Consider the following 57671-nt stretch of genomic DNA (forward strand, 5'->3'; position numbering starts at 1 on the left):
CAACAAAGAACTGAGTTAAAAAACAAGTCTTTTTAGCTTAATCTAGATACATAATTTTCATCATAAGGTAATCCTGATTTTGCAATGGCAAATGCTTGTTTCAACAATTTGTTTGCTACTGCGATCAGGGCCAGTTTTTTACTCTTTCCCTTTGCTACTATCCTATCGTATAATTCCTTACAGGATTTGTTATGCTTGCATGCCGAAAAGGCACACAAAAACAACAGGTTTCTTAGCTTTCTGTTCCCAATTTTACTTATTCTACTTCTGCCTTTTATACTGCTTCCTGACTCCCTTATCGTTGGTGTAATACCAACATAACTGCACAATTGCCTTGCGTTTTCGAATTTTCTAAAACCATCGGTAACTACTATTAAGAACAGTGCGGTCTTGACGCCCATTCCCGGTATACTCTTTAATAGACTTAATTGATGTTGCTGATCCTGTTTTACCAGTTTCAATAAACGCGCTTCCAATCCGTTGATTTCTTTGTCCAAATGCTTCAGGTTCCGCCTTAGTGAGCTGTAAACGAACCTCGAGGGCCTGCCCAAGGATTCTTCTCCCTTGATCTTGTTCTTGGTCGCTGTACGCTGTTTGATGTAAATATCCAAAAGCCGAAACAACTGCAGGCATTCAGCTTGAACCTCTGTCAAGGCATTGTACAAAGGAACCTGGTTCTGTATACCATATTCACATATGGCCCTCGCATCGCTCTTATCGGTCTTTACCTTGGCCAAGCGCATCTGGATAAATCGCTTTACCGATAATGGATTGACAACTGAGACAGCGATACCTTGTGAATATAAGTACTGAGCCAATCGATAATGGTAATACCCTGTGGCTTCCATAACTACTAGTGCATTCTGTGGTAATGTCTTTATAAGTGATTTAAAGCCTTTGTCATCATTTTTTAGTTGAATATGACCACCTTGAGAACTGTATACATCAAATACACTTTTACTAATGTCTATGCCATAAATTTCTTTATCTTTATTCATAAGAACTGTATTTGGAAAGGACAATCTACTTATACATCAACAACTTAAAATCGAGATCTAACGTCTCACAGAACTGAACGATATCTAAGTAGAAAAGAGAGGGGATTATCATTGTTGTCGAAGTCTTAGCTTCACCGTGTATACTAATCTTAATCCTCTCTTTTGTTCTTTCTGATTAATCTTCTAAAATTAATAGATTGTAAACTTAAGATGTGTATAATTCAATGCGACTGAATTCCATATTTGAATTCAATCTTATTCGCTATCTTTCGGTTATAGCAGAATAACACTGCGTGTGATCTCGCAACAAGCTATACACAAAACCGTTGTAAGTAATTTGAGAAAAACGCTAATCATATTGTTATCATTGAGTTATGGACTTTCATCATGCAAGTCCGAAAGAAAATATTCTGATTATAATGAGTCAGACTTTTATGAAGTACAAGGCTTTATCGAATCAGCAATTCCGACCAGCGACCCGTTTGACAGTCCAAATGAAAAAAATATCCGATTTAAATATTTTCTTGACCGCGATAATCCGAAATCTGGAATGGAAAATGACTTGGAAATGTTTGAGGCGAAAACTGGATTTCCTTTAATTGTATTAGTCCATAAGGAAGATGAAAACATTAGCTTTTATGGACGAGTTGGAATTTTAGAAAACTTGAACTCTAAAGAAAAAATGTTTTTATCCGAACATATTAGAAACCAAATGAAATTAATTGACCTATCTAAACCTGATTAAAAAACTACTACCAACAATTTATAACCGCAATTACAACAAATTCACCAACCCTTCGACTGCGCTCAGGGCAGGCTAAAATCTACTAGGAAATGATAAAGTCTGTGCTAAAACGAAAAGTCTTCGTAATTTAAACCTTAGCTGACGGTAATACTAGATCGTTGTAATCAAATTGCAAAAACTAATGAGATTTAATTTAATAGTCGTTTTTCTTTTCCTCTTTCTATCCATTTCTTCGCAAGAAAAAAAAGCTGAATTCAAAGTTCAATTAAATAACAAGGAGAAAGTTGAATTCGAATCTGACTTCAATTCGTTTGAACATAAATCTGACTTTTTCTATGAAGATGAGAATTACATCGTAAAAGACTCTTGTAGAGGCGAATTCGGTGGAACAGTTGAATTTAGAAATAAAAAGACTAACAAAGTTTATGTGGCTAAAGCCACATGCCCATCATCTTTAATTAAAATAGAGGGAAAGTATTATCTAACCACTTCGCTGGCTCATATGTCTGGATTTTCTGGAATTTATGAAATTGTTGACCCAACAGAACTTACTGAATTAAAAGAGGACGATTCTGAAAAAGATAAATTTTTAAAAAAAAGATCAGATAGTGGCCTTAATGAATTGTACAGAAATATTGGCGGAACAATACTTGTTAGCTTTCCATATAAGGACAAGCTTTATTTTATAACTTCTGACAGAGATGGTACTTATCTCGCTGAAAGAAAAGAATCCGAATTGATTAAAATTAAGAAGTTACTGGACTTTAAAGTTTACACTTACGAAACTGAAATTAAAATTACAGATGATAATCACTATGTCAATAATTTTCAAATTAGATATGGAAAGGAAATTGGATTATTTGATATTAAGGATAATGTCATCAAAATAAATTTATATAAATAAAAAACTAACTACCACAACGGCTATAAGTAATTGCTTGTCCTCGCCTCCTTACGAAAACTCCACTGGAATTTTCTATCCATGATTATTTGCTAACTTTAGTACTTTAACCTACACAAATCATAGCCAAAACCCTTAGCAGTAATTAGAAAATAAAATATGAGCCTATTCGATTTCTTCAAGAAAAAAGATAAAAATAAACCTGAAAATAACAAGAATTCTAATCATTTGATATTCAAAGATAAAAATGGAAATTCGATTTCTCTGTCCGATTTAGAAGGAGCAACTGGCAGATACGATTGGCAAATTGTTGGTAACGGAAAAATACCGAACGATGCTATAATATTACATCAAGAAGCAAGACAACTTGGTGGGCAAGGAAAATATGATGAAGGAATAGCAAAGTTAAAAGAAGCTAATCAAATCGCTCCAAATTGGGCTTATCCTGTTTATGATTTGGCCTACACATACCTCCTTAAACAGGATTTTGAAAATGCTCTGAAATATTACGAACTAACCGACCAATTAGAACCAAAGGGATTTTTTACAGCTAAAACAGCTTATTGGTCACTAAAAAAAGAGGAAGAAGGAATTTTTCCGAAAGGTTTGTATTTAGCCTATATGCAGATTGAATGGCAAAATTCAGAAGAGGAAAAGCTCAGAATTGCTCAGGCGATTTTAGAGAAAATTCCAAATTATGCTCCAGCATGGAAAGAAATTGCAGGAAAGGCAGAAGATCATAATCAAAGACTTGAGGCTATTGAAAGAGGATTAGAATTAAATCCAGATTTTGAGACAAAAGGAATGCTACTAATTAATAAAGCATTAATTTATGATGTTCAGGGAAATACTAAATCGGCAAAGAAAATCTTAGGGCAATTGATTTTCAACAAGGAATCAACTGTATCTAATATCGAAATGGCAAAATTTATATTAAAATCAATTGTAACGAGAAATTAAAAAAAGAAGACAAAAGCGACCAAAGGCTAAATCGGCAATAGCGCTATGCGGGCTTACTGCTTTTAACCAGATCGTTGGCAAAACTAAAAATGAATGACCTTGAATCCGGCATTAGAATTAAAAGAATATATAACCTCTAACTTAGGAGATAGTGGTGGCACCTGGGAATATGGACATACACCTCATATTGAGTCGGTATTAAAAAGTCTGAATGAAAAGCAGGCTGAAGAATTTAGTGCTGTAATTTGGGAATGGGAAAATTACCATCTATATCAATTAGCAGACCCAATTTTATGGAATGGAAATAAAAACATTAATGAAAATTACCTCTACGCAAAAATCTTTAGTCTACTAGATGAACCTGAACAATTGGTTTATTTGGCTCAAAACCTAAGAACATGTATCGAATGTTCGGTAATAAAAGATTGGGAGAACAATCTTCTAAAAGATATTGAAAACAACTTATACTATGTAATTAATTACGTAAGTGAAAGTTGGATCAAAAATCATCTAGAGTTGATTGACTTTATAAACAATGAATTATCGAAAAGAACTACTTCTAAAAATGTATAACCGCAATTACGACAGATTCACCAACCCTTCGACTGCGTTCAGGGCAGGCTAGAATCGACTCGGAAATAATAATAACTGCGCAACAAAAATTAACGTATATTAACCCATTACTGACGGTGATACAAGACCGTTGTAAAACATTTAAGAAACCCATGAGCTACAGAACATACAATGTGATTATCAAATTGGACAATGATAATTCTGAAATAAAGGATCATTTATTAAACAATTTTAAATTCTTTAATAACAGAATATTTTTTGAACCTTTTAAGGGGTTTGTATGCCAATCCAGTGATAGGTGGAAAAGTCATCCATTTGAAAAGTTCCCCGATAATTTTTTTAAAAATCAAGATGAGGTTGAAAATCACTTTGAATATGGAATAGAGGATAAACTAATGGAAATATCGAAGGCCTTCCCTGAAAAGGAAATTGCTTTCATTGATGTCGACTGCTTTGGAGGCGCTTGCACATCTGACGGTTTTATTATTAAAAATCAAGAAAAGATTTTTGTACAAGAACCTCATCATTCTTCTCATATAACTTTACTACAGAAAATTCACCCAGGCTTTAACAGTTGGTTTTTTTATCCTTTTACAAGAACATTTTTTACCGATATAGGTGGAATCAATGGCGATATAATTAACTTTTCGTTTGCAGCCGTTTGGTTAGCTGTAAGTCAAGAATTCGGAGAGAATAAAGATTATAATCTTCAGGCCGCTGCTAACGAAATGTTCTTAGATTGCCCGAATGAATTCAATTTATATTTTATGAAAGTCAATGATAATTGGATAAAAATTATGGGGAGCATTTTACAAAACAACAATACGCTTTTTCAAAAAGTAAAAGATCTTATTGAAGATATGCTTCTAGGAATGGAATATAATATCGAAATAAATAATCTCGAAAATGGAGAAACAACAGTTTTAAAGACCATTGACCAAGAAAAAAATAAAGAGATTAAAGCTACTAGTTATAGAACTCATGCCTTTAACTCTCAAACCATTGATTTATCAGCTAACCATAGCAGTGGTTCAAATGATAAATCACCTAAGAAAAAGAAAAACTTTTTTCAAAGATTATTTGGGAAATAAAACAGTTGCTAACAACGGCTACAGTTCATTACGGCTGAATCCCTATCTTTAAGCTACGACGGAATAACACTACGTGTCATCCCGCAACAAACCATACATAAAACCCTTGGCAGCAACCTAAGCACAGAAATCACAAAGAAATATTTGAATTTATGAAACACCTTTTGTACTTTTATGAAAGTACTTTCATAAATAATTAATATGTCAGATGTATTAAACAATTTAGGATATCTTGCAGGAGCTTCAAGGTTTAGAAGAATTAGTGAAAAACTGCAACAAGATGGTGACAAGATTTATTCAGGGGCCAATATACGATTTAAAGCAAGTTGGTTCTCTGTTTACTATGTTTTAGCTAAAACAAATTCACAACAGACTATCCTGCAAATTTCCGACCAAATCGACTTTTCACACATTACAGTAAAAAATATTCTTCGAGAACTAAAAAAAGAGGAATTAGTCAGCATTATACCTAACCCTAATGATAAACGCTCAAAGTTGGTCGGACTAACAAAAAAAGGGAAAGAATTACAGATGGAACTTGAACCTATATGGCTATCATTTTCCAATACGCTTAAAGAACTTTTCTCAATTGGTCATCCAGATTTGATTAATATTTTGGATAGGTTAGATCGGGAAATCAATCATAAACCAATAAATAAACGTTTTAATCAACCCAAAGACGAATTTGTCAAAATCATTGATTATAAACCAAGTCTTAAAAAATATTTCTACGAATTGGCTGGGCCTTGGCTATTGAGTGTTCTGGATGGTGTTTTAGAAGAAGATGACGAATTCACCTTACACAATCCTGACAAAGCCTATTTAGAAAATGGTGGATTTCTCTTTTACGCTAAGTTTAAGGAAGAAATTGTTGGATGTGTTGCCTTAAAACGGCTGAATGAAGATGCCTTTGAGTTCGCCAAATTATTCATCAATCCTAACTATAGAAAACTTGGAATTGCAACAAAATTAATTGAACGTTGTATAAGTCGTTGTTTAGAAAATGATACTACTGAACTATGGCTACAAACCACGATGAGTATGCCACAAGCACACAGATTATATTACAAACTTGGTTTTAAAGATAAAAAAGCACCATCTCAAATGGACGTTTTAGAAAGAACCGAAAAAATAATGTGCTTATCTTTATGATTCACATTATTGGTTATTCAGCTCTAGGTGTTAATTTACTTTCAATGACCATGAAAAATATCTTGTTGTTGAGAGCTCTATCATTGATCGCTAATTTGATTTATATTGCTTATGGAATACTATTAAATGCACCACCATTCATAATAGGTTGTGGAATAGCAGTTTTGATTCACGGATTTCATATTTTTAAGATTCAAAAATCAAAGAAGGCAACTGCCAACAATGATTAGAACTAATTAAAGCTACAGAACCGTAAAAACATATGAGCATATTCAAAAAATTATTTGGAAGAAAACCAAAGGAAAAAAAAGAAGTTCAACCAGAATCTAATACTTCATTTAAAACTGCAACCATATCTGCTTCTGATTTAGCAAATTTAAAAGTTGGAGATACCATAAGTTTTGGGAATCCGGAAGAGGCTGAAAAAACATATGAACCCAAATGGATTAAACCTAATGAAAATCCATATAACTTAGAGGTATTTGATTGTAGAGAATACGCTCTAAAAATGACATCTACAACCCAAGATCCCAAAATTGCAACCAATTTCTTGAATTTAAGGGAAAGTGATGGAAAAGAATATATTGGCAAATTTCCGGAGAATGCTGCAAAGTGCGAAGTTGACTTAAATTTTAACACAAAGGGAAGGCAAATTCCAGATGGAGTAGTTTATAAAGCATCCGAAATGGAAGAAAAATGGGATATCTATAAATATGCAAATTTTCTCTTTTTTGTTCGCAGTTGGACAGGCGAATTAGTCTACTTTTCAAACTACATACCGACAGCAAAAGGATTTAAAGTTGATCTTATTGTTTTAGATGATAGGAAAATCGATCAAGAAGACCCATTCTTTGAATTTAAAGTTGTCGAATTTCTAATTCATAGTCATATTTTGGGTTATAATGTTCCGCATCCTATTCCAAAAAGTCTCGATAGAAATAATCACGAAAGTATTTTAGGGTATTCCTTTTCAATGTTTGGCAATAAGGGACAATTTGCAACTTATGATTGATTATGACTGACTACAATAACAGCCCAACACTTTAACACATCAAAAGCATTACTGTCATCTTTGAGTAACCATTGAAAAAAACCATGTGTGATTATACCAACGGAATTAAACTTTGCTCTTGCAAAAACGAAAAAATCAAATTTCGTGAGCCAAGAGTTTTTATCAAAAAGAAGGGGAAACTCATTGAAAAAGAGAACCCTGAAAATGCTGATATTCCAATAGAATATATTTGGACGCTTTTCAAATTTGAAGGCGAAAAAGAAATTACCGAAATAGGTCGCTATATGATGCCCGATAATGATTTAGGAAATGGTCTCAATGCAGAGTGGATTGCGCTGAATTTGAATTCTGAAAATTGCTTTGATTTCGATTACACCCCAAATGAAGGCGATAATTTAAAAATTCGTCAGAACGTGCGATTAGGACCGTATTTATCATTTATTTTTAGAAAAAATGAATGGATAATCGACCACCATAGTCCTTGGTCGACCGAAATATCAAAAATTAAAGAAGGGAAAATAAAAGCCAATACTAACAATAGCTAAAACCTCAATTCCAAAATAAAAGTTCGTTGCACAATAGTTAAGCCATGAATTCAGATTACAAATTTATCGCAAAAGACCAATTAACCGAACTTGCAAAACGCAATGGTATCAAGTCATGGAATGAATTAACCGATTTTGTAAAAACCCTACCCTATGGGCGTACTAAAAATAGAACAGACCTCAGTCTCGTATTATCTGAAAAAAAAGGAACCTGCAGCTCAAAACACGCCTTACTAAAACGTCTGGCCGATCTCAATGACATACCAAATATTGAACTGGTCATCGGAATCTATAAAATGACGGAATCTAATACGCCGAAAATCGGAAATGAACTCACCCAAAATGGGCTTGTTTATATTCCGGAAGCCCATTGTTATTTAAAAATAAATGGAAACCGAAAAGATCTAACAAGCAACCAATCAGACATTGATAAAATTGCAAAGGACATCATTGAAGAACAGTTTATTGAGCCACACCAGATCGCAGAATTCAAAGTTAACTATCACAAAAATTTCATCAAGGCATGGCTAAAAGAAACAGATTCAGAATCAGAATTTGATCGCATCTGGACCATCAGAGAAAATTGTATTAACAGACTAACAGAATAAACTAGGTGTCACTGCCAAAACCGCCAACAATTTAAAGGGCATATAATTCATGAAAAAAAATCGCGCCAAACAAATTTTTAGAATCATCCTATTGCTAGGTACGGCCATCTCTCTATATTTTGTGCCATGGATTTTGGTAAAAGCCTGGATCTTACCACTTCCCGATACCGTTCAGGAGCAGGTCAACGAAGCCATTGACCACGGTTTTGACGGTATGATCGTTTACGTTGACGAAGCAGGAAAACCACCTGCCTTTTACACAGGAGGTTGGAAGAATCGTGAAAATAAAATTCCGGCAGATCCAAATTCATTATTCAAAATTGCTAGTATAAGTAAGCTGTACACTGCGGTTGCTCTTACCAAGTTGGTCAAAGCCGATAAACTATCGTTCGACGACACGCTCGCAGACTACTTCCCCGAATTGGTAGGTAGAATTGAAAACGCAAAAGAGATCACCTTGAAAATGATGGTTCAGCATCGATCTGGTATTCCTAATTTTACTGATAATCCGGCTTACTGGGAAAACGAACAAGAAAATGGCAAGAATGCCCTTGAGTTTGCACTCGATCTACCTGCTAGTTTTAAGCCAGATCAAGGCTACGAATATTCAAATACCAATTATCTACTGCTCCGCCAGATCATGGATAATGTGTTAGGGTACAATCACCATGAGTATATCAAGGAAAATATACTGATCCCATTAGAGCTAAATAACACCTTTTTCTCACTTAGTGAAGTTGTTCTAGATGATGTAATGAGTGGTTATTATGTTGGTTATGATAAAGATTTTAAAGCTAATGAGTATGGCATGCTTGCCACGGCAGAAGACGTAGGTACCTTTTTACGCGCACTCAACGACGGCTCCGTATTTAACGATGGCGAACAAGACATCTATCCTTATGAGTACGACCACGGAGGCCTGGTTATTGGCTATCAAAGTCTGGCAGAATATCACAAGGATATTGACACGGTGGTTGTTCAATTTATTAATACTACCGATTTTAATGGCTATGAATGGAACCTTTCAGAAATTGTAATTAATCGCATTGTGAAAATTCTGAAAAAGCAAAAGGACGAGTCTTGAAGCGTTAATTTCCTTTTGCTATCTTAGTAACTATACATTTCAACTAATACTAAATTAATTAAATCAAGCTTTATGACCACAATACTATCTATTGGACCCTGGCAAATCATACTCCTCTTAGTCTTTGTCTTTATCGGACTTTTACCAACTATAATAGCACTCATAGATATTGTTAGAAATGAATTTACAGGCAACAATAAAATCGTATGGCTATTAGTGGTTTTATTTGGAAATTTTATCGGTGCTGTGTTATACTTTTTGATCGGAAGGCAACAGAAACTTCCAAGAACTGATCAAACCAACTTGACTTGAGGTCTATAAAAGCCGGAAAAAAATCAGTTAATACATGGAGATAAAAGACAGTCAGAATAAAGCAGTTAACGACATCATTGAAATGATCGTTGCTGTCATAGGTAAAGGATCGCGTGAAATAGATACCACTGAAGCGATTTCGAGTGCTGCACGACTTGCTGGTAGTTTTATGTTCAGGTCTTTCGAATTTGATATTGACGATGTAAAACCTGGAACAGCCATGTTATCTAACGAGGCAAATACCATGGGGCCAGCACTGGTAAATATCACTTTAGCCGTACTACAACACTACGATATCGAAATTGATCAAAATTCTATTTCAGCTCAAAATCAAACAACAGCAGATAGTGATTTTGTAGATGTTATCGGCAGAGTACAAGGACCAGCATTAGATATCATGAAAAATAATGACCTTAACTATGAGCAATTAGCCCAATCTGCTGCAGTTGCAACTGCCTTCATAATTCAACAAAGCAGCAATATTAAACCAGAAGAAGGCTTCGGAATTGCGGTCTACCACTATATCGAAGGTACCAAAACCTGTCCACCTAAGTTCAACGACCAACCTCAACAGAATAAAAGTCAAAATGTTGAGAAAGAAAACAAGTCGAAGCCGTGGTGGAAATTTTGGTAAATGGAAATCGTAAAGCCTTTTATTCTTGATATTAACTAGTTATTTCTGAAAAATAATCTAACTTTAATCAACCTGCTTAAAATCGACTTCGAAAGAAGATTTTGGCTTCAACAATGTTGTAAAAGTTATTAATCGAACCTTCAAAACACAATTCAATCGCATGAAAAAACTTATCCTATTTATTGCCATCGCTACTACTTTTAATTTGTCTTTTAGTCAGAATTTTGACGAGATTGCTACCTACGAATTTAAAGATGCTGAAAGCTATTCAACCGAAAAACCTAAAGTCTTAGCTTGTGCAAATTATTTATTCAATAATCCGGTTGATACAGACGGATACAATAGACTGTTAGCCCTTCAATATATTATGAAATGGATGGAAGGCACCCCAGATTACACCTTTGAAATTGGTAGTGATGTCTTAGACTTAACAAAAGGAAGTGACGATTTATTCGGACTTTATTTAGCTGCTATGTCTAAGGTTGTTCTTGAAGAAAATGGCGACACCTCCTTAACAAGTGAACAGATCCATGACAAATCCGTGAATATCCTGGTAGATTATTGTGCCAATAAAAGCAACAATATTAAACCTTCAAAAAAGATCAAAAAACTGATAAAGAAACGCAACTAAAACTTCGAAAATTCGGTTAATTAATGATCTTCAAACCAATGAAGTACCTATTACTTTTTACTTTACTTTTCGGCCTTAATGTATCGTTTGGTCAGGACAAAGACTATGAGATCTTAGGAAAGGCCTTAGCCGAATCTATCGTTAAAAATGATTCATTGGCGTTTTATAATTTGATACTTCCAAAAGAAGCGGCCGTTGAGTTCTTCAAAAGTATGGCGGGAGATCAATTATCTGCTGCAAATCTTGAAATGGCTACGGAGAGTATTCTTGCCAATTATGAGGAAATTGTAACAAGTACATTTGCATTAAGCTTCTTTAATTTAACTACCAAAGCTGAGATTTTCGACCTAGACCTAAGCGATGTAAATTATGAAGTCGTAGAAACCAATGACACCAAAGATTTACCAAATGTAATGGCTATTCATGGTAGTGTTGACCATCATAAATTTCCACACTTTACATTTTATGCTATTGATTTTGAGGACCAGCTATATTTAGCAAGTCACTTAATTAGTATTTCAGAAACTGATGCATTTAAAGTTAGGGAAAGTCTTAAAAAGGTAGATCTGTCGGCAGATGAAAATGGCTATGTTATCTGTCAGGGTATCCTTCAACTTGAAGACCAAAACGCACCAAAGAAAGAAATTTTGAATTGCTTGCTAGCAACGCCTATTGTTATTGGTTTACAAGAGTCCTCGGAAGATACAGACGAAGCGATCGATAAGGAATATATCAGAGGAAAATGGGAGTATGGTTATTACGTAAATAATACCACAGATCTTGCTGGACGCGTTAGTTTCAAATACGAATTCATAATTTCAGATGGAGTGATTAATTATAGATATTATGATTTCACACATGATAAGGGAAGTTCAGAATTTAATTCTATTGGTAAATTACCTTTCGAAATTAATGATGCCGTCCTGAAAGTTTTTACCAACAAGCAATACCGAGAGATCATGGGAGATATTCGTTTTAATCATGTTGCCAACATTAAACGTCTCAAAGAATTTGCAGATAAATGCTTCAAGTAACATAATCTAACATTGTGAGTAAAAGACGAATTATTCTTATTCATATCTTGAGTTTTATCATCTTAACGCTCATCCTACTTTTTTCTGCTGAACCATTTCTTCAAACTTTCGCCTCCGGAATTCATCATGTCGAAATGTGGTTGAATATAATCGTTGTTGGCACTATTGGAATTGCCGTACTTACTTCATTTTCCTGTTTTATATGCTTAACATGGAAAAGAAAAGACAAAACCAACAATTAAAACTGTGTTTTAGATGCAGATCAACCAAAAAACCTAGAAAATGTTGGTTAGCAACATAAATCTGAATAACTTACAACTAAATAGAATTCTAAAACGCATCAAATTTAGAATTGATGCCTCACAAACATTTAAATTAAAATCATGAAAAAATTCTTAACACTTTTATTGATAGTCCCGCTTTTATCTATGACTGTCGAAATTGATAATTCAAAATTCATTGGTAAATGGGTAGGTGAAGACGGCAAAGAAATAGGATATATAACTTTTGATAGTGAAGGTTACGCTACCTTCGAAATCCAAGGTCAGGTTTTTGGAGGAAAAGAGTTCGTCTTAGATGGTAAGCGAGGAAAAATGACCTACGAAATTAAAGATGGCACTGAGCCTATTGAGGTCGACCTGATCATGACCAATCTAGATAATGGTGATGTAAGAACATTGTCTTGTATTGCTAATTTCATAGACGACAACACCATGGAATTTGCTATGGGCTTCAGTGATAAAAGACCAACAGATTTTGGAGGCGAAGATGCTATAATTCTTAAACGTGTGAAGTAAAAAACACAATGAGAATTGTGCTTTTAACCCTTTTATGGATCACCAATTTTTGTTATGCACAATCTGAAGTTGAAGAACTGAAAAATAACTTATGAAACATAAACTCTTAATTCCATTTTTATTACTGGTTTTCGGTTATTCTTATTCTCAAGGTGACTGCAGTAAATTCAGAACTGGCAAGTTTCAGAATAATGATAAAGGCATACTAAAAGCTCAAATTCAAAGAAACGATTCTATTCAAACTGAACAATACGGAGAAAAGGAAGTAACTTTAAAGATCACTTGGATAGATGACTGTAGCTACAGACTCAAATTCCTTGATGGTAATGAAGCGTTTTGGGCATCGAGACCTAAGGACATGCCTACATACGACCTCATCGTAAAGATTGTCAAAATAAACGGGAACACCTACACGCAAGAGTCTAAATTCGATACCGATAATGATTTTGTTTACATCAGTGAAATCACAAAAATTGAATAGAACATTATTGAATTTCAACTTTTGAATTAGGGTTAGCAAAAAGGAAAATGATGAAAAATTTAGTTTTAGTCTTATTATTCTGTTTAATTCTATCTGCTTGCCAAGACACACCAAGCTTCATCAATTTCACCTATCCAGATGGAAAGCTTAAGGCATTAGTTTTGAGTTATGATGATGGTACAATTCAGGATGTGGAACTCGCCCAATTATTTGATGAAAATGGATTGAAGGGCACCTTTAATTTAAATTCCAGCTATTTAGGTGTAACACGTGGATGGCCGCAACAAAATGGCGATACCATCTATCAAAGATATGTGCCAAAAGATTCGCTATTAATTATTTATAAAAATCATGAAATTGCAGCTCACGGCGCATTGCATAAAAACTTTACGGACATTACCCACGAAGAAGTTCTTGAAGAAATATCCATAGATATCGAAGTATTAAGTCAGCTCTCTAAAAGAGAAATTATCAGTATGGCATATCCCTTCGGAAATACGAATGATAGCATTGCAGTACTTCTTTCGAAGACAAATCTTATTAATGGAAGAACCGTTTCAGACACTTATAATTTTGAACTTCCCGATAATTACATGATGTGGCATCCTACCTGTCATGACAGCAAGGCCTTAGACTATCTAAATGACTATTTAGAACTTAAACCTCAAGCGTTGAAATTATTTTATGTTTGGGGTCACTCATGGGAATTTGGCGACGAGCAACGTTGGAATAATATGGTAGAATTTTGTCAGCGAATTGGTAAGGCAAATGATATCTGGTCTGTAGGTAATGGAGAACTTACACAATATTTATTAGCTATTGATAGAGTAATTATTGGAGAAAATTCAATTTCTAATCCATCAGATAATCTTCCTGTTTGGATTCAGTTATCAATTGGCAATAAATTACTCGAAGCAGGTCAATCTTTAGAAATAAATAGCTCTATGCCTTAATTTTATATTTCATCAAAAGTCTAAACGACTTATTATTTTGAACTCAAACAATGATCAAAGGACTCTACGAAACGCATTTATATGTTGAAGATCTAGAACGCTCTATTAAATTCTACTCTCAGGTTTTAGGGTTAAAGCAATGTAGATATGGAGAAGAGCGCCGAACCGCTTTTTTTTGGATTGGCGAAGATAAAAAAGCTATGCTCGGGCTTTGGGAAAAACCAAAAGATGAAATTGATTTAAGACATTTTGCATTTGAATGCGACCCAGAATGGGTTATCAATGAATCTGTAAACTTTTTGAAATCACATAACTTGAATTACTGGAATTTCCTTCAAGACCATAACGATGAGCCTATGGTATTTTGCTGGATGCCCGCAATCTCAATTTATTTTACAGATCCAGACGGGCATTATCTAGAATTCATTGGTATATTGCCAGGCGAAACACAACCCGATAGCGAAAAAAGAGTAGTCACCTATAAAGAATGGCTTAATATTACCAACCGATGAAAAAAACACTTTTACCCGTCATTATTATTATTGCGAGTGTGGTTTTAATTATTGTCAATCTCGCCACAGCAGAAGAATATAACCGTGCTTTTTATATGCGTATTCTATCGAGTGTGCTGTTAATAATTGCCATGATTTTTACCATGTGGGCATTAAAGAAAAACAGCAAATAAAAAATATCCTCCAGACTTAAGCATCAATCAAAAACGAAAAAGCACCCATAAATGGGCGCTAAATCTATGCTACTATTAAGGGCATAAAATCATACAAGAATTAAAACAAAATGTACATCCCTTAAGTACCTTTTGCAGCGTAAAAGTAAGAAAATTAATAACATTTCTTACGCCGATCTTTGATAATTTATCCAATTCATTTAAATTGAAAATGGTAAAAAACATTCAAAAAAAAGAAGTTGCCAAATAAAAGAACCAAGTGAATTCAAAACAACTCTTCAGTTATATTCTGCCCATAACAAAGACGATTAAGTCGAAGCATAGTGGAACTCTAGAGATCACATGGCATAATGGCAAAAAACACCTCAATTCTAAAAATGCAAACTACAGTTATGGGTCACTTCAAAAAATTCTGAAAATTGGTATTGAACAAACTGAACTTCCAAAGGTAAAATCTGTATTAGTTTTAGGTATGGGTGGCGGTAGTGTTATCGAAACACTACGAACCGATTTTGAGTACAACTACCCAATTACTGCGGTTGAGATCGATCCTGTAATTATAGAAATTGCTAATGCCGAATTTGGTATTTCAGAAAACGAAAATCTGCAAATCCATTGTATTGATGCCTATCAGTTTGTAAAGCAAACAACAAAACAATTCGATCTCATCATCATAGATTTATTTATTGATCTATCCGTTCCCGATCAATTTTTGTCTGAGGCTTTTTGGAATGAGGTTCTACGCTTAAAGTCATCTAAAGGTGATATCATTTTCAATGCCGCGGTTAAGAACGGTAAGCACAAGAGTATTCAACAGTTAATTAGTTATTTACGAACAAAAGTTTACAGAGTTGACCTTCTCGAAAATGTGAACAACACTAACACCTTACTGATCTTGAAATCTCTGTAAACGTTCGTAGTTGAATATTTCGTAACTTGTAAATTATGACCTATCAATTTACAGAAGCGCTCGAGGTATTAGCACAGACTCCAAAAACCCTGAAATCACTTTTAGGACAATTATCAGATCCATGGATTTACAATAATGAAGGTGACAAAACCTGGAGTCCATATGATATTGTTGGTCATTTAATTCACGGTGAAAAAACAGATTGGATTCCGCGAGCAAAGATCATTCTAAGTCCTTCTGAAAATAAAACCTTTGTACCGTTTGATAGATTTGCACAATTTGAAAATTCGAAGGGTAAAACTATTTCACAATTGCTCGATGAGTTTGAAACTCTTAGAGCAAATAATCTCAACACCTTAAAACAACTCAATTTAACCACAAAACAACTAGACCTTAAGGGTATACATCCAGAGCTTGGTGAAGTGACTTTGTCACAATTATTAGCCACTTGGGTTACCCACGATTTAGCCCACCTTGCACAAATAAGTCGTGTCATGGCCAAACAGTACAAAAATGAAGTTGGTCCATGGTCGGCATATATTCCAATTTTAAATTAAAATATTATGCAACGAAAATGTCCGGAATGTGGGGATAGAATCATAGGTAGAATCGACAAGAAATTTTGTGGTGATGCATGCAGAAATGCCCACAATAATCGCATTAATAAAGATTCTAAAAATTTAATTCGAAATACCAATAATCGCCTTAGAAAAAACTACAGGATATTAGAAGCGCTAAACCCTAATAAAAAGACCAAATGTTCCAGGGCTAGGCTTATCGAAAAAGGTTTTGATTTTAACTATTTCACAAGTATTTATACAACCAAAACTGGTAACATATACTATTTCGTGTATGACCAGGGTTATTTGCCTTTGGAGGGCGATTACTATGCTCTAGTAAAACGAGACGATTAACCTTTAGTGGTGCTATTCCAGTTTACACCTTTTAACTGAAGTGCGGCTTTCAGAATATCCTTTTGGCTTATCTGACCAACTAACTTTCCATTTTCAACGATAGGAAAACGTCGCCTTTTTGAATTAAGAAACTTGTTCGCTGCATCAAAAACATCCATGTTACCATCAATGGTTTCGACATTTCTAGCCATTCGTTTTTCAACATTATCATGTTCTAACGGCATGTTATAATAGCGACTTTCACTCAGTTGCTTTAAACAATCCCCTTCTGAAATGATCCCAACCAACTCCTGTTTATCGTTAACCACAGGACCACCAGAAATTTTATACTTTATCAATGATTCTACAACCTCCTGAACAGATTGATCTGGCCTAAACGTTATAAGGTTAGTAGTCATATAGTCCTTTACTTTTAGCGCTATGGTCTGCGTTGCACCTTGCTGTTGCTTACGCGACCCTTGAAAACTTTTTATCCCCATGACCTGATAGTTATTAGAGTGAATCTTAAAGTTACTGAAAATTAATCGTTTAGCAAAATCAGCAGGTTTTAAGGGATTGTTGTGTATTTTTAAGTCTTTAATTCTGAAAGACTTTTGAAACATCAAATAAGCATTATTGGTTGCGGTTGGTTGGGCTTTCCTTTGGCCAAAACACTTGTTTCTGAAGGCTTAAGTGTGAAGGGTTCTACAACCTCCAATGATAAACTTGAAACGCTAACCAATGCTGATATTGATGCCTTTCTGATTCAATTACAGCCTGAAGGTATCATAGGTAACATTACAGATTTCTTATCAAATAGTACTACGGTGGTTATCAATATTCCTCCTGGACTTAGAAAAAATCCAACTAAGGATCATGTGGCAGAAATAAAGCATTTGATCCGAGCGATTGAAGAACATCGGGTACCAAATGTGATTTATATTAGTTCCACTTCTGTATTTAAAGATGATGAGAATTTTCCAGTAATTGGTCATAACACCAAGCCAAACGGCATGTCTTCAAGTGCAAAACAACTCATCGAAATTGAGGAATTACTTCAAAATAACACTAGTTTTAAGACTACTATTATTCGATTTGCAGGATTATTCGACGCAGAAAGGCATCCTGCTAAGTTTTTATCAGGTAGAACAAATATTTCAAATCCAGAAGCTCCCGTTAATCTAATTCATAAAAATGATTGCATCGAGATTATTTCCAAAGTGATTAAAACCAACCGTTGGAATATCTGTCTAAATGCTTCATTTCCAGATCATCCAACAAAAAAAGACTATTATTCAGCCTATTGTGAACTTCATGATTTAACCCTTCCAGTTTTTAATTCAGATAAAAAGAGTGAAGGAAAAATCATTGATAGCTCTAAATTGGAACAACTTTTGAACTTCACTTTTCAACAAGGCATATAGAAATTAATAGATTTTTAAGAGCTATTATCGTTAATTTTTATAGTTTTAGCCCGTCAAAATTCAAAGAACATGAAACATATTACGATTGCATTAATGATGCTTTTTTCGGTTGGTATTTTTGCCCAGACGAAGTCAGAATTAAAGGAGCACTACGAAGCTTATTACAAGCAAATGAAAAAACAGGGAGATATTCAGGGCATTATTAATGCTATGACACATCTCAATATTTTAGAGCCATCGGTAGAACGACAAGATACTTTAGCGTATTTATATCTTACCGAAGGAAAGTATTTACAAGCACTTAACACTATTGGTGTTGATAAGAATCCGACGGATTCAGACATCAATGTTGAGGTTAAAGCATTAGCATTAAAAAATCTGAATCGCCCACAATTAGCTTTAGAGCATTATGAGATCTTATTTAAGCGAAATCCTAATGTATATTTAGCTTATGAGATGGCAGATATGAAAATTCAGATCAATGATCTGGCTGGTGCAAAAACAAATATCGAGTACGGTTTAGCCAATGTAAAGGACGACATGAAACGTGCCTTCTACGAATCGCAACAACCTTATGAAACATCAATGAAAGCAGCCTTACTTTGTTTAAAAGGGCTACTGACATTCAGTGAAGATAAATCTGCAAATATTGATGCAGCCATTAAATTAATGAATGATGCATTAGCTATTGATCCTAATTTTAATTTGGCGAAAATTAGCCGACAAGGATTAGAAAATCAAAAAGCGCAACAAGCTGCTGCAGCGAATAAGAACTAGTTTATTTGATATATTTAAAAAAATGCTGCCTAGTTAGGCAGCATTTTTTTTATTCAATTTATTCTGAAATTACCATATTCTCACACGTTCTTCAGGTGGTAAATACATCGCATCACCTTCTTTAATACCAAATGCTTCATAGAAGGCATCGATATTTTTTAATGGCTGTGTTGCTCTAATATGACCTGGCGAATGCGGATCGGTGTTAATCTGTGTTCTTAAGGCCTCGTCTCTAATTATCGTTCTCCAAACTGTAGCCCAAGACATAAAGAAACGCTGCTCTGCTGTGAATCCGTCAATATCATCTGGTCTTCCGTTTTCCTTGAAGTATAATTGTAATCCGTCATAGGCTCCTAAAACACCTCCAAGATCACCGATGTTTTCACCTAAGGTAAATGGACCATTAACATAAACACTATCCAACACTTCAATTGCAGAATACTGATCTGCTAATGCTTTACCTCTCTTTTCAAACTCGGCAAGATCTTCTTCAGTCCACCAGTTATTAACGTTACCGTCGCCGTCAAAACGCGCACCAGAATCATCAAATGCATGAGAAATCTCATGACCAATAACAGCACCTATGGCACCATAATTAACAGCCTCGTCAGCCGTGTAGTTATAGAATGGAGGTTGCAAGATTGCCGCCGGAAAAACAATTTCATTGTTTAAAGGGTTATGGTAGGCATTTACCATTTGTGGTGGCATGCCCCATTCGCTCTTATCAACGGGTTCGTTTATTTCACTTAAATTCTTCTTTTGAGCCCAAGCGCCAACAGCTAACATATTCTCAGCATAAGAATTACCTTCTTTAACCTGTAAGTCTGAATAGTCTTCCCACTCATCTGGATAAGCAATTTTTACTGTGAACTTATCCAATTTTTCAATGGCTTTTTGCTTCGTAACTTCACTCATCCAATCTAAATCTGAAATTCTATTCTGAAAGGCTTTGATGACATTTTCAATCATTTTTTCTGCCTTTTCCTTTGCTTCTGGTGGGAATTTCGCCTGAACATAAAGCTGACCTACAGCTTCTCCTACACTACCATCAACCGTACCAAGTGCACGCTCATCAGCAGGACGCATTTTTTTCGCACCGTTAAGAGTTTTACCATAAAACTCCCAATTCGCTTTTTCTATTTCAGTGGTTAGGAAACCAGCAGCACCGTTTAATGTGCTCCAGTCCATTAAGGTTTTAATATCCTCAATAGATGTAGAAGCCAAAAAGTTATCGAGTGCCTTCATATATTTTGGTTGCATTACCAATAAAGTATCCACTTGCTTTTCAATGCCCATATCATCCATAAACTTCTTCCAGTTGATAGAAGGCGTCATGGTCTGTAAATCTTCAACTGAAGTTGGATTATTAAAGTTTCTAATATCTCTACTTGCCACTTTATCTAAACGTGGTTCCGCAAGTTGTGTCTCCATTGCTAAGATCTTTTCTGCTGCAGCACTAGCATCTGCTTCAGAATAGTTGATATATTGCAACATTCTAGCGACGTGATCAACATATTGCGACCTAATTTCTTTGGTCTTTTCGTCTTGATCTAAATAGTAATCGCGCTGTAAACCTAAACCTGCTGCAAAAACCCAAGCAGTATTCATACTACTATCATTCAGATCTGGATTTGCACCAATACCTGCAAATGGAGCTGCAACACCTAGTGTTTTCGCCAAAACAGTCTGCATATCATTGAGGTTATTAATTCCGTCTATTTTATCTAATAGCGGTTGCAATGGCGCTATGCCAGCTTCGTTTCGAGCCACAGAATCAAGCTCTGATTCAAAAATTAAAAGTGCTTTTTGCTGGTCTGAACCTTCCTTGTAGGTGCCTAATTCTTTAGATGTATTAAGGATTTCTAAAACATCTTGGCGGGTAGATTTGCGCAGAACCATAAAACCGCCCCAACGGGTTTCGTCGTCTGGAATGGTGTTTGTTTCAAGCCATTTACCATTGACATACTTGTAAAAATCTTCTCCTGGACTAACGCTTGTGTCCATGTTTTCCAATATAATTCCTGGAATTTTCTCTCCTGCGTATGCAGTGTCTTTTTTGGCTTCATCTTTACATCCAACAATAGCAAAGAAAGCCAAACCTGATATCGCTAGAACGCGACTTAGATTGGTCTTCATAATGTGATTTTAGTTAATTCGAATTGTTTAGTATTAATAAGACCGATTAATAGGGTCTTATGTTACATCTTAACAAAATTTTAAGAGTTTTAGCCTTTAAAACTCAGATTCGATCTGATCGTAAATATCCTTCTCTATTTTCTTATTGATCTGGTAGTTGAGATTAGAAAAAGCTACCAAAACCTCTTTAACGCTCTGTAGTTTTAAACTATCCTGTATATTGTCTAATGTCAAATTTTCATTTAACCTTAAAAGGGTAGTTTCCATGATAACCGTTCTGGAAACAATGGCATTGGTTTGAAGCGTATCTGGAATTTTCATTTTTAAGGTGTCTATAAATCCCTTTAAGAGCGTCTTATCTCCATTGAAGAATGTTAAATCTGCTTTTCTCAAATAACTAACCTGAATGGCAAGCTCCTGATATTTATCCCAATTAGCTACAACACTTTCGCCATTTGCACTCAGTACATAATCCGTAAACTTAAAATTCTCAATAGCCCTTGCTGTGATGACATCCTTTTGATTTGAAGCATTTTCTTCAACAGGGTCCGTTGTATTTTGATCTCCCTTGCAATTCATTACAAGTACGAGCACGATACAAATAAGGCTAAAACGAATATTCATTTACATTAAAAATTTGATTGTAAATATACTTAAACTAAAATATTGAAATCTTAGTATGTTCTTAAAAATTAGATTATCAAATATTTAGAAATAGCGCTATTTTTTTGAAAATTTTAATTTATAGCAGCCTATTTTCTTGTTATTTTTGACAATATTATAATTGAAAACTATGCCTTCCAAAATTTTGATTATTGGTGCCTGTGGACAAATTGGTTCTGAACTCACCGCTAAACTTAGAGAGATCCACGGTATTAACAATGTAATTGCCAGCGATATAAATACTCGAAAATTAGATCTGGTTAATGCAGGTCCTTTCGAGATTATTGATGCCAAGAATTTTAATGCTATTAAAGACTGTTGCAAAAATCACGACATTGACACCGTATATTTAATGGCGGCATTGCTAAGTGCAACAGGAGAAAAATACCCAATGGAGGCTTGGGATCTAAACATGAATTCACTTTTTCATGTCCTTAATTTGGCAAAAGGTGGAACAATAAAAAAAGTATATTGGCCTAGTAGTATCGCGGTATTTGGACCGACAACCCCTCAAGAGTTTACACCTCAACATACTATTTGCGAACCTACTACTGTTTACGGTATTACCAAACAAGTAGGCGAACGATGGTGCGAATATTATCACAAAAAATATGGCGTTGATGTTAGAAGTATTCGTTATCCTGGCATTATTAGTCACAAAGCTATGCCAGGAGGCGGCACTACTGATTACGCTGTTGAAATTTATCATGACGCCATTAAAAAAGGTAAATATGAATGTTTCCTCTCTGAAGAAACTAATCTACCAATGATGTTTATGGACGATGCGATAAAGGCAACCGTTGATCTTATGGAGGCACCAACCGAAGATTTAACAATTAGATCTTCCTACAACCTAGCAGCCATATCATTTACACCTAAAGAAATCGTAGCTAGTATTAAAAGGCACTTGCCTGATTTTGAAATAAGCTATAACCCTGATTTTAGACAGGCGATTGCTGACAGCTGGCCATCTTCTATTGATGATTCGGTAGCAAGAGCTGATTGGAATTGGCAACATCACTTTGATTTAGATGCGATGACTAAAGTTATGCTTGAAGAACTGAAGAAAAAATACGCTAAGAAATAAAGCTAATTCACTCATCAATACATTCTTCGGGCACAATTAATTCAAAAATTTTACCTCTGTTAATCTGAGTTATGGGTAATTTATGATACCCTATATAGGTCTGAATTTTTATGGTTTTGACTAAAGTAAAAAACCAAAAAACAGCTATTCCGTCGTCATTAGTTAGATTCATTTCAGAAAGGCTAAAAACGTTTGAATAATTAATTGCAGTAACCGGTGTGAATTTTATTGGGTTGCCTTCAACATCTTTAAATTTGAGAATGTACCTGCCGAGCATAGCCTATTTTTCAATTGTTTCTATTTACATATTTAGCCAAATAATGAGATAAAACCATGTTGAATTCAATAGTTGTAAGCGAACAATTCACAAACGGGAAGATAAGGTACTGGATGAAGTTTTAGACTAGAAGTTGTACTGCTTCATATCTAATTAAATGAACAGAGCCAGAACAAAATGTCCTGGCCCTGAATGATAATAAAACTTAACTATCATCATGAAAAAAAAGTTTAGTGCTTTATAATAAATTCACTTCTGCGATTGAGTTGATGTTCATCTTCATGGCACTTAACACCATTGGAACAATGGTTTAGAAGTTCATTTTCTCCATAACCAATTCCGGTCAATCTAGAAGGATCAATACCCCGTTCTATTAAATATTTCATTGTGGATTGTGCCCTTCGGATCGACAACTTCATATTGTAACTATCGTTAGCTCTGCTATCTGTATGTGATTTAATATGAATCTTCAAGTCTGGAAACTTCTTCATAATTGCAAGAATCTTTTGAAGCTCTACCTCGGAGTCTGAACGAATAATATCTTTATTTAAATCAAAGTAAATTGGGTTAAGAATAGATCCAATATTGGTGTTTTCTTTCAGTTCTATTTCGCGCTTTAAAAGCATAATATCCGTTGTAACTATACCATCTTTGGGGTCACCAATTAGTTCTTCATAGGTTTGATAACCGTTCCGTTCAATACGGATAAATCTAGCTTTATCAATATCAACTTTATCAAATTCATAAAGGCCAGATTTAGCAATTTTTTTAACTATAACATTATTGTCGCCGTCAATTAATGAGACTACAACATCATCCAAAATTTCCCCTGTTTTTTTATCACGAACAACACCTTCTACCTTTATGGTTTCAGGAGTTTTCATGATTTTGTTTACGTTTACTTTGAAAATATTATCACTCGCTTCTAAATTCCGGTTGGAAGCAAAATAACCTTCATTATTATCATTATTATAAACCCAAGCAAAATCATCCATCGAACTATTTACAGGCTTCCCTAAATTCATTAGTTCACCATACTGACCACCTTCATTTATTTGCACCGAATACACGTCTAGACCTCCCAAATTTTCCTGAAAACCATTTGATGAAAAGTATAACGTCCCATCATTTGCCATATAAGGAAACATTTCATTCATTGGCGTATTTAATTTTTCAAGATTTTTGGGTTCGCTAAAGTTGCCGTTTTCTAAAATATCAACTTCAATACGGGCTGAGCCGCACCCTCTACAATTAAAGCGCAGAATTCCTTACCATCACTTCCTGTGATAGTTTTAAAGTCAATAACTTTTACCATTTTCTTTTGTATTATTATTAATTAACTAGGGGGAATCCCCCAAATTATTATGACAGGGTGGTTGATAATATATTTAATTCGTTCATATACTTCGAACTTATATTTTAAGGATGTATTTGTTCCATCAATAACGAACAATAAGTATTTATTTACTTCAACTTATTTCTGAGTTTGCTCATTTCATTACTAACACTTTGCTGCACAATCTTCCCGTAGTGACGTTGAGTAATTATCATACTAGAATGACCTAGTAATTCACTAACAATTTCCATTGGCACTTCATTAAATAAAAGTACTGTCGATGCAAAGGTTCTTCGAGCTATATGTGTAGTTAATCTTTTTTCGATTCCAATAATAAATGCTACTTCTTTTAAGTAACTATTATATTTCTGGTTACTTATTCTTGGAAAAACATAATTATCATTATCGAATTTTGCTAATATTTCTAAGGCCTTGGGAAGAATTGGTATGGATACTGGTCTTGATGTTTTTTCTCGTACTATCTGAATCCATTTATGGCCGTCAAATCCATCTATTATGTTTTCTTGTTTTAAATTCATAAGATCTACATAGGCAAGTCCTGTGTAACAACAAAAAACAAATAAGTCTTGGATTAAGCTAAGTCTAGATTGATTGAACTTATAATTTTCTATGAAAAATAATTCTTTTTGATTTAAAAAGACGATTTTCTTTTTTACAGGTTTTGCCTTATGCAGCTCAAAAGGATTTCTCTGAAGAAAACCGTCAACAACTGCCATCTTAATTACTCTTTTAAACCTCTGTAATTTTTTATTAATTGTAACCTGCTGATAGTCTTTTTCAGTTTTATAATAATACTCTAGTTTATCTAAAAAATTCGGTTTTAAATCTTTCAACAGAATATCATTTTTTTTAAAATCTGATTTCAAAACTCTCATTATATCTGATTTTATATAGAAGTATTTTTTATATGTTTCTTGTTTTAACTCTATATTTATTAGTTTTTTATATTTCTTTAGATAAATGTCATAGTATTCAATAACTCCTATTTCATTGGTGTCCTTTTCACCTATAAATACTCTAAAAATATCATCTACGCTAAAATCTACATCCTTTATCTTCAATGATAAAAAAGAATGATTTATTTTATTTCTAATTAATGTCAAATGCTTATTTTTTAAATCCGATTCTTCCGAATCACCCCCGACGAGTTGTTTTCTACTATCCCATAGTTTAGGGTCAATGTACTCGCCTGTACTAAAAGATCTTCTCTTTTTCTTGTATGTAATTCTGCCATACAGTGCAGCTTTACCATTTTTTATTCTGCCTCTATATAAAACGAAAATAAAATTTAATCTATCTAAAATCATTGATGTTATATGTTTGATTATGTGGTATTTAGGTGATACCTTTCATTTGTAAATTGCTACCTTACAGATTACCTCTAGATTTATATTTTATAAATCTTGTAATTCGGATAATAATATTTTGCTCTGATATTGTACTGGGAATAGGCAATAAAAAAACCCACCACTTTCGTGGTGAGTTATTAGCTCCTCAGACTGGGCTCGAACCAGTGACCCTCTGATTAACAGTCAGATGCTCTAACCAACTGAGCTACTGAGGAAGATCTATTTTCGCGTTAGCGAGCGCAAATATAAATTATTTTTTAATCTCTACAATGTGAAATCTTAATTTTTTAAACTCTAAACCTAAAAAATATTTAGCGCGTTATGGCCTTGAATATATCGTTTCCGTTAGCAAATAACACCAATGCGATAAGAATAAAGAACCCAACGATCTGTGCGCGTTCTAAGAATTTTTCACTTGGCTTACGCCCCGAAACCATCTCGTATAATAAGAACATCACATGACCACCATCTAAGGCCGGAATTGGCAACAGGTTTAAAACACCAAGCATTATGGATAAAAATGCCGTAATAGTCCAAAAACTCTCCCAAACCCAACGGTCAGAAAAAATATCGAAGATGGCTTTAAATCCACCAACGCCTTTGTAGGCACCAGTTTTAGGCGTAAAGATCAGCTTTAACTGCTCGCCATATTTTTTGAATTCCTTAATGAATTTATCTGTTCCGGCACCAAAACTTTCACTAAAAGTGTACTCTTTTCTGGTAATTTTCAAATACCCAAGTTCTTCAAAAATATTCAGACTTCCGCCAGGCATAATACCAAGTGTTCCTTCAGAATCAATCTTTAATGGCACATCAATAGTATTGCCATCTCTAAGTATTTTGGCATTGACAGTTTGGTTCTTATTGGCCATTAAAACAGGCTCAAATTCATCGAAATATTTTAATTCCTTATCGTTAATTCCAACGATCAAATCCCCTTTTTTTATGTTAGCCTCAGCGTTGTGTAAGGTATCTATGGCATAACTCACATAAAAAGGCGAACGCAACTTAAGCAATGGACCGTCCTCTTTTTTACTGTCTGATAATCGTCCGGCAAAATCTTCAGGGAAAGTTATGGTTTGTTCAACACCATCACGTCTAATCTGAATTTCCTCTGCGGTCAAAAAACTATAGGTGAGGTCTGTTAAATTCTCATAGGTCTCACCATTTACCGACAGGATTTCATCGCCTGTTCTTAAACCGGTCTCTAAGATCGCTTCATTCTGAATTAAATAACCGTCCTTAATACTATTGGTAGCAATTGCTGTATCGCCATAATAACCCGACATAAAAACATAGATCACCCAGGCCAAAATAAAGTTAACCGTTACACCGCCAAGCATTATAATTAAACGCTGCCAAGCTGGTTTAGAACGGAATTCCCAAGGTTGTGGTGGTTGATTCAATTGCTCTTTGTCCATACTCTCATCGATCATACCGGCTATCTTCACGTAACCACCGAGAGGCAGCCAGCCAATGCCATAAACGGTTTCTCCGATTTTCTTTTTGAAGAGCGAATACTTCACATCAAAGAAGAGGTAAAACTTCTCAACTTTTGTCTTAAATAATTTAGCTGGTATAAAGTGTCCTAACTCGTGAAGCACGATAAGGAGTGATAAACTCAATAAGAATTGCGATATCTTTATTACAAATTCCATGTAATCATTTTCAAATTTCGATTGACAAAAGTACGGTTTTCAAGGCATTTTGAAAACAAATGTATTTTTAATCGGAATTTTTTTAACAATCATTTATATATCAAAGGATTCCAATGAGATTATTGTGTTAAAATCATTCGAAAAAATAGACATGAGTCGTAACTTTGCAATTCTAAAAATTAATGTACGTCTATGTCATTTCTTTCCTTTTTTAAACGCTATAAAAAGTTCGGAATTTTCTTTTCAATATTGTGTATTGTCATCATTATGATGATCTATAATATCCTGAATGTTAAAGCACCATTGCCAATTTATCAACCAGCGATGGTTAGTGAAGAGCTGGTAGATAGTACCATTCAACATCAAATGAAATACCATACGATAGCCGATTTCAGTCTTACCAATCAAAATGGTGAAACGGTAACTCAAGATACTTATAAAGACAAAATATATGTGGCAGACTTCTTCTTTACAACCTGCCCAACTATTTGTCCGATTATGACCGATCACATGTATCAGATTCAGAAAGAAATATTAAGCGACGACGATGTGATGTTATTGTCCCATTCCGTAACTCCAAAGATTGACAGCGTGGCACAACTCAAAAAATACGCCAAGGAAAAAGGGGTGATTGATCGCAAATGGAATTTAGTCACAGGCGATAAAAAACAGATCTATGAGCTCGCCAGAAAAAGCTACTTGGCTGTTAAAACAGATGGTAATGGTGATGAGTACGATATGATCCATACCGAGAATTTTATGCTTATCGATAAGAAACGGCAGATCAGAGGATTTTACAATGGCACCAAGCCTGAAGATATTGAGCAACTGCTCGAGGATATTCAAACCTTAAAAGACGAATCTTAAATTCTTTACAAAGGGTTTTAGGCAATTGAAATTTTGCCGTATTTTTGCTTCTTTAAAATTATTCTAAATAAGTAAGCTTTGACATTAGCAGAACTAAAACGAGGGCAACAAGGTGTTATTACCGATGTTTCTTCCATTCATATTCCTTTAAAACTATTGGAAATGGGTTGCCTACCTGGTAATAGTGTTGAGCTTGTGCAAGTTGCCCCGTTTTCAGATCCGATGTATCTTAATATCAATGGATCGCATTTGGCTATTAGAAAAGAAACTGCAGTTCATATTTTAATTGAGTGTGTAGATGAGTAAGCAGATCAATGTTGCCTTAATTGGAAATCCAAATACCGGAAAAACATCTGTTTTTAACTCCCTAACCGGTCTCAATCAAAAAGTAGGTAACTACCCTGGGATTACCGTCGACAAAAAAGAAGGTATCTGCAAACTACCACGAGGTGTAAAAGCACATATTATTGATCTTCCTGGCACTTATAGTTTGAATGCCTCATCACTAGATGAAAATGTGGTTATTGAATTACTTCTGAATAAGAACGACAAAGATTTTCCTGATGTTGCTGTAGTTGTTACCGATGTTGAAAACCTGAAGCGCAATCTGTTACTTTTCACGCAGATAAAAGACTTAGAGATCCCAACCATTCTTGTGATCAATATGTCCGACCGAATGGCTTATAAAGGCATTTCTTTAGATATTGAACATCTCGAAGAACGCCTTAAGACCAAGATCGCGCTAATTAGCACGAGAAAAAATACCGGTATTGGTGAGTTAAAGGAACTGATCACTAATTACAAGACTCTTTCTACCGAACCCTGCATGAATGCCACGTCTATAGACAAAGACTATTTTGAATCGCTTCAAAAGGCATTCCCAAACCAACTATTATATAAACTTTGGTTAGTTATAACCCAAGATGTCAACTTTGGTAAAATAGACCGCAACACCATCGATGCCGTTTCAGATTTTAAAACCAAGTCTAAGACCGATCTTAAACGCCTTCAGCAAAAAGAAACCATAAAGCGCTATCAATTTATAAACGACACCCTTAAAAAAGGGCAAACGATAGATCTTAAATCTGCTAAAGATATTCGTATAAAATTAGACCGACTCTTAACGCACAAAGTTTGGGGTTACGTCATTTTCGCAGCCATATTACTTCTAATTTTTCAGGCAATATACGACTGGGCTCAAGTACCAATGGACTTTATAGATAGCACCTTTGCATCGTTTAGTGAATGGGCAAAAACAACTTTACCTGAAGGCGCCTTTAGCGACCTTATTGCTGAAGGGCTCATCCCTGGTCTCGGCGGTATTGTTATTTTTATTCCTCAGATTGCCTTTCTATTCCTCTTTATATCAATCTTAGAAGAAAGTGGCTATATGAGTCGCGTGGTCTTTTTAATGGACCGTGTAATGCGTCGATTTGGATTGAGCGGAAAAAGTGTGGTGCCTTTAATTTCGGGGACTGCATGTGCAATTCCTGCTGTAATGGCTACCCGCAATATTGAAAGCTGGAAAGAGCGTTTAATTACTATTTTGGTTACGCCATTTATGACCTGCTCTGCCCGATTACCTGTTTACCTCATCATCATTGCCTTAGTGATTCCTGAAGGCCGGTTTCTAGGCTTAAGTTATCAAGCACTAACTTTAATGTTGCTCTATCTTATTGGCTTTGGCGCTGCTGTGGGTTCGGCATATCTTTTAAGCAAAGTACTAAAGATTAAAAGCAAATCCTTCTTTGTTATAGAAATGCCTAATTATAAATTACCGCTGTTTAAAAATGTGGCAATAACTGTAATTGAGAAAACTAAAACCTTCGTTTTTGAAGCAGGTAAGATCATATTAGCCATTTCAATAATTCTGTGGTTTTTAGCGTCGTACGGACCAGGAGAGCAATTCAATAATGCGGAAACTATAGTTCAGCAAGCAAATCCTAATGCTTCAGAAACTGTCTTAAATGATATGATCGCCGAACACAAATTAGAGCATTCGTACATCGGAATCATTGGTAAAACTATTGAACCTGTAATTCAACCTTTAGGTTATGATTGGAAAATTGGGATAGGACTGGTGACTTCCTTCGCGGCTAGAGAAGTTTTTGTTGGGACGCTAGCGACTATTTACAGTGTGGGAAGCGCCAATGAACTCGATGATGAAGATGAGGCCATGTCCACCATTAAAGGTAGAATGGCAGAAGAAGTCCATAGTGATGGCCGGAAGGTTTTTACCTTCCCATCTGGGATATCGCTACTATTGTTTTATGCCTTCGCTATGCAGTGTATGAGTACTCTTGCCATTGTAAAACGTGAAACAAACTCATGGAAATGGCCTGTTTATCAGCTTGTTATTATGAGCGGAATTGCGTATTTTGTAGCTCTTGTTGCCTTTCAAATTTTGAAATAAATGAATACTATTATTCAAAATATACTTCTTGTTTTAGCGCTAGGATCAGCACTGGTTTTTTTGTATAGAAAGTTCTTCTGGAAACCTAAAAAAGCAACCGATTCTAAGGCGTGCGGTAATGACGGTTGTGGATGTCATTAATCCTTGTTTTAATTGGCTACTATTTCGATTATAAACATTCGAAAAATACCTTCCTGAAAGATTTTAGTTCAGGATGTCTGGTCTTTGTTTTTCTTATTATATCTGGACTTGGCTTTATTACGCTCTTCGATCTACATTACGTTTATGGTATTTTCTATATAGGTGTAGAAATCATTTTGCTTTTCGCTTTAAAAGCTATTATTCAGAGCAATATGAATAAGAGAAAGTAACTTGAATTTAATCTGTACCTTATCCTAAACCAACATCTAGGGTCATCATAATTATAAAGCCGCCAATAAATCCTAAGGTTGCAATATCTGTGTATTTATCGCGCTGCGTTTCAGGAATTACTTCTTCTACAACCACAAAGATCATAGCACCTGCTGCAAACGCTAAAGCGTAAGGTAAAATAGGCTGAAAGAAAGTTACCGCTAATGCACCAACCACTGCCGCCATAGGCTCTACTATGGCCGATAATTGTCCGTACCAAAAACTTTTAAATTTGCTCACACCATGTCTTCTCAACGGCATCGAAACGGCCAAGCCTTCAGGAAAGTTTTGAATACCTATTCCTAAAGCCAGTGCTACAGCACCACCAATTGTAGCCTCAGGAATGCCTGCCGCTACACCACCAAATAAAACACCAACAGCTAAGCCTTCCGGTATGTTGTGTAAGGCAATAGCCAAAACTAAAAGTGTGGTTCTGCGCCAAGGTGTTTTAACCCCTTCCTTTTCATCCTCTCTAAAGTTGATATGAAGGTGTGGTAAGACCTTATCTAATCCGAAAATGAACAAAGCACCAAGCGAAAACCCAACAACGGCCGGTATCACCTTCACAAATCCTTCGCCCTCACTCATTTCTATTCCTGGAGCCAGTAAACTCCAAAAACTAGCTGCTACCATCACACCGCCTGTAAATCCTAGCATTCCATCTAGTAATGCACGATTCATCCCTTTAAAAAAGAATACCAATGACGCCCCAGCAGCCGTTAAGATCCAAGTAAATAAGGAGGCGTATAATGCCCCTAGAACAGGGTCAATGGTTTCAAAATATTGTATGATACTGTCCATAGTATTAAAGTTTTTTTACGAATAAATTATTTGTGATCGATTTAGACATTACAATAGTTTTAGAATTGATCTCTAAACTCATAGATTGATCAAAATCCTCCTTTTCAATGACATGTATTTTAGAACCGAGACCAATTTGATGCTTGTCTAGATACTTTAAAAAATCAGATGATGAATCTATTACACCTACACAGGTGTATGTTTCCCCAACACTTGCTTGTGAAAGAACGATCTTATCCGTACGTTGAATTTGTCCATTTTTATCAGGAATGGGGTCCCCATGGGGATCGTGCGTTGGAAAATCTAAAAGCGCGTCCAATTCATTGATTAACTTGGGCGATTTAATATGCTCTAGCTGTTCTGCAACATCATGAACCTCATCCCAAGAAAAATTTAATTTATCTACCAAAAACACTTCCCAAAGACGGTGTTTTCTAATAATATCTACAGCTGTTAATCGCCCTTTCTCAGTAAGATTTACACCTTTATATTTTATATAGGTGATTAGATTTTTGTCTGCTAACTTTTTGAGCATGTCGGTCACAGAAGAAGCCTTGGCATCGATCTTCTTAGCAATAGCATTTGTACTGACACCTTTTTTTGAAGTCTGACTAATGTGATAAATAGCCTTTAAATAATTTTCTTCTGTTAATGTAGTTAGCATATTATTCTTCTGTTAATATGGAGAGCATTTCCTTGGGTGGAATATAGCGATAAATCCGTTGTTCTATATTGAAATCTTTATCTAAAATCACAGTGGCAGGAAGCTCTAGCTGTTGATCTTTTCGACCTGCTAACAATTCTGGAATTTGATGAAAGGCAGTTCGTTTTTTACCAATATTAAGATTAACAAATGACTGACCGCCAAACCGAATAGTATCTTTTGTCTCAACATTGAATTTTACAGCGTAATATTCATTATTTATAGCATCTACGATTTCGGGTTTTGTATAAACAGCTTCTTCCATTTTTTTACAAAAAACACACCAATCTGCATAGAAATGAACAATGACCTTTTTTGGTTCTTCATTTAAAGCAACCTCGAGCTTTTCAAAAGATAACCAATCGACTTTCGACTTCGGAATAAAGCTCAGAAACATTAAGCTTAAGATTGATATGACAGCTACCTTTTTCATCGATGCATTTTTCCTATTTTGATACCAAGAAAAAATGTTCTCGGTAGTGCCGGACCATAAACATAGTCTGAATCTCGCGTTGGTCCCACCTGAAAATCATCCTGAAAACTGTTAAACAAATTCTTCACGCCAGCGTTAAATGTAATCTGAAAGTCGTTAGACACATCTAAATGTGCTTCTGCATTTAAATTTACATCAAAAAAGGCATCGCTTTCATTCAAACTTAAAAATCCCGAATCACTAATCACCAATGGAACGATCATCGACCCTGTATAGGTACCAGTAACTGAAATACTGTAGGTGTCGTTGGGTGTCCAGTTCGTATTGAGGTAGCCGTAAACATTTGGGTTTCGGGTAAATTCTGAAATCAAAATATCGGTTTCATTAGGGTTAGTACCATCAGCTTCAAACAAGATTTGATCTTCATTATATTCTGAACGCTGCAGAGTTCCACCAATTTGAAAAAGCCACTTCTTGGACGGTGACACACCAAATTCAAAATTAGCACCATAGACAATGGCACCTTCTCCATTTCGAACTTCTTCAACTATAGACCCGTTCTGTAATTGCGCTCCAGTACTAACTAAGGTAAAAGGGTTTTCTAAACTTGTGTAAAACCCTTCAACCAAAAAATTGGTCTGCGTTGTATTAAATTCTTTGGCAAAGTTGAAAGAACCTGTAAAAGCATTAGAAAATTCAGATTCTAGATCATCTGAAAGAATAACAAATTGTGGTTCTCCACCGACGGATGATATATGTAAGTCTTCATTAAAAGCCTGTGGCGCCCTAAATCCTCTGGCATAGCCTCCTCTAAATTTTAGGTCTTCCATTAATTGGTAGGCTATGGTCAATCTGGGATTTAAAGTCGTTTGAAAAATATCTACAGCTCTTGAAATATCACCTACAGTATAGTTACCATCAACATTAATGTGATCTACACGCGACCCAATTAAGGCCGAAAAAGATGCATTTGGCTTCCATTCGTATTGGGCATAGGCACCAACCGCATTGACTTTTTGATCTATTCTTCGATTATAGCCAATAATATTGTCATCCGTACTGCTCCTGTTATACTCGATCCCGGATGTTAAAACATCGCGCTTAAACTGTTTAGTAAACTGAAAGCCAGTTGCCACAGCCAAATCTTTTGTAATGCCGTAGGCGTTAAGTGCTGTTAGGCTATCTTGGGCAGTTCTACCGCCACCTAAACCACCATAATAACTATCTCTATCAGTGAATTGTACTGAACTATAAATAGAGTAATAGTTGGTATTTGCCTCATTATTGAAATCGTAACTCACGCCACCCATAATTGTGTTATGAGTTAACTCCTCAGTGATATCCGTGAGGTGTGGTGGTAAGTCCAAGCGGTCTCCACCACGACGGTATTCGTTAAGAACAGTTGCATCAAGGGTGAGTCTACTATGATCCGTTGGTTTGTAGTATAATTTTGTTCCGAAGGTGGTATTTTTTAACTCTACAACCTCAGTGAATCCGTCACCATTGGCATCCCATTCATCTCTATTTCTATGAATACCGTAAAATGTAGCGCCGCTTCTGAGGTCGTCAGAAACAAGTGAAGCGTTGAAGTTAAGAACGCGGTCTGGCGTATCTCCATCAATGAGCCCCAAGTAACTGCCCACTTCCCAAGTATTTAAAACGGGATCTTTAGTAATAATATTTACAGTTCCGGCGATAGCATTAGATCCAAATAGTGCCGAGCCACCACTACGTACTATTTCAATTTTATCAATGATCTGCGTTGGGATTTGTTCTAATCCATAAACGCTATTCAAGGCACTAAATACAGCACGACTGTTAACTAATATTTGAGAATAACTGCCATCTAATCCGTTGAGTCGAACTTGTGTAAATCCACAATTTTGACAATTGTTTTCAACCCTAACACCTGGAGAGTAATTAAGACTTTCAGAAACTGCCAAAGATTGGGTTGCTGTAATAAGTTTCTCTCCCAAGGTATTCACCACAATTGGTGCTTCTTTTTTGTTTACCCTATTCCTGGTGGCACTCACTACAACCTCATCTAAACCTAAAAGATCTTCAACGAGTTCAATGATCAAATCATTTTTATTATTTGCAGTAATTGTGATCAATTTATATTTAGTCTTATAACCAACGAAATCTACATTCAAATTATATTCACCGTAAGGTATTTTTAAAGTGAATTTTCCTTCGGCATTAGAATACGTCTGATAAACCTTTTCAGCATTTGTAAATTTAAGTGCTGCATAAGCAATCGCTTCATCACCAAATTTAACTGTACCATTTACATCAATGTTTTGTGCACTGAGACTAAAAATCCCAAGCAGAAAAACAACAATCAATATTCGCATTCAAACAATTTTTATACAAATATAAATATATTTTTAGACAAGTCTAAAAATTATCAGATGATAAATAATATTTCCTAAAGGTTTTTTCGAATTAAGAATCAGTCAAATCTTGAGATGACTTGCTTTTTAGGCTTTCATCCACCATTTCAACTCCTTGTTTTTTGAACGTACTCGGATGTTCTAAAATGCCAAGACTGGAATCCTTGTTTTCATTTTTATTAATGGATAGCTTGATAATGACAAATGCTAAAACAAAGACAAATACTACACTAGCAATGAACCAAGCCATAGGTTAGATCTTATTTAAATCCACGTTCTTTCTGAATGTGCTCATAAGCTTCCTGTACTTGCCTGAACTTTTCTTCAGCACCTTCCTGGTGTTCCTTGCCTAAATGCACCACGCGATCTGGATGATACTTTTTAGCCATTTTACGGTAAGCACTTTTTACCTCATCATCAGATGCAGATTTATCAACTTCTAGAATTTTGTAAGCATTATTGGTTTCGTCATAAAACATAGCTTTTATGCTTTCATAATCTTTATGACTTATTCCTAGATACCCAGACATGGTATAGATCTGACGAATTTCAACCTCCGCAATATGACCGTCAGCCTTTGCTATTCCGAATAAAAAATGAAGTAACTGTAGACGCGAAGCATGATCCATCATTTGCTTGATCTGCATACATACCTGGCGCATAGATATGTTTTGCTTAGACACACGTTTGAACAATTCAAAGGCATGATTTGCACGATCCTTCCCATACATGTTTCGAAACTGCTGACGTACATAATCTAACTCGCGTTGATCTTGTTTCCCATCTGCTTTTATTATGATCGACGCCAAAATAAGTAAGCTCACCTCAAAATCGCCAGATTGTGTTTTTGGTTTCTGATCTCTTCGGGTTTGTTTAGGTCTTTGACGATAAGGATCACGCTGACGTGAACGTTTAGTTTGGCTTTCGCCAAGTAACGGTGTGCCATCTCCTGCTAAATTATCAACGAAACTGCCTAAGGCTAAACCAATAATTGCTCCTATTGGTCCACCAAAAGACCATCCTATAGCACCGCCGATCCACTTTGCAAAACTCATGTATTTCTTTTATTAATTGTAAAAATCAAATATACTATTTGTTAGTCTAACTCATTCATAATTTGTTTCAATTCAGACTATAGAAAATCTAAATGCTATAATATAAACTGACTACTGATAACTAATAAACAGCTACTATTTTTCTTTATCTTTGCATTTCAAAAGTGTTAATTAAAAAGAATTAAAATATGTATCCAGCAGAATTAGTAAAACCAATGCGCGAAGATTTAACAAACGTTGGTTTTGAAGAATTACATACTACAGAAGCTGTTGACAATGCCCTTGCAAAAGAAGGAACAACTCTAGTGGTTGTAAACTCTGTTTGTGGTTGTGCTGCAGCAAATGCAAGACCAGGTGCTCGCATGAGTTTACAAAACGCTAAACGTCCTGATAACTTAGTAACAGTTTTTGCGGGTGTAGATAAAGAAGCTACAGATAAAGCCAGAGAATATATGGTGCCATTTCCTCCAAGCTCACCGAGTATGGCCTTATTTAAAGATGGTGAATTAGTACACATGCTAGAGCGTCATCATATTGAAGGAAGACCTGCGGAACTAATTGCAGAGAACCTAATGGACGCCTACAACGATCATTGTTAAGAGCTTTCTGAAAAAATAAAATTAAAAACCACGAATTAATTCGTGGTTTTTTTGTGCATCAATAGCATTGATTTAATTTTGTGCTATGACAAAACTGCTGGCTTATCCACTTACCGTATTATACTTTATTTGCTTTGGTCTTACCCTAGTAATTTTTCATCCTATTCAGTGGTTTTGTAAAAATGTATTTGGATATAAAGCACACAAAATTAGTGTGGATTGGCTGCAATTCTTTTTAATGCGGTGTCTCAATATCTTAGGGACTACATTTTCTTTTACGAATCCATATAAAATTGAAAAGGGTGTTCCGCTAATTCTGGTGTCGAATCATCAGAGTATGTACGACATCCCGCCATTAATTTGGTATTTAAGAAAGCATCATGTGAAATTTATTAGTAAAAAGGAACTAGGAAAAGGAATTCCGAGTGTGTCTTACAATTTACGTCATGGCGGTTCTGTACTTATAGATCGAAAAGACGCCCTAGCATCTATTGAAGCCATAAAAGATTTTGCAATACGCATAGAACAAAATAAATGGGCGGCAGTTATTTTTCCTGAAGGCACACGAAGCAGAGATGGCCAACCAAAACCATTTAAAACCAAAGGGTTATTAGCCATGATAAAGCACGCACCAAATGCATTAGTGGTGCCAATAACCATCAACAATTCTTGGAAAACTTTGCGTTACGGAAAATTTCCTATGGGATTAGGCGCTCATATCACCTTTACTGTACACAAGCCACTTCAGGCTAATCATTATGAAGATAAATTAGAGCTCATCAGCCTTGTTGAGGCGCAGGTAAAAAGCAACATTGAAGCATGAGTAAAAATCCCCTCATAGATAAAACCATTGCCTTTGTTAAAGCAGAATTAAAAGACGCTGAAGGCGGGCACGATTGGTTTCATACTGAGCGAGTTTACAAAAATGCACTGCTGATTTCAAAAACTGAAAATGTTGATCCCTTAGTTGTGGCTCTCGCCGCTTTATTACACGATATTGCCGATCCGAAGTTTTATGATGGCGATGAAACTATTGGCCCTAGAAAAGCTAGTGCGTTTCTTCTGAAACAAAATGTAGATAGCCAGGTCATTGAACATGTCTCTAAAATCATAGAGAACATGTCGTTCAAAAATTCTTTTGATCTCAATACAACTTTTAATTCGAAAGAAATGGAAGTGGTACAAGATGCTGATCGTCTCGACGCGATCGGTGCTATTGGAATTGCGCGTTGTTTTAATTATGGCGGATTTAAAAACCGGGCACTCTATGATCCTAATATCTCACCTAATCTGAATATGACTAAGGCTGAATATAAAGCATCCAAAGCACCAACGATAAATCATTTTTATGAGAAATTACTTTTGCTAAAGGATAAGATGAATACTAAGACTGGTCAGCGAATTGCAACGAGTCGTCACCACTATATGGAAGGTTATTTAAGGCAGTTTTTTGCCGAATGGAATGGCGAACAATAATTAATTCTCCTTCGCTATTTCTAAGGCGGTAAGCTTGTATTCAATAATGGCCATTTCTTCACCATATTTTATGAGCTCGTCTGCCGTGATATCGGATTTTTTGTTGACCTTGGTTAAAATATCCTGTCCTTTTTTGTAGTAATAGTCAATTGCGATGTCGATCTTTTTATCCATGATATTTTGATTTCTATTGCACCATCAGTTTTAATTCACTTCTATATTTTGAAGCGCTCTTACCCGTAAATTCTTTAAACACCTTATTGAAATGCGAAAAGTTATTAAAACCACATTCGTAACTTATATCTGTTATACTCATCTGACTTTCCGAGAGTAACTTCGTCGCATGCACAACACGATATTCGTTTACCAGTTTTGTGAAAGTTTTACCCGTTACTTTTTTGAAATATCTACAAAAGGCAGGCACCGTCATACTAACCTTATCAGCGATCTCATCTAAACTAATATGATCCTTAAAATTGTCATTGATATGATTAAAAATCTTATCGATCTTAGCGCTATCCTGCGGTTCTGTTTCAAACGAATAGCCTTCTGCGTTCAGTATTGTGTAGTCTTCAGCTTTGGCCAAAGTGTGTAAAATTTCAAGCAGTACTAGTATTTTCTTAAAACCTTCTTTTTCGGAAAGTTTTTCAATCTTTTTGCCCAATTTTTTCTTCGTCGGAATACCAAACAGGATACCATTTTTTGCACGATCAAATAGGTTGCTGATGCGGTCCATTTCAGGAATATTGAAAAAATTCTCACCTAAAAACTCTGGTCGAAACTGAACAATTGTTTCCGTTCCGTTAACCGTCAATCGGTCGGTAAAGCCATTATGAGGAAGATTAGATCCTATCAATAAAAGCTGACTATTATTAAAATATGACAGATGATTACCGATATGACGTTTCCCCTTGCCTTTATTTACGTAAACCAGTTCAATCTCTGGGTGAAAATGCCAAAACGGTTTTTTCTCACCTATGTCCGATTCGTGCTTAATCACACGCATGGAACTACCAAACTCGGGACTGATCTTTTCTAAAGTAGGTTTTCTTGTACTCATTATTACCTGATTACTACAAAGTTAGTCGTAATTAAAATGCAAAACCTATATTCAATTACCATTAATGTGTGCTATTTTAACTTTATATTCAATATTGATCCGATATGCAGTTAATTTAGTGCATAAATATGCCAAAATCCTTGTTTTTCAAAGCACTTCTCTAAAATATCTTTGCCTTGTAAAAATTGTTTAACCCCAAAAACGAAAACAATGAAAAAAATAGTAAGAAACATATTAGCAGTAGCTGTAATGTTGGGAACATATACGAGCTACGCAAGTCAGGAAGCAAGCACTTTACCTGCATCATATAACATTAATAACCATCATATTATTAAAATCACTGATGCAAAGGGAGAAGTAATTTTTAGTGGTCAATTAAATCAAACCGGAAAACTCACAGAGTTCTTTGATTTCACACAATTAAAGGATGGTCTTTATCAAGTAGAAATTACTAAGGCCTATGAAATTGAAATTAATTCGGTTGAAGTAAAAAATCACGTGGTTACCTTTATTGAAAGTGCTAAAGAAAAAATCTTTAAACCAGTTATAAGAACTGAAAACGCTAAGGTTATGATTTCAAAATTAGCTCTCGATTCTAAAGAGATGACGGTTGAACTTTATTTTGAAGACGACCTGTTTTATTCAGAAACTTTAAAAGGTGAAAAGGTTTTAAATCGCATATACCAATTAGATCAAGATCTACCTGGCAATTATACAGCCATCATTAGGTCAGATAACAGGGTATATGTTGAACATTTTAGCATATAAATTGGAATGTTTATATATTTAGTTATTTATTAGTTTTGAAGTGGGCTTTTACAGCCCACTTTTTTATTTAAAACAATCGCAATTGGCCCGTTTTATATTGCTCGTGTAACTCGGTATTTAGCTTAGGCATGGTCCGCCCTTTGAAATATTTGTGTTTGGCTAAAGTCATTAGATCTTTTATTTGCTTTGCGATCTGTCCTTCGCCACGCATTCTTACACCAAACCGACTTTCATTGAGTTTGCCTCCATGGCAACTTTCTATTTGATGGAGTACTTTGTCTGCTCTGTCGGGCATTGTTTTTTTAATCCATTCGGTAAATATGTCGCCATTTGCACCATTTAAGCGTACTATCGTATGCACAATACCTAAGGCGCCTGCCTCTGATACCGCTTTAGCCATGGGTAAAATCTCGTGACTATTTATTGATGGAATAATCGGCGCTAACATCACCTTAACCGGAATTCCATGATCACTCAGCGCTTTCACTACTTTGAGTCTTCTTTTTATGGTTGCCGTTCTTGGTTCTAACAGACGTCTGGTGTCTTCAGATAAGGACGTTATAGATACCAATACTGAAATTAGATGGTCTTTTGCCAATTGTTTTAATAGATCGAGATCTCTTAGAATTAAAGCATTCTTGGTAATGATTGCTGTGGGGTGCTTGTATTTGAGAAAGACTTTGAGACATTGACGCGTCAATTCAAATTTTTGTTCGGCTGGCTGATAACAGTCTGTATTTCCAGACATCACGATTGTATTGGCTTTCCAGCTTTTTCTTTTGATATATTCCTCGAGTAATTGAGGAGCACTTTTCTTCACCAGGATACGTCGTTCAAAATCTAGTCCAGGACTATAACCCCAAAATTCGTGACTATTTCTCGCATAGCAGTAGATACATCCATGTTCACAACCTTGATACATGTTCATTGAATAAGCCATTCCTACGTCGGGGCTTGTCACTTTATTTACAATACTCTTCGGAAAAACTTCTAGATATTGGGTTTTGTTCTTTTCTGCTACCTCGCCTTCCTTTTCACAATACTCCAAAAAATCATCGCGCATTTCATGAGAAAACTCAGAAAAACGATTTTGAATATTGCTTTGGGCACCTCGACCCTTGATTACTTTTTTGTTTGACATGTGACAAATTCGGGCAATAAAATTACAACATATGTTTTATTTTAATGTATCACATATGTTTTATTTTTCAACATGAAGGCCACTTGAAGAGTGTAAAATATAGACATGAATTACGACTAATTGCTGAAAACAAATCGGTTAATTTCGAATACTAATTAGTTAAAATACTTGTTTTCAGGATATTAAAAAGAAGTGAAATTTGTAAAAAATTAAAATCATGAAAAAGCAACATCTTTTATTATTGGTTTTTAGCCCCGCTATATTATTAGGAATAATTTTCTTTGGGCCTTTTTATCTACTTCATGTTTTAGTAGACGGAAGGTACTTCAATAATAAATTGCAATAAGAGGCTAAAAGTTATCTGCCTGGGAAATCGGCTTTGCGCTTTTCAAGAAATGCGGTAGTGCCTTCAGCAAAATCTTCTGTTCCAAAGCAGTTACCAAACGATTCAATTTCAATTTCAAAACCATTGACCCCATCTTTGTAAGCTGCATTAACAGATCTAATTGCTTCAGCTATGGCTACTGAGGAATTACGCATAATTTTACCAGCGATCTTTTCGCAGAGTCCAAGAAGCTCGTCTTGTTCTACGACATGGTTTACTAATCCATAGCTTAAAGCATGACTAGCGTCTACCATACCTGCGGTCATGATCATTTCCATGGCTCGTCCTTTTCCGATGAGCTGTGGTAATCGTTGTGTGCCGCCGTAACCAGGTATTACACCTAGTGACGTTTCTGGCAAGCCCATTTTAGCATTGGTACTAGCGATTCTAAAATGACAAGACATGGCAAGTTCTAATCCACCACCGAGTGCAAATCCATTGATAGCAGCAATTACAGGAGTACCAAGGTTTTCTACAAAATCGAAAAGTAATGCCTGTCCCTGAGCTGCGAGTTTACCACCTTCTTCTACACTAAAATCAGCAAACTCACTTATGTCGGCACCAGCAACAAAAGCTTTATCACCACTACCGGTAATAATGATGACTTTCGTATCAGCATCTTTATTAGCTTCATCGAAGGCATCATGTAATTCCTGAATAGTGTCTTTATTTAAAGCGTTTAATTTATTTGGTCGGTTGATGGTAATCGTAGTGATTCCATTTTGATAGTCGGAAATGATATTTTCGTAAGCCATATTACTTTTTATTTCTTTGGAAATGCCACAGTAAAGATCGTTCCTTTACCTTCTTCTGACGTAAAGGTAATACTTCCGCCGAAGGTTTCCACAATATTTTTTACCATAGCTAATCCAAGTCCCATACCACTAGTTTTGGTGGTGAATTTTGGTTCGAAGATTTTAGATTTAGTCTCTTCGGAAATACCAGAACCATTATCTTCAACAGTGATTTTAACAAGATCTCCATCCGAAAACACACGCACATCAATATTAGGATCGGCTTTATCTTTTGGCATTGCCTGAATACTATTCTTAACTAAATTGGTTACCACTCTGATCAGTTGTGTACGATCGAATTTAGCAATGATCTCTTCCTCCTCAGCTTCATAAGAAATATAATGCTCGTTAAAAATATCAAGAGCGAGTCGTACAATATTAACCACATCGAGTTCTTCACTTTTCTGAGCAGGCATTTTTGCAAAATTTGAAAAGGCCGAAGCGATAGAACTCATGGTGTCTATTTGCTGAATTAAAGTATTACTAAATTCTTCAACTTTTTGATCAACACTTGGGTCTTCAGGATCGAATTTACGTTGGAAACTTTGCACACTCAAACGCATAGGTGTAAGTGGATTTTTGATCTCATGCGCCACTTGTTTTGCCATTTCACGCCAAGCCTGTTCACGCTCGCTTGTGGCAAGTTTTACAGCACTAGCTTCGAGTTCATCGATCATACTATTATATGAATTTACCAAGGTCTCAATTTCCTCGCTAGTCGATTCTACTTGAATCTTCTTATTGCGTTTTTCGAGACGTGTTTCATTCATTTTATCGCTAATGGTTTTAAGCGACTTTGTAATGTATTTCGAAATAAAATAGGCAAATACAATGGCCGCTAAGATCATAGCTAAATAGGCGTACCCTAAACGAAGTAAGAATTCATTCAATTCTTTATTCAGGAAATCATCATTTTCCAAGTAGGGTAAATTCAAAATTGCTAAATTTTTGAATTTTTCGTCTGTGATATAGGAATATGAAGATTGAAAGGTCTGTCCGTTTTCAGCCTTTTTGATAACCTTTCGATGTTCTGCAGTGTTTGATAAAGTATTTAAAACATCAGCCGTTAGGCATTGTTCGGTTGTATCGCGTTGAATGGTTCGTTTCGAACTTATTAAAAGCTGACCTTCCAGATCGTATAAATTAATTTGAAGGCTATGCACAGCATCGATATCGAAGATCGCATCTTTAAAAATTAAAGGTACATTCTCGGTAGTTACCGGATAGGTGGTTTTCTGAATGGTAAAATCGATACTCTTACGAATGGCCTTCTCCTTGCGCTCTAAACGTTCTCGGTGATAATCGCGGGCTTCCTCGTTGTACTGATAAATCGTAACTGCTGCAATTAAGATCGAAGCCAAGAGTACCAGCAGTATCATGGCGATAAATATTCGGGATCTTAAAGACAGTTTTTTAATTTTCATCGGGTCAATAATGGACTAAATATAGCAATAATCGAGCCAATTAAGCATCCGGATTCTTAGCACGAATGTTTTTATACAAACGAAATCCAAGCATAATCAAAATCCCTAAAACAATAATACCAACAACGCCGTAAATCCAATTGATCGAATTTTTCAGAATGGCTAAAAAGACCACAGCAAATAAAATAAAGGTTGCGCCCTCGTTCCAGATTCGCATAAAATTAGACGTTACCTTAACCTCATCATTTTGTAATTGCTTGTAATACACGTGTGTCTTGTAATGGTAAATAAATAAGGCCAGAACAAAAGCCAGTTTAACATGCATCCAGCCTTGTTCTAACCAAACAGGTCTGATGATGATTAACCATATTGCAAAAACAGTGGCCAATATCGCTGAAGGCCAGGTGATGATATACCACAGCCGTTTGGCCATAAGTTTTAACTGTTTGCCCAAAATTTCCTTTTCTGGTGAAGGCTTATGAAACGCTTCAATCTGGTAAACAAACAATCTGGGAATGTAGAACAGACCCGCAAACCAGGTAATTACAAAAATAAGATGAAGTGATTTTATATAGTTGTATTCCATTAATCCTCCACAAATAAATAATTGAGTTGTTTCGAATTAAATGCCGCATTAAAGGCTTTAACCTCATCATTTAAGATGGTATTAAAATCTGCCAGTTGTTTTTCAATTTTAGCAGTCAGTTCATTCCTAACAGCAATATCTTGTGCGGTTGGTGCAAAATCGCCCATACGAACCAAAGAATTTAAATGTCCTAATTTGTTGGTCAATCGAATAGGGAAATTCAACGGATCCTGACCACTTCTATTTTTAGTTTGATACAGTTCCTTTTCAATATTAGACAATTGTTCCTCTAAAGCCTTTGCTTTTTCAACCAGGTCTTTTACATTTTCGTCGTCTTTATATTGCTTTTGAAATGCTCCTAACTGCGCATTGATATTCCTTATTTTTTTAATGGATTTATGTGCCTCATCCATTGTTTTATTCACACTCTTTATGAATTCAAACTGCTTTTGCATATCCGCCAAAGTACTTTCAGCTCTAGGATCTGTAAGAATGGTAAATGCTTGAGACTGCTCTTCGCCATTTACATTTAATGTTACTTTATACTGCCCCGGAATTGCTCTCGGCCCGTCTAAACTCGCCCACCATAGAATCATTCCTTTCAAGCGCTCCGCACCATCATAGGTCATATTCCACACAAACTGATTGGCCCCTTTCTTCACGGTTAACTTATTCTTTTTGTCTTTTGTTGAAAAGGTCTTGATGGTGTCGCCCTTAGTATCAAAATAAGTCAATGATACTTTGTCATCGTCCTTATAATCTTTCAAATTGAAATAGGTCATCACACCATTCGGATGATTGCTTCCAGTCGTTTTGCTCCCTTTTCTACTACCACCGCGCATTCTATAGGTGTCTTTTGGTTTGAAAAGCACATTCTTACTAAGGTCAGCATCATACAATTGATGAATTACTGTTAGATCATCAATGATCCACAAGCTTCGCCCTTGGGTAGCTACAATAAGGTTATTGTCTTTAATAGTTAAATCAGTGATAGGCACGATTGGTAAATTCATCTGAAATGGTTTCCAATCCTGGCCATCGTTAAACGAAATATACATTCCTGTTTCAGTACCTGCATATAGCAGTCCCTTACGTTTTGGATCTTCTCTTAACGCCCTGGTAAAATGTTCTTCGTTGATGCCGTTAGTAATCTTTTTCCAAGATTTACCGTAGTCGGTAGTTTTGTATAAGTAAGGCGCAAAATCACCAGTTTTATATTTGGTTCCTGCAACATAACAAGTACCTGCATCGAAGGCGCTTGGTTCAATACTATTGATCATCATCCATTCTGGCATTCCTTTAGGGGTTACATTATCCCAAGTCTTGCCACCATCTTGCGTAACATGAATTAGACCGTCGTCACTACCAACCCAAAGCAAGCCTTCCTTTAAAGGGGATTCTTGCGCTGCAAAAATGGTACAATAGTACTCTACTGAAGTGTTATCTTGGGTTATTGGACCACCCGAAGACTTCAACTTTTCTGGGTCATTTCTTGTGAGATCAGGGCTAATAATATCCCAGGACTGCCCTTCATTTTCAGTAACATGAACATGTTGTGAGAAGGTGTACAATCGATCTGGATTATGCTTTGAGAATATGATTGGGAAGTTCCATTGGAAACGATATTTCATGCCTTCTGCTCCATGACCCATAGGGTTATCTGGCCATACATTGATGGCTCTTACAGTTCCGGTTTTGTGATTAACACGAGTTAAGAACCCGTCATAACTACCACCATACACTATATCATTGTCTTCTGGGTCGATCGCTATATGTGCAGACTCTCCACCTGCTGTGCTTTCCCAGTCATCTTCACTTATTGAAAATCCATCTGTACGATGTGGAATTCTTATGGTTGAATTATCTTGCTGGGCTACATAAATTCGATATGGAAATGCATTATCTGTAGTGACACGATAAAACTGAGACGTCGGTTGGTTGTAGTACGTACTCCAAGTCTCTCCACCATCATAAGTCACCTGAGCGCCACCATCATCACCAATAATCATGCGATGTGGATTTTCGGGAGCGATCCAAAGATCGTGATGATCACCGTGAGGTGCATTATAAGTACTAAAGGTTCTTCCGCCATCAGTACTTTTATGATAGCGCACGTTTAAGACATAAACGGTATTTACATCTTCTGTATCTGCATAAACTCTGGTGTAATACCATGCACGTTGGCGCAATTTACGCTCGCTGTTGACTTGCGTCCAAGTTTCGCCGCCATCTTCACTTCGGTATAAACCACCTTTATCTTTATTTTCAACTATTGCCCAAACACGTTGATTATTAACTGGCGACACCGTAACACCAATAATTCCTAAGATACCACCAGGGAATCCTTTTTTGGTCGAAATTTCAGTCCAAGTTTCTCCACTATCTGTACTTTTCCAAAGAGCAGAACCTTCACCACCAGAACTTAAGCTGTACGGTGTTCGTTGTACTCTCCAAGTAGAGGCGTAAAGTATTCTCGGATTAGTAGGGTCCATTATCAAATCAACCACACCAGCATGTTCGTTTGAGAACAAAATCTTTTTCCAGGTTTTACCACCATCGATACTTTTATAAACACCGCGTTCTTGAGTAGGTTTGTATATATTTCCTAGTACACCAGCATAAACGATATTGTGATTTGTTGGGTGAATTGCAATACGTGGAACGTGTCTGGATTTTGGTAATCCTGAAGCTGTCCAGGTTTTACCAGCGTCAACACTTTTCCAGATTCCGTAGCCAGATGAAACATTACCTCGAACAGTTTTTTCACCACCACCAACATAAATGACATTGGGATCGCTTTTTGAAACTGCAATAGCACCGATACTACCGCCGAAGTATCCATCTGAAATATTTTCCCATTGGCGTCCGCCGTTGGTAGTTTTCCAAATTCCGCCACCTGTAGACCCAAAATAATACAAGTTAGGTTGGTTGGGCACGCCTGTTACAGCACAACTTCTTCCACCTCTAAAAGGACCTAAAAGTCTATACTCTAAGGCGCCATAATCCGCTTCTTGAAAATTTTGAGATTCTAAATTTAACGTGAATAACGATAGCAATAATACTGCTAGGGTAGTATACAATTTCATATTAAAATAGGGTTAGTTAAAGAGTCCTAAAAATACGGATTAAAAATTATTCTGCTTCCTTGGGCAGTAAATTTAACTTTACTTCGCGATGTAAAAAGTACATGGTCACGGCCGTGGCTAACACATCTGAAATTGGAAAGGCCATCCAAACACCTAATTCGCCATAAAATGCTGGTAAAATAAATATCAGAGGAATGAAGAAAATGCCTTGGCGTAATAAGGTCAGTAATAATGCAGGTGTTGCCTTACCAATAGCCTGAAAATAGGCAGCACCAATTAATTGAATTCCGATGATTGGTGTGGCTGCAAATACCCAACGCATGGCTGGTGGTGTTTCCTTTAGCACCTCAGCATCTTGTGTAAATAACTGTGTAATGGCATCTGGGAATATCATTAAAAACACGAATATGATAGCGGCTAATCCGATGCCATACTTAATTGCTGTCATAATAGTTTCCCGAACGCGCTTGTATTTTTCTGCACCATAATTGAAACCAGCAATCGGTAAAAATCCTTGGGTAATTCCATAAACGGGGAACAAAGCAAACATGAGCATTCGACCAACTATAGCGTATGCAGTTACTGAAGTTTCTCCACCAAGATCGAATAAAATGTTATTCATGAGTAGGTAGGTAACGCTAACAATTGCCTGACGAGATAAGGTTACAAAGCCTAAACTTCCGATCTCCTTCACGATAGGTAATTTCAATCTGTAGAAACACTCAGTGATTCTTAATTCTGAATTTTTCGAAAAAAAGAACCAAACAATAAATGCCAGACATAATACATAAGATCCTGTTGTAGCCCAAGCGGCGCCATGCATTCCGAAGTCGAATACTTTAATAAAAATATAGTCTAAAAGTAAATTTCCAACAGAAGGAATCATCATAGCGTACATGGCAAATTTTGGTTTGCCTTCAGCTCGAATAACCGTATTCCCCATCATACATAAAGCCAAAAATGGAATACCGTAAAGTACGATAACATAGTAGATCTTAGCGGGTTCAAAAATACCGCCTTTACCGCCAAAGGCTGGAATAATACTATCTACGAAGTAAAGGCCTGGAATAACTAAAGAAACCGTAAGAAGTAATGTTAGGGTAATCTGATTTCCGAATACGGTAAGCGCTTTTTTTCGATTGTCAGCACCTAAAGCTCTAGAAATTATTGACGATCCTCCAATACCTATGGCCATACCAAGGGCGGCTATAAAAAACGATACAGGAAGTACAACATTGATGGCAGCAATAGCCGTTGGGCCAATCCAATTTCCGACGAAAATGGTATCAACCAAAATGTTTAAAGACATCACTAAAATACCGATCGATGCAGGAACAGCTTGTTTAATGAGTAGCTTTCCAATAGGTTCGGTACCTAAATCTTGTGAGGTTACTTTAGCCATTAAGCACTTAAGATTTGCTCTCAGTGGCCAGAGCCACATTGCTGTGGCTTAGTTGCCCGGTTTCTGCCCATTCACCAATCATATTACCGATTACTGCAGCAAAATCATCGCGTTCATTTAAACAAGGAATCACCGTGAACTCTTCGCCTCCAACTTCATGGAAAATTTCTTCACCTTCCATGGCAATTTCTTCAAGCGTTTCTAAACAATCGCTCACAAATGCTGGTGTTACAATGGCCATTCGCTTTACGCCTTCTTTGCCCATGCGCTCAATGGTACGATCTGTATAAGGTTTTAACCATGGATCGAAACCTAATCGCGATTGGAACGTTGTTGAGTAAGTGCCGTTTTTAAGCTTCAGTTTCTTGGCGACATTGACCGTAGTGATCTCGCACTGATGACGGTAACAGAATTCGTGCTGCGGACTCCCTTTTTTAAAGCAGCATTTGCCATCCATTTTGCAATTGCCATTAGTAATATCGCTTTTGCGAATATGACGCTCGGGAACACCGTGGTAACTAAAAAGAATATGCTCGTAATCTAAGCCTTCGAGTTTTTCGGCAATACTCTTTGACAGAACGTCGATGTAATCCGCTCTTTTATAAAAGGCTGGAGTTCTGGTAATTTTTACCTGCGGAAAATGCTCTGCCACCAATTCATCGACCTTAACATCAATTGTTTCTGTGGTAGCCATTGCAAATTGAGGATATAAGGGTATGGTCATAATCTCGGTACAGCCTTTGTCTACCAATTCTTGAAGTCCGTTTTTGATGGTCATACTTCCATAACGCATAGCCAAGGCTACTGGGAAATCGACTTGCTTTTGAACTTTTTCTTGAAGTCTTTCTGAAAGTACAATAAGAGGCGAGCCTTCTTCCCACCAAATCTTTTTATAAGCTTTTGCTGAAGCCTTAGGACGCGTATTTAATATAATTCCTTTGACTAATAGATTTCGAGCCCATAGTGGCACATCGATAACACGTTCGTCCATTAAGAATTCCCCCAAATAAGTTTTTACATCTTTTGGGTTTGGACTATCTGGAGATCCTAAATTGACTAATAAAATTCCTTTTGACATAGTTTTCTTTTTCAAAAGCAAAAATACAACCCTTTTGCTAATACCTCCTTATCCTTAACATAGCTTTTATTTATATTGGTATCGCGTATCATATTTTTTAAATTTTTCAGTTATTAATTTTAACATAGAACATCTATTATTTGAGTTTTTTAACGAGTTTTAGATAATGGCCATGGCTATTTCAATGATTTAAATATCTTTACGAGTCCTGAATAATTTATACAAATGAAAAAGATCTTAATTGCCCTCATATTTACAATTTCAATATCAAGCTTTTCACAACAAAAATATCAGAGTTTACTTTGGGAGATCACTGGCAATGGTTTAGAAAAACCATCTTATCTCTATGGCACCATGCACGTAAGTAAAAAGGTAGCCTTCAGACTAGATGATGTTTTTTATAAAGCCTTGAATGAGAGCGAATGTATTGCTTTAGAATCTGACCCAACAACCTGGCCAGGTTTTAACTACGACATGATGCTCAATGAAATGAGCTATTACAATAACTACAGATATGGTTTCTACACTAACCTTTTTAAATTATCGCATCCTGAAGAAATGGCTATTAGAGCTTCAGTTAGGATGGATAATGGTGCTGTAAATGCCTATTTATACAGAAAAAGTAATGCGGCTGATAATTTTGAAGAGGAAACCTATTTGGATATGTTTATTTATCAGGCAGGAAAGAAAAATGGGAAAGAGATCTACGGATTAGAGGATTTGGCCGAATCGCGCTACTTAACTACAAAAGCAGCCTACAATGCAAATAAAAAGGATTTAGATCCATGGTTACAAAAATTGTATGCTAAAGAAAACCCGTATTTAATTCAGGAAAATCTGTATCGTGACAGAAATCTAGACCTATTAGATTCTATCGGCGCAGGTGTAAATACAGAATTCTACAGAGAAAACATGCTTTACATTCGAAATGAAAACATGGTGAATTCTCTAGTAGAACTAATGCCTCAAAAATCGGTCTTTGCAGGTGTGGGTGCGGCTCATTTACCTGGTGACAAAGGCATGATCAATATGTTGCGTCAGCGCGGTTATACAGTAAAAGCTTTAACCTCTGAGCAAACCGATTTTAGTAAAACTGAAAAGACAAAACTCGATAGCCTATTTGTAGCGCCTGAGTTAAAGATTCATAAAACTCCTGATGGCTTTTTAGGGCTAAATACTTATGACGAATTGCGTGAATTCTCGTATTCTGGTCAGAAATATTACCTCGATCCAGATATGACCAATGGCGCTTATCTCACCGTTAACAGAATCAGCCGATTTATGTATCTGCCTAACGAGAAAGATAACATGACGCTTCAAGATATCGACGATCTGCTCTATGAAGATATCCCTGGAGATATTGTTAAGAAAGAAGAATTAACCGATCCTTATCCTGGTCTAAGTATCGTTAATAAGACTAAAAAAGGTGAGTTTCAGAAATATCATATTTATCAAACACCATTAGAGATTATTATTATTAAATATGCAGGTCGAAGTGATTTTGTGTTGAAGCATGAAGCCAAGATCTTTAATTCAATTTCGCTTAAAACACCATCAAATGCATTGGTGCCTTTTGAATCTCCAAGCAAAAAATATAATGTGGATTTTCCGGAGTATTACATCACTAGTAATATGAATAACAAAGGGAAAAAATTGTTGGAAGGCTATCAGAATGATGCTTACTATTTTCTTGAAGAAGTCCCTGTTCACGATCTAGACTATATTGAAGAAGACAGTTTTGAGGCAAAATATTTTCACCATGCGCTTTACAAAAATTATAAGCTTGAAGAGGTTGATGGCGGCTTTAAATCTGGCACCTACAAAAACTATGAGTCGCGCGCCCTATTAGATTCTACAACAAACAAAAGTTTACACCTAAAAACCATCGTAAAAGATGGAAGCTATTATCTTTTGGGCTATGTTGGGACCAACACTGAAGAAAAATCAGCGTTTTTCGAATCGTTTAGATTTAACAAGACGGATTACTCTGATTTTGAAAAGGTGGTAGATACCTCTTTACATTTTTCAGTATATACAAATGCTAAGGCGCCAATACCTAATCCATACGGTTATGGTTATTATGGCGGTAATAAAGATGAAAAAGACTACCAAGAGAAATCAAAAACAACAACCTATTCTACCAAAGCCAACGAGCAAATTGAAGTCTCGAGGAAGAAATTTCATGATCTTCAAATGTATCATAATGTAGATAGTTTGTGGAATACTGTGGAGCGTAAAATCAATTACGGCACACGTTATTATTCACCTAAGAAAAAATTCAAAATAGGTAATAAGGTAAAAACTAAAACAGATAATATCTACACTTATAGTTTTACATACACAGATTCAAATAGTGCTAAACAAGTGATGGTTAAGAACGTCCTTAAAGAAGGCGTGCTTTTTGAAATGAAGACCTTAATAGACTCCATAAGTGGTCCTTCAAAATTTGTAACTGAATTTTATGATTCCTTTACGCCAATAGACACGTTGATGGGTAAGGATGTACTAAAGGATAAAACACGTCAGTTCTTTGATGCGCTGAAGGAAAACGACAGTATTGTTTTAGAATCGTACAATCTTATAAAATTCAAAAAGTACAATAGCCGAGATATGGTTTCTATACTGAAAGATTTTGAATTTGATAAAGAACGTTTAAACATTAAATCGCATTTGGTTAGAAAACTCATTGAGATCGACCTTGAAAATAATATCGATTTTGTTAAGCAATTATACTATGACAGCTATTCAGATCCTCAGACACAATCAGCCATTTTAGAAGGTTTATTCTATTCGAATAAAAAAGAAAATTACGAACTAGCCATGGATCTTATGGAGCGCGACCTACCGTTAGGTGGTATTGGCGGTGTATTCTATAACTACTACCGAAAGGATTCTTTAGAATTGAAGGCTGCATTATTCCCAAAAATTCTTCAATACAGTACTATTAGCGAATACAAGGAGCCACTTTACGATCTATTAGTACGCTTAAAAGATAGTGGACAAGTGAAGATCAATTCGTATAAAAAATATAAGAATCAGATCATTAATGACGGTAAGATCGAAGTAAAACGTAGTTTGAGTAATAATGGTTATGGCTACAATTCATACTCCGACGATCTGTCTACTTATGTAAACCTTATATTTCCATACAGAAAGGAGCGAACGGCTCAGGATTTCTTTGAAAAAATGTTGAATGTCGACGAGACCTCAGCATTGGTACGTTACTATATTTTGCTAACGAAAAACAAGGAAGCCATACCGCAGCAACTTGTGGAAAAACTGGTTGAAGATGAAGAAAACCAATATCGTCTCTTAGAAGAATTAGATGAAGCCAAACTGCTTTCAAAAATTAAATCACTTAATATCAGTCAGCAACAATTTGCCAAATCAAAGCTTTTATCACAAGCAAATTATGAGAAAGAGAAAGATTCTGTCACTTATCTTATGAAACGCGATTTTAAAACCGACAAAGGCAAAGATGCTGTAATGTATTTCTTTAGAATTGATAAGGATGATGAATACTCAGGCAAATCTGAAGTATTACACTATATCTCATTTATTAAACCAAAAGATCCAAATCAATTAGTGGTAGATTATTACGACAAGTCAGATAACTACGGAACAACGATAGATGAAACTAAGGAACTAGAAGAGCAATACGAAGAAATTATAAACCTCGCCATATACAAGGACCGTAAACGGGTTACTCCGAGTTCTAATGGTTACAATGGGTATTATGATTATTAAGTTCAGCTAGCCGCCGTAATATATTTTTTAGGCGTAGTGCCAAATTTCTTTTTAAAGGCTGCAATAAAATGACTGGCTGTGCTATAACCTACTCGTAAGCCAACCTCATTGACGTTGTAATCGCCAGACTCTAAAAGTTTACGTGCCACTTCCATTTTATAGTCAAATAAAAAGCCATAAACGGTATCTCCGTAGATCTGTTTGAAGCCCTCTTTGAGTTTTTTCAAGCTTAGGTCAACTTCCTGAGCCAAATCTTTTAAGCTAGGCGGTTCGGCCATTTGAGCAATAATAATATCCTTTGCATTACGCAATTTGGCGACATTAACTTCATCAACCAAAAACGGACATTGTTCAATATCGGCATCTTCATTTCTATTAAAATACAAACTCAGCAGCTCGTAAACTTTAGCCTTGAAGTATAATGGCTTAATGGACGAATTAAGATTGAAACTAATCAGCTGATTTAATACTACGGCCATAGACGGATTGATTTTTCCATCAGTATAGTATTTTTTGTTCTTATTTTCTTCGGAAAGGAACGTTACATAATTAGCATCTTGAGAAAATAACCCATGAAACTTCTTTATAGAGATCACAAAAGACACCAACCAAGAATGTGGATGTAATTCTAAATGAATAGGAAGATCTCGTTGCGGATTGTATAATAATAAAGACGTCTCTTCTTTAATATTCAGCGTATAATTCCCTTGATTAAAAACAAAATCTGCTGAACCCTTAGTGCAAAAATGAAATTGAATATAGCTGCTATCGATCTCTCGTTCAAGAATTTCAACAAGGTCGTTATCATTTTTTGAAGTGAGCACAAAAAAGCCATCTTCGATGTAGGTTTCGTCAAAAGTACCTCTAGCGACACTTTTTGAAGGCATTTTTTCAAAATTCATTTTCTTGTTATTTAGATTCATTCTAAACTAAAGACTTAAAAAGCCTTGATTTCACTACAAAAGTATGACAAAAATCATGTTTTATTAAAAAATAAACTTAAAAAACCAGAAACGATATTTTAAGTTCTTCTAGCGTTATTTTTTTGTTATTAACAAAAGTAAATTTGCCTTGTTAATTTCCGAGTCAGGTAAACGAGCGAATGCAACAACATAAAAGCACATATTTTTATGCCATAGGACTCAGCTATCAGAAAGCTGATGCTGAGGTGCGCGGTCATTTTAGTTTGGGAGATACTGAAAAGCAAAACTTATTGCTTCAGGCTAAAGAAAATGCCATAGAAAGTTTAATGGTCATTTCAACGTGTAATCGCACGGAACTTTATGGCTTTGCTGAGCATCCATACCAGCTCATTCACCTACTTTGCGAAAACACAAAGGGAACGGTTGAGGAATTTCAGGAGGTTGCTTACATTCATAAAGGGAAAAATGCCATTCACCACATGTTTCGTGTGGGTTCAGGATTAGATAGTCAGATTCTTGGAGATTTCGAAATTATAAGTCAATTGAAGTTTGCAGCACGCAAATCTAAAACCATTGGCTTGCTCAACTCCTTTACTGAGCGCTTAGTGAATTCTGTTATTCAGGCGAGTAAGCGTATCAAAAATGAAACTGAATTATCGTCTGGTGCTACATCTGTATCTTTCGCATCGGTGCAGTACATTATGAATAATGTTGAACAGATTTCAGACAAAAACATTTTACTCTTCGGAACTGGTAAAATAGGTCGAAATACGTGCGAGAACTTAGTAAAGCATACACAGAATTCGCACATTACCTTAATCAATAGAACCAAAACTAAGGCTGAAGAAGTAGCTGGTAAATTTAATCTTCTCGTTAAAGATTACAATCAACTTGAAGAAGAGATCAATAGTTCGGATATTTTAATTGTAGCGACTGGTGCTTTAAATCCAACCGTTTACAAATCATTAATTACGACAGACAAACCTCTTTTGGTTCTCGATCTTTCTATTCCGAAAAACGTCAATGAAGATATAAGAGAGCTTTCAAATGTTACTTTGGTTCACTTAGATGATTTAGCAAAGATCACTGATGATACCTTAGAAAAACGCAAAGCCTTTATCCCTGCGGCAGAACGTATTATTGATGAGATCATGACGGAGTTCAACGCGTGGATAGACACCTTAAAATTTGTACCTACCATACAGGCGATAAAACATAAGCTCAACGGTTTTAAAGCTTCAGAATTAAATACGCAGCGTAAAAAAATAGCTGATTTCAATGAAGATCAGGCTGAGTTGATCACTAACAACATCATTCAAAAGATCACCAATCAGGTTGCTCATCACCTTAGAGCCGATGGCTCTTCAGATGAAAGTATAGAGCTTATCAAAAAAATATTCCAGCTAGAAACCATAGATAATGCCTAAAACAATTCGCATTGGCACGCGCGATAGCCAATTGGCTATGTGGCAAGCAAAAACCGTTCAATCTCAATTAGAACATTTAGGCCATAAAACGGTTTTGGTTCCGGTGAAATCTACAGGAGATATTGTTCTCGACAAGCCGTTATACGAACTTGGTATTACAGGGATTTTCACAAAAACATTAGACATTGCTATGCTCAATGAAGATATTGACATTGCAGTGCACTCACTCAAAGACGTCCCTACGCTTCTACCCAAAGGTATTGTTCAAGCAGCTGTACTCAAACGCGGTAACGTTAATGATACTCTTGTTTTCAAAAAGAATGAAGAATTTCTTTCAGCAAGGGAGGCTATAATCGCTACCGGAAGTTTAAGACGTAGGGCGCAATGGTTAAATCGCTATCCAACGCACACTGTAGTTGGTTTGCGAGGAAACGTGAATTCTAGACTTCAGAAATTAGAAGATAATGCCGATTGGAATGGTGCCATTTTCGCAGCTGCGGGAATTGGACGACTTAATATTAGACCCGAAAATGCCATCAACCTTCATTGGATGATCCCAGCCCCTGCACAAGGTGCTATAATGATCACAGCCTTAGAATCTGATGAGGAGACGAGAGCTATTTGCGCAGAGATCAATCATGAAGAAACAGAAATATGCACAAGTATTGAACGCAAATTTTTAAATCTACTTGAAGGAGGCTGTACAGCGCCTATTGGTGCTTTGGCACTGATTAAAAATGAAGAAGTTCATTTTAAAGGCATTCTATTAAGTAAGGATGGTACAAAAAAAGTGGAAGTCTCTAAAGTCGCAGCACTAGGCAAGCATGATGACTTGGCTGAATTTTGTGCTGACTATGTTATTGGCAAAGGTGGTAAAACACTGATCGATCAACTTCAGAGGAGCGATAAAAAGACCAATATTTATTCTACCAAAAAACTCACAGACGATCAGTTGTTATTGTTTCATAATGC

At 35.8% G+C, this 57671-nt stretch carries 62 protein-coding genes and 1 tRNA gene (1 of these 63 running past the window's edge); 38 read left to right on the forward strand and 25 right to left on the reverse strand.

Going from position 1 to position 57671, the window contains the following annotated elements; all coding sequences use genetic code 11:
• Positions 1–32: 32 nt before the first annotated feature.
• Positions 33–998, reverse strand: a complete 966-nt coding sequence (locus DDY94_RS05485) for an IS110 family RNA-guided transposase (protein ID WP_111683055.1) — start codon at positions 996–998, stop codon at positions 33–35.
• A gap of 367 nt (positions 999–1365) precedes the next feature.
• On the opposite strand from DDY94_RS05485, the gene DDY94_RS05490 reads away from it, so the two are divergent.
• The 24 genes from DDY94_RS05490 (at position 1366) to DDY94_RS05595 (ending at position 17020) form a co-directional block, all read left to right on the forward strand.
• The gene (locus DDY94_RS05490; protein WP_111683056.1) at positions 1366–1743 is read left to right on the forward strand and encodes a hypothetical protein; all 378 of its coding nucleotides are present in this window, start codon (positions 1366–1368) and stop codon (positions 1741–1743) included.
• Between the two features lie 181 nt (positions 1744–1924).
• On the forward strand, positions 1925–2647 hold the full coding sequence (locus tag DDY94_RS05495) for a hypothetical protein (protein WP_111683057.1): 723 nt from the start codon (positions 1925–1927) through the stop codon (positions 2645–2647).
• A 225-nt stretch (positions 2648–2872) separates the two neighbouring features.
• Positions 2873–3604: a tetratricopeptide repeat protein gene (locus DDY94_RS05500; RefSeq protein WP_232817827.1), complete on the forward strand. Its 732-nt coding sequence runs from the start codon at positions 2873–2875 to the stop codon at positions 3602–3604.
• 93 nt (positions 3605–3697) lie between these two features.
• On the forward strand, positions 3698–4177 hold the full coding sequence (locus DDY94_RS05505; protein WP_111683059.1) for a hypothetical protein: 480 nt from the start codon (positions 3698–3700) through the stop codon (positions 4175–4177).
• A 185-nt stretch (positions 4178–4362) separates the two neighbouring features.
• Positions 4363–5268 (forward strand): hypothetical protein, encoded by a 906-nt coding sequence (locus DDY94_RS05510; RefSeq protein ID WP_157957255.1) that lies wholly within the window; start codon positions 4363–4365, stop codon positions 5266–5268.
• 201 nt (positions 5269–5469) lie between these two features.
• On the forward strand, positions 5470–6420 hold the full coding sequence (locus tag DDY94_RS05515; protein WP_111683061.1) for a bifunctional helix-turn-helix transcriptional regulator/GNAT family N-acetyltransferase: 951 nt from the start codon (positions 5470–5472) through the stop codon (positions 6418–6420).
• Complete coding sequence (locus DDY94_RS05520) at positions 6417–6650, forward strand: hypothetical protein (protein WP_111683062.1); 234 nt, start codon at positions 6417–6419, stop codon at positions 6648–6650. Before DDY94_RS05515 ends, DDY94_RS05520 begins: the two co-directional genes overlap by 4 nt.
• 32 nt (positions 6651–6682) lie before the next feature.
• A complete protein-coding gene (locus tag DDY94_RS05525; protein ID WP_111683063.1) occupies positions 6683–7432 on the forward strand; it encodes a hypothetical protein in 750 nt (249 codons plus the stop codon).
• A gap of 83 nt (positions 7433–7515) precedes the next feature.
• Complete coding sequence (locus DDY94_RS05530) at positions 7516–7977, forward strand: hypothetical protein (RefSeq protein ID WP_111683064.1); 462 nt, start codon at positions 7516–7518, stop codon at positions 7975–7977.
• 44 nt (positions 7978–8021) lie between these two features.
• The gene (locus DDY94_RS05535) at positions 8022–8585 is read left to right on the forward strand and encodes a hypothetical protein (protein WP_232817828.1); all 564 of its coding nucleotides are present in this window, start codon (positions 8022–8024) and stop codon (positions 8583–8585) included.
• 49 nt (positions 8586–8634) lie between these two features.
• Positions 8635–9669 carry a serine hydrolase domain-containing protein gene (locus tag DDY94_RS05540; protein WP_111683065.1) on the forward strand — a complete coding sequence of 345 codons (1035 nt, stop codon included), beginning with the start codon at positions 8635–8637 and terminating at the stop codon, positions 9667–9669.
• 72 nt (positions 9670–9741) lie between these two features.
• Positions 9742–9981, forward strand: coding sequence for a PLD nuclease N-terminal domain-containing protein (locus DDY94_RS05545; RefSeq protein ID WP_111683066.1), 240 nt, complete (start codon positions 9742–9744; stop codon positions 9979–9981).
• Between the two features lie 34 nt (positions 9982–10015).
• A complete protein-coding gene (locus DDY94_RS05550; protein ID WP_111683067.1) occupies positions 10016–10615 on the forward strand; it encodes a hypothetical protein in 600 nt (199 codons plus the stop codon).
• Between the two features lie 160 nt (positions 10616–10775).
• Complete coding sequence (locus DDY94_RS05555) at positions 10776–11246, forward strand: hypothetical protein (RefSeq protein ID WP_111683068.1); 471 nt, start codon at positions 10776–10778, stop codon at positions 11244–11246.
• Positions 11247–11284: 38 nt separating this feature from the next.
• Positions 11285–12280: a hypothetical protein gene (locus tag DDY94_RS05560; protein WP_157957256.1), complete on the forward strand. Its 996-nt coding sequence runs from the start codon at positions 11285–11287 to the stop codon at positions 12278–12280.
• 14 nt (positions 12281–12294) lie between these two features.
• Positions 12295–12522, forward strand: coding sequence for a hypothetical protein (locus tag DDY94_RS16095; RefSeq protein WP_157957257.1), 228 nt, complete (start codon positions 12295–12297; stop codon positions 12520–12522).
• A gap of 141 nt (positions 12523–12663) precedes the next feature.
• Positions 12664–13077 (forward strand): hypothetical protein, encoded by a 414-nt coding sequence (locus DDY94_RS05565; protein WP_111683070.1) that lies wholly within the window; start codon positions 12664–12666, stop codon positions 13075–13077.
• Between the two features lie 91 nt (positions 13078–13168).
• On the forward strand, positions 13169–13558 hold the full coding sequence (locus DDY94_RS05570) for a hypothetical protein (protein WP_111683071.1): 390 nt from the start codon (positions 13169–13171) through the stop codon (positions 13556–13558).
• A gap of 47 nt (positions 13559–13605) precedes the next feature.
• Positions 13606–14511, forward strand: a complete 906-nt coding sequence (locus DDY94_RS05575; protein ID WP_111683072.1) for a polysaccharide deacetylase family protein — start codon at positions 13606–13608, stop codon at positions 14509–14511.
• A gap of 50 nt (positions 14512–14561) precedes the next feature.
• Positions 14562–15023, forward strand: coding sequence for a VOC family protein (locus tag DDY94_RS05580; protein ID WP_111683073.1), 462 nt, complete (start codon positions 14562–14564; stop codon positions 15021–15023).
• Positions 15020–15196 (forward strand): hypothetical protein, encoded by a 177-nt coding sequence (locus tag DDY94_RS16100; protein WP_157957259.1) that lies wholly within the window; start codon positions 15020–15022, stop codon positions 15194–15196. The genes DDY94_RS05580 and DDY94_RS16100 overlap by 4 nt, the downstream gene beginning before the upstream one ends.
• A 259-nt stretch (positions 15197–15455) precedes the next feature.
• A complete protein-coding gene (locus DDY94_RS05585; RefSeq protein WP_111683074.1) occupies positions 15456–16106 on the forward strand; it encodes a spermidine synthase in 651 nt (216 codons plus the stop codon).
• A 35-nt stretch (positions 16107–16141) separates the two neighbouring features.
• The gene (locus tag DDY94_RS05590; RefSeq protein ID WP_111683075.1) at positions 16142–16663 is read left to right on the forward strand and encodes a DinB family protein; all 522 of its coding nucleotides are present in this window, start codon (positions 16142–16144) and stop codon (positions 16661–16663) included.
• Positions 16664–16669: 6 nt separating this feature from the next.
• On the forward strand, positions 16670–17020 hold the full coding sequence (locus DDY94_RS05595) for a hypothetical protein (protein WP_111683076.1): 351 nt from the start codon (positions 16670–16672) through the stop codon (positions 17018–17020).
• On the opposite strand, the gene DDY94_RS05600 is transcribed toward DDY94_RS05595, so the two are convergent.
• Positions 17017–17499 carry a CBS domain-containing protein gene (locus tag DDY94_RS05600; RefSeq protein ID WP_111683364.1) on the reverse strand — a complete coding sequence of 161 codons (483 nt, stop codon included), beginning with the start codon at positions 17497–17499 and terminating at the stop codon, positions 17017–17019. The genes DDY94_RS05595 and DDY94_RS05600 overlap by 4 nt on opposite strands.
• Before the next feature lie 114 nt (positions 17500–17613).
• Here DDY94_RS05600 and DDY94_RS05605 point away from each other — a divergent pair, with 114 nt between their 5' ends.
• Positions 17614–18423 (forward strand): NAD(P)H-binding protein, encoded by an 810-nt coding sequence (locus DDY94_RS05605; RefSeq protein WP_111683077.1) that lies wholly within the window; start codon positions 17614–17616, stop codon positions 18421–18423.
• A 69-nt stretch (positions 18424–18492) separates the two neighbouring features.
• Positions 18493–19200 carry a tetratricopeptide repeat protein gene (locus DDY94_RS05610; protein ID WP_111683078.1) on the forward strand — a complete coding sequence of 236 codons (708 nt, stop codon included), beginning with the start codon at positions 18493–18495 and terminating at the stop codon, positions 19198–19200.
• Between the two features lie 69 nt (positions 19201–19269).
• On the opposite strand, the gene DDY94_RS05615 is transcribed toward DDY94_RS05610, so the two are convergent.
• Both DDY94_RS05615 and DDY94_RS05620 read right to left on the reverse strand, forming a co-directional pair.
• Positions 19270–21336 (reverse strand): M13 family metallopeptidase, encoded by a 2067-nt coding sequence (locus DDY94_RS05615; protein ID WP_111683079.1) that lies wholly within the window; start codon positions 21334–21336, stop codon positions 19270–19272.
• A gap of 96 nt (positions 21337–21432) precedes the next feature.
• Complete coding sequence (locus DDY94_RS05620) at positions 21433–21960, reverse strand: hypothetical protein (RefSeq protein WP_157957260.1); 528 nt, start codon at positions 21958–21960, stop codon at positions 21433–21435.
• 169 nt (positions 21961–22129) lie between these two features.
• Here DDY94_RS05620 and DDY94_RS05625 point away from each other — a divergent pair, with 169 nt between their 5' ends.
• Entirely contained in the window at positions 22130–23086 is a 957-nt protein-coding gene (locus DDY94_RS05625; RefSeq protein ID WP_111683081.1) for an NAD-dependent epimerase/dehydratase family protein, read from the forward strand.
• 7 nt (positions 23087–23093) lie between these two features.
• Here the strand turns inward: DDY94_RS05625 and DDY94_RS05630 are convergent, their stop codons facing one another.
• The 5 genes from DDY94_RS05630 to rseP form a co-directional block, all read right to left on the reverse strand.
• Positions 23094–23363: a hypothetical protein gene (locus tag DDY94_RS05630; protein ID WP_111683082.1), complete on the reverse strand. Its 270-nt coding sequence runs from the start codon at positions 23361–23363 to the stop codon at positions 23094–23096.
• Between the two features lie 230 nt (positions 23364–23593).
• Positions 23594–24520 (reverse strand): OmpA family protein, encoded by a 927-nt coding sequence (locus DDY94_RS05635; protein WP_111683083.1) that lies wholly within the window; start codon positions 24518–24520, stop codon positions 23594–23596.
• 307 nt (positions 24521–24827) lie between these two features.
• Complete coding sequence (locus tag DDY94_RS05640) at positions 24828–26027, reverse strand: site-specific integrase (protein ID WP_111683084.1); 1200 nt, start codon at positions 26025–26027, stop codon at positions 24828–24830.
• A gap of 183 nt (positions 26028–26210) precedes the next feature.
• Positions 26211–26284: transfer RNA gene (locus tag DDY94_RS05645), tRNA-Asn, on the reverse strand.
• 96 nt (positions 26285–26380) lie between these two features.
• Positions 26381–27727: an RIP metalloprotease RseP gene (gene rseP, locus DDY94_RS05650; protein WP_111683085.1), complete on the reverse strand. Its 1347-nt coding sequence runs from the start codon at positions 27725–27727 to the stop codon at positions 26381–26383.
• Positions 27728–27919: 192 nt separating this feature from the next.
• On the opposite strand from rseP, the gene DDY94_RS05655 reads away from it, so the two are divergent.
• The 4 genes from DDY94_RS05655 (at position 27920) to DDY94_RS05670 (ending at position 31148) form a co-directional block, all read left to right on the forward strand.
• Positions 27920–28594 (forward strand): SCO family protein, encoded by a 675-nt coding sequence (locus DDY94_RS05655; RefSeq protein WP_111683086.1) that lies wholly within the window; start codon positions 27920–27922, stop codon positions 28592–28594.
• 78 nt (positions 28595–28672) lie between these two features.
• The gene (locus DDY94_RS05660) at positions 28673–28900 is read left to right on the forward strand and encodes a FeoA family protein (RefSeq protein WP_111683087.1); all 228 of its coding nucleotides are present in this window, start codon (positions 28673–28675) and stop codon (positions 28898–28900) included.
• Positions 28893–31007 carry a ferrous iron transport protein B gene (gene feoB / locus DDY94_RS05665; RefSeq protein ID WP_111683088.1) on the forward strand — a complete coding sequence of 705 codons (2115 nt, stop codon included), beginning with the start codon at positions 28893–28895 and terminating at the stop codon, positions 31005–31007. Before DDY94_RS05660 ends, feoB begins: the two co-directional genes overlap by 8 nt.
• Positions 31008–31148, forward strand: coding sequence for a FeoB-associated Cys-rich membrane protein (locus DDY94_RS05670; RefSeq protein ID WP_111683089.1), 141 nt, complete (start codon positions 31008–31010; stop codon positions 31146–31148). It begins immediately after the preceding gene.
• A gap of 249 nt (positions 31149–31397) precedes the next feature.
• Here DDY94_RS05670 and DDY94_RS05680 read toward each other — a convergent pair whose 3' ends face one another.
• The 6 genes from DDY94_RS05680 to DDY94_RS05705 all read right to left on the reverse strand — a co-directional run bounded on the left by DDY94_RS05680 (position 31398) and on the right by DDY94_RS05705 (position 36803).
• On the reverse strand, positions 31398–32219 hold the full coding sequence (locus DDY94_RS05680) for a ZIP family metal transporter (RefSeq protein WP_111683091.1): 822 nt from the start codon (positions 32217–32219) through the stop codon (positions 31398–31400).
• A 4-nt stretch (positions 32220–32223) separates the two neighbouring features.
• Positions 32224–32883: a metal-dependent transcriptional regulator gene (locus DDY94_RS05685; protein WP_111683092.1), complete on the reverse strand. Its 660-nt coding sequence runs from the start codon at positions 32881–32883 to the stop codon at positions 32224–32226.
• Position 32884: 1 nt separating this feature from the next.
• Positions 32885–33355, reverse strand: a complete 471-nt coding sequence (locus tag DDY94_RS05690; protein WP_111683093.1) for a thioredoxin family protein — start codon at positions 33353–33355, stop codon at positions 32885–32887.
• Positions 33352–35709, reverse strand: a complete 2358-nt coding sequence (locus tag DDY94_RS05695; protein ID WP_111683094.1) for a TonB-dependent receptor — start codon at positions 35707–35709, stop codon at positions 33352–33354. The genes DDY94_RS05690 and DDY94_RS05695 overlap by 4 nt, the downstream gene beginning before the upstream one ends.
• Before the next feature lie 91 nt (positions 35710–35800).
• Positions 35801–35998, reverse strand: coding sequence for a hypothetical protein (locus DDY94_RS05700; RefSeq protein WP_111683095.1), 198 nt, complete (start codon positions 35996–35998; stop codon positions 35801–35803).
• A gap of 10 nt (positions 35999–36008) precedes the next feature.
• Positions 36009–36803: a TerB family tellurite resistance protein gene (locus DDY94_RS05705; RefSeq protein ID WP_111683096.1), complete on the reverse strand. Its 795-nt coding sequence runs from the start codon at positions 36801–36803 to the stop codon at positions 36009–36011.
• A gap of 188 nt (positions 36804–36991) precedes the next feature.
• Between DDY94_RS05705 and DDY94_RS05710 the strand changes: the two genes are divergently transcribed.
• The 3 genes from DDY94_RS05710 (at position 36992) to DDY94_RS05720 (ending at position 38878) form a co-directional block, all read left to right on the forward strand.
• Positions 36992–37402, forward strand: a complete 411-nt coding sequence (locus tag DDY94_RS05710; RefSeq protein WP_111683097.1) for a BrxA/BrxB family bacilliredoxin — start codon at positions 36992–36994, stop codon at positions 37400–37402.
• Positions 37403–37487: 85 nt separating this feature from the next.
• Complete coding sequence (locus DDY94_RS05715) at positions 37488–38225, forward strand: lysophospholipid acyltransferase family protein (RefSeq protein WP_111683098.1); 738 nt, start codon at positions 37488–37490, stop codon at positions 38223–38225.
• The gene (locus tag DDY94_RS05720; protein WP_111683099.1) at positions 38222–38878 is read left to right on the forward strand and encodes an HD domain-containing protein; all 657 of its coding nucleotides are present in this window, start codon (positions 38222–38224) and stop codon (positions 38876–38878) included. Before DDY94_RS05715 ends, DDY94_RS05720 begins: the two co-directional genes overlap by 4 nt.
• On the opposite strand, the gene DDY94_RS16210 is transcribed toward DDY94_RS05720, so the two are convergent.
• Both DDY94_RS16210 and DDY94_RS05725 read right to left on the reverse strand, forming a co-directional pair.
• The gene (locus DDY94_RS16210) at positions 38879–39052 is read right to left on the reverse strand and encodes a hypothetical protein (RefSeq protein WP_198658918.1); all 174 of its coding nucleotides are present in this window, start codon (positions 39050–39052) and stop codon (positions 38879–38881) included.
• Positions 39053–39065: 13 nt separating this feature from the next.
• Positions 39066–39938, reverse strand: coding sequence for an AraC family transcriptional regulator (locus DDY94_RS05725; RefSeq protein ID WP_111683100.1), 873 nt, complete (start codon positions 39936–39938; stop codon positions 39066–39068).
• Between the two features lie 210 nt (positions 39939–40148).
• Between DDY94_RS05725 and DDY94_RS05730 the strand changes: the two genes are divergently transcribed.
• Positions 40149–40706, forward strand: a complete 558-nt coding sequence (locus DDY94_RS05730) for a hypothetical protein (RefSeq protein WP_111683101.1) — start codon at positions 40149–40151, stop codon at positions 40704–40706.
• A gap of 67 nt (positions 40707–40773) precedes the next feature.
• On the opposite strand, the gene DDY94_RS05735 is transcribed toward DDY94_RS05730, so the two are convergent.
• The 7 genes from DDY94_RS05735 to hemH form a co-directional block, all read right to left on the reverse strand.
• Complete coding sequence (locus tag DDY94_RS05735; RefSeq protein WP_111683102.1) at positions 40774–41847, reverse strand: PA0069 family radical SAM protein; 1074 nt, start codon at positions 41845–41847, stop codon at positions 40774–40776.
• A gap of 357 nt (positions 41848–42204) precedes the next feature.
• Entirely contained in the window at positions 42205–42987 is a 783-nt protein-coding gene (locus DDY94_RS05740) for an enoyl-CoA hydratase/isomerase family protein (RefSeq protein WP_111683103.1), read from the reverse strand.
• An 8-nt stretch (positions 42988–42995) separates the two neighbouring features.
• On the reverse strand, positions 42996–44405 hold the full coding sequence (locus DDY94_RS05745; RefSeq protein ID WP_111683104.1) for a sensor histidine kinase: 1410 nt from the start codon (positions 44403–44405) through the stop codon (positions 42996–42998).
• Positions 44406–44490: 85 nt separating this feature from the next.
• Positions 44491–45036 carry a CopD family protein gene (locus DDY94_RS05750; RefSeq protein WP_111683105.1) on the reverse strand — a complete coding sequence of 182 codons (546 nt, stop codon included), beginning with the start codon at positions 45034–45036 and terminating at the stop codon, positions 44491–44493.
• Positions 45036–48122: a WD40/YVTN/BNR-like repeat-containing protein gene (locus DDY94_RS05755; protein ID WP_111683106.1), complete on the reverse strand. Its 3087-nt coding sequence runs from the start codon at positions 48120–48122 to the stop codon at positions 45036–45038. The genes DDY94_RS05750 and DDY94_RS05755 overlap by 1 nt, the downstream gene beginning before the upstream one ends.
• Positions 48123–48168: 46 nt before the next feature.
• The gene (locus tag DDY94_RS05760) at positions 48169–49524 is read right to left on the reverse strand and encodes an MATE family efflux transporter (protein WP_111683107.1); all 1356 of its coding nucleotides are present in this window, start codon (positions 49522–49524) and stop codon (positions 48169–48171) included.
• Positions 49525–49531: 7 nt separating this feature from the next.
• Positions 49532–50602: a ferrochelatase gene (gene hemH / locus DDY94_RS05765; protein ID WP_111683108.1), complete on the reverse strand. Its 1071-nt coding sequence runs from the start codon at positions 50600–50602 to the stop codon at positions 49532–49534.
• Between the two features lie 225 nt (positions 50603–50827).
• On the opposite strand from hemH, the gene DDY94_RS05770 reads away from it, so the two are divergent.
• Positions 50828–54349: a TraB/GumN family protein gene (locus DDY94_RS05770; protein ID WP_111683109.1), complete on the forward strand. Its 3522-nt coding sequence runs from the start codon at positions 50828–50830 to the stop codon at positions 54347–54349.
• 2 nt (positions 54350–54351) lie between these two features.
• On the opposite strand, the gene DDY94_RS05775 is transcribed toward DDY94_RS05770, so the two are convergent.
• Positions 54352–55251, reverse strand: a complete 900-nt coding sequence (locus DDY94_RS05775) for an AraC family transcriptional regulator (protein ID WP_111683365.1) — start codon at positions 55249–55251, stop codon at positions 54352–54354.
• 200 nt (positions 55252–55451) lie between these two features.
• Between DDY94_RS05775 and hemA the strand changes: the two genes are divergently transcribed.
• A complete protein-coding gene (gene hemA / locus DDY94_RS05780; RefSeq protein WP_111683110.1) occupies positions 55452–56699 on the forward strand; it encodes a glutamyl-tRNA reductase in 1248 nt (415 codons plus the stop codon).
• Positions 56692–57671: the 5' portion of a hydroxymethylbilane synthase gene (gene hemC, locus DDY94_RS05785; protein WP_111683111.1), read on the forward strand. The gene runs 598 nt beyond the window's last position; 980 of the gene's 1578 nt are visible here — the first part of the coding sequence; its start codon is at positions 56692–56694; its stop codon lies beyond the right edge, outside the window. Before hemA ends, hemC begins: the two co-directional genes overlap by 8 nt.

Origin of the sequence: Winogradskyella tangerina (assembly GCF_003260205.1) — a bacterium.
GTDB lineage: Bacteria > Bacteroidota > Bacteroidia > Flavobacteriales > Flavobacteriaceae > Winogradskyella > Winogradskyella tangerina.

What these genes read in the sequence shown, in the direction of transcription:
- DDY94_RS05580 (WP_111683073.1), top strand. Translation starts at nt 14,562, where the DNA reads ATGATCAAAGGACTCTACGAAACGCATTTATATGTTGAAGATCTAGAA.
- DDY94_RS16210 (WP_198658918.1), bottom strand. Translation starts at nt 39,052, where the DNA reads ATGGATAAAAAGATCGACATCGCAATTGACTATTACTACAAAAAAGGA.
- DDY94_RS05720 (WP_111683099.1), top strand. Translation starts at nt 38,222, where the DNA reads ATGAGTAAAAATCCCCTCATAGATAAAACCATTGCCTTTGTTAAAGCA.
- DDY94_RS05515 (WP_111683061.1), top strand. Translation starts at nt 5,470, where the DNA reads ATGTCAGATGTATTAAACAATTTAGGATATCTTGCAGGAGCTTCAAGG.
- DDY94_RS05750 (WP_111683105.1), bottom strand. Translation starts at nt 45,036, where the DNA reads ATGGAATACAACTATATAAAATCACTTCATCTTATTTTTGTAATTACC.
- DDY94_RS05640 (WP_111683084.1), bottom strand. Translation starts at nt 26,027, where the DNA reads ATGATTTTAGATAGATTAAATTTTATTTTCGTTTTATATAGAGGCAGA.
- DDY94_RS05485 (WP_111683055.1), bottom strand. Translation starts at nt 998, where the DNA reads ATGAATAAAGATAAAGAAATTTATGGCATAGACATTAGTAAAAGTGTA.
- DDY94_RS05685 (WP_111683092.1), bottom strand. Translation starts at nt 32,883, where the DNA reads ATGCTAACTACATTAACAGAAGAAAATTATTTAAAGGCTATTTATCAC.
- DDY94_RS05760 (WP_111683107.1), bottom strand. Translation starts at nt 49,524, where the DNA reads ATGGCTAAAGTAACCTCACAAGATTTAGGTACCGAACCTATTGGAAAG.
- DDY94_RS05570 (WP_111683071.1), top strand. Translation starts at nt 13,169, where the DNA reads ATGAAACATAAACTCTTAATTCCATTTTTATTACTGGTTTTCGGTTAT.
- DDY94_RS05770 (WP_111683109.1), top strand. Translation starts at nt 50,828, where the DNA reads ATGAAAAAGATCTTAATTGCCCTCATATTTACAATTTCAATATCAAGC.
- DDY94_RS05615 (WP_111683079.1), bottom strand. Translation starts at nt 21,336, where the DNA reads ATGAAGACCAATCTAAGTCGCGTTCTAGCGATATCAGGTTTGGCTTTC.
- DDY94_RS05530 (WP_111683064.1), top strand. Translation starts at nt 7,516, where the DNA reads ATGTGTGATTATACCAACGGAATTAAACTTTGCTCTTGCAAAAACGAA.
- DDY94_RS05755 (WP_111683106.1), bottom strand. Translation starts at nt 48,122, where the DNA reads ATGAAATTGTATACTACCCTAGCAGTATTATTGCTATCGTTATTCACG.
- DDY94_RS05680 (WP_111683091.1), bottom strand. Translation starts at nt 32,219, where the DNA reads ATGGACAGTATCATACAATATTTTGAAACCATTGACCCTGTTCTAGGG.
- DDY94_RS05620 (WP_157957260.1), bottom strand. Translation starts at nt 21,960, where the DNA reads ATGAATATTCGTTTTAGCCTTATTTGTATCGTGCTCGTACTTGTAATG.
- DDY94_RS05610 (WP_111683078.1), top strand. Translation starts at nt 18,493, where the DNA reads ATGAAACATATTACGATTGCATTAATGATGCTTTTTTCGGTTGGTATT.
- DDY94_RS05575 (WP_111683072.1), top strand. Translation starts at nt 13,606, where the DNA reads ATGATGAAAAATTTAGTTTTAGTCTTATTATTCTGTTTAATTCTATCT.
- DDY94_RS05495 (WP_111683057.1), top strand. Translation starts at nt 1,925, where the DNA reads ATGAGATTTAATTTAATAGTCGTTTTTCTTTTCCTCTTTCTATCCATT.
- DDY94_RS05730 (WP_111683101.1), top strand. Translation starts at nt 40,149, where the DNA reads ATGAAAAAAATAGTAAGAAACATATTAGCAGTAGCTGTAATGTTGGGA.
- DDY94_RS05655 (WP_111683086.1), top strand. Translation starts at nt 27,920, where the DNA reads ATGTCATTTCTTTCCTTTTTTAAACGCTATAAAAAGTTCGGAATTTTC.
- rseP (WP_111683085.1), bottom strand. Translation starts at nt 27,727, where the DNA reads ATGGAATTTGTAATAAAGATATCGCAATTCTTATTGAGTTTATCACTC.
- DDY94_RS05520 (WP_111683062.1), top strand. Translation starts at nt 6,417, where the DNA reads ATGATTCACATTATTGGTTATTCAGCTCTAGGTGTTAATTTACTTTCA.
- DDY94_RS05715 (WP_111683098.1), top strand. Translation starts at nt 37,488, where the DNA reads ATGACAAAACTGCTGGCTTATCCACTTACCGTATTATACTTTATTTGC.
- DDY94_RS05555 (WP_111683068.1), top strand. Translation starts at nt 10,776, where the DNA reads ATGAAAAAACTTATCCTATTTATTGCCATCGCTACTACTTTTAATTTG.
- DDY94_RS05735 (WP_111683102.1), bottom strand. Translation starts at nt 41,847, where the DNA reads ATGTCAAACAAAAAAGTAATCAAGGGTCGAGGTGCCCAAAGCAATATT.
- DDY94_RS05740 (WP_111683103.1), bottom strand. Translation starts at nt 42,987, where the DNA reads ATGGCTTACGAAAATATCATTTCCGACTATCAAAATGGAATCACTACG.
- DDY94_RS05590 (WP_111683075.1), top strand. Translation starts at nt 16,142, where the DNA reads ATGACCTATCAATTTACAGAAGCGCTCGAGGTATTAGCACAGACTCCA.
- DDY94_RS05535 (WP_232817828.1), top strand. Translation starts at nt 8,022, where the DNA reads ATGAATTCAGATTACAAATTTATCGCAAAAGACCAATTAACCGAACTT.
- DDY94_RS05705 (WP_111683096.1), bottom strand. Translation starts at nt 36,803, where the DNA reads ATGAGTTTTGCAAAGTGGATCGGCGGTGCTATAGGATGGTCTTTTGGT.
- DDY94_RS05505 (WP_111683059.1), top strand. Translation starts at nt 3,698, where the DNA reads ATGACCTTGAATCCGGCATTAGAATTAAAAGAATATATAACCTCTAAC.
- DDY94_RS05690 (WP_111683093.1), bottom strand. Translation starts at nt 33,355, where the DNA reads ATGAAAAAGGTAGCTGTCATATCAATCTTAAGCTTAATGTTTCTGAGC.
- hemH (WP_111683108.1), bottom strand. Translation starts at nt 50,602, where the DNA reads ATGTCAAAAGGAATTTTATTAGTCAATTTAGGATCTCCAGATAGTCCA.
- DDY94_RS05775 (WP_111683365.1), bottom strand. Translation starts at nt 55,251, where the DNA reads ATGAATTTTGAAAAAATGCCTTCAAAAAGTGTCGCTAGAGGTACTTTT.
- DDY94_RS05525 (WP_111683063.1), top strand. Translation starts at nt 6,683, where the DNA reads ATGAGCATATTCAAAAAATTATTTGGAAGAAAACCAAAGGAAAAAAAA.
- DDY94_RS05745 (WP_111683104.1), bottom strand. Translation starts at nt 44,405, where the DNA reads ATGATACTGCTGGTACTCTTGGCTTCGATCTTAATTGCAGCAGTTACG.
- feoB (WP_111683088.1), top strand. Translation starts at nt 28,893, where the DNA reads ATGAGTAAGCAGATCAATGTTGCCTTAATTGGAAATCCAAATACCGGA.
- DDY94_RS05625 (WP_111683081.1), top strand. Translation starts at nt 22,130, where the DNA reads ATGCCTTCCAAAATTTTGATTATTGGTGCCTGTGGACAAATTGGTTCT.
- DDY94_RS05630 (WP_111683082.1), bottom strand. Translation starts at nt 23,363, where the DNA reads ATGCTCGGCAGGTACATTCTCAAATTTAAAGATGTTGAAGGCAACCCA.
- DDY94_RS05545 (WP_111683066.1), top strand. Translation starts at nt 9,742, where the DNA reads ATGACCACAATACTATCTATTGGACCCTGGCAAATCATACTCCTCTTA.
- DDY94_RS05595 (WP_111683076.1), top strand. Translation starts at nt 16,670, where the DNA reads ATGCAACGAAAATGTCCGGAATGTGGGGATAGAATCATAGGTAGAATC.
- DDY94_RS05725 (WP_111683100.1), bottom strand. Translation starts at nt 39,938, where the DNA reads ATGAGTACAAGAAAACCTACTTTAGAAAAGATCAGTCCCGAGTTTGGT.
- DDY94_RS05565 (WP_111683070.1), top strand. Translation starts at nt 12,664, where the DNA reads ATGAAAAAATTCTTAACACTTTTATTGATAGTCCCGCTTTTATCTATG.
- DDY94_RS05560 (WP_157957256.1), top strand. Translation starts at nt 11,285, where the DNA reads ATGAAGTACCTATTACTTTTTACTTTACTTTTCGGCCTTAATGTATCG.
- DDY94_RS05710 (WP_111683097.1), top strand. Translation starts at nt 36,992, where the DNA reads ATGTATCCAGCAGAATTAGTAAAACCAATGCGCGAAGATTTAACAAAC.
- DDY94_RS05670 (WP_111683089.1), top strand. Translation starts at nt 31,008, where the DNA reads ATGAATACTATTATTCAAAATATACTTCTTGTTTTAGCGCTAGGATCA.
- hemA (WP_111683110.1), top strand. Translation starts at nt 55,452, where the DNA reads ATGCAACAACATAAAAGCACATATTTTTATGCCATAGGACTCAGCTAT.
- DDY94_RS16100 (WP_157957259.1), top strand. Translation starts at nt 15,020, where the DNA reads ATGAAAAAAACACTTTTACCCGTCATTATTATTATTGCGAGTGTGGTT.
- DDY94_RS05600 (WP_111683364.1), bottom strand. Translation starts at nt 17,499, where the DNA reads ATGGGGATAAAAAGTTTTCAAGGGTCGCGTAAGCAACAGCAAGGTGCA.
- DDY94_RS05540 (WP_111683065.1), top strand. Translation starts at nt 8,635, where the DNA reads ATGAAAAAAAATCGCGCCAAACAAATTTTTAGAATCATCCTATTGCTA.
- DDY94_RS05550 (WP_111683067.1), top strand. Translation starts at nt 10,016, where the DNA reads ATGGAGATAAAAGACAGTCAGAATAAAGCAGTTAACGACATCATTGAA.
- DDY94_RS05695 (WP_111683094.1), bottom strand. Translation starts at nt 35,709, where the DNA reads ATGCGAATATTGATTGTTGTTTTTCTGCTTGGGATTTTTAGTCTCAGT.
- DDY94_RS05700 (WP_111683095.1), bottom strand. Translation starts at nt 35,998, where the DNA reads ATGGCTTGGTTCATTGCTAGTGTAGTATTTGTCTTTGTTTTAGCATTT.
- DDY94_RS05635 (WP_111683083.1), bottom strand. Translation starts at nt 24,520, where the DNA reads ATGAATGAAATGTTTCCTTATATGGCAAATGATGGGACGTTATACTTT.